Source organism: Antarcticirhabdus aurantiaca, assembly GCF_009765365.1.
In the GTDB taxonomy this organism is placed as follows: domain Bacteria; phylum Pseudomonadota; class Alphaproteobacteria; order Rhizobiales; family Rhizobiaceae; genus Antarcticirhabdus; species Antarcticirhabdus aurantiaca.
Genome location: NZ_VTOM01000034.1, coordinates 1 through 52,186, shown reverse-complemented (window position 1 = coordinate 52,186; position 52,186 = coordinate 1). Strand labels below are relative to the sequence as shown.

At 67.2% G+C, this 52,186-nt stretch carries 44 protein-coding genes and 1 pseudogene; 24 read left to right on the top strand and 21 right to left on the bottom strand.

Annotated elements, in window-relative coordinates; translation table 11 throughout:
• Nucleotides 1–887: 887 nt before the first annotated feature.
• Nucleotides 888–1,874 (bottom strand): annotated as a pseudogene (locus tag FZN60_RS29090) (LysR family transcriptional regulator).
• Between the two features lie 315 nt (nucleotides 1,875–2,189).
• On the opposite strand from FZN60_RS29090, the gene FZN60_RS26985 reads away from it, so the two are divergent.
• The gene (locus tag FZN60_RS26985) at nucleotides 2,190–2,978 is read left to right on the top strand and encodes a hypothetical protein (protein ID WP_158877239.1); all 789 of its coding nucleotides are present in this window, start codon (nucleotides 2,190–2,192) and stop codon (nucleotides 2,976–2,978) included.
• A complete protein-coding gene (locus FZN60_RS26980) occupies nucleotides 2,971–4,224 on the top strand; it encodes a hypothetical protein (protein ID WP_158877237.1) in 1,254 nt (417 codons plus the stop codon). The genes FZN60_RS26985 and FZN60_RS26980 overlap by 8 nt, the downstream gene beginning before the upstream one ends.
• A 101-nt stretch (nucleotides 4,225–4,325) precedes the next feature.
• On the opposite strand, the gene FZN60_RS26975 is transcribed toward FZN60_RS26980, so the two are convergent.
• The 3 genes from FZN60_RS26975 to FZN60_RS26965 form a co-directional block, all read right to left on the bottom strand.
• Nucleotides 4,326–4,679 carry a hypothetical protein gene (locus tag FZN60_RS26975; RefSeq protein WP_158877235.1) on the bottom strand — a complete coding sequence of 118 codons (354 nt, stop codon included), beginning with the start codon at nucleotides 4,677–4,679 and terminating at the stop codon, nucleotides 4,326–4,328.
• A gap of 10 nt (nucleotides 4,680–4,689) precedes the next feature.
• Nucleotides 4,690–6,126, bottom strand: coding sequence for an AAA family ATPase (locus FZN60_RS26970; protein ID WP_158877233.1), 1,437 nt, complete (start codon nucleotides 6,124–6,126; stop codon nucleotides 4,690–4,692).
• Nucleotides 6,127–6,324: 198 nt separating this feature from the next.
• Nucleotides 6,325–6,969, bottom strand: a complete 645-nt coding sequence (locus FZN60_RS26965) for a hypothetical protein (protein ID WP_158877231.1) — start codon at nucleotides 6,967–6,969, stop codon at nucleotides 6,325–6,327.
• 223 nt (nucleotides 6,970–7,192) lie between these two features.
• Between FZN60_RS26965 and FZN60_RS26960 the strand changes: the two genes are divergently transcribed.
• Nucleotides 7,193–7,513 (top strand): helix-turn-helix transcriptional regulator, encoded by a 321-nt coding sequence (locus FZN60_RS26960; RefSeq protein WP_158877229.1) that lies wholly within the window; start codon nucleotides 7,193–7,195, stop codon nucleotides 7,511–7,513.
• A gap of 269 nt (nucleotides 7,514–7,782) precedes the next feature.
• Here FZN60_RS26960 and FZN60_RS26955 read toward each other — a convergent pair whose 3' ends face one another.
• A complete protein-coding gene (locus FZN60_RS26955) occupies nucleotides 7,783–11,595 on the bottom strand; it encodes an ATP-binding protein (RefSeq protein WP_199266664.1) in 3,813 nt (1,270 codons plus the stop codon).
• Between the two features lie 456 nt (nucleotides 11,596–12,051).
• On the opposite strand from FZN60_RS26955, the gene FZN60_RS26950 reads away from it, so the two are divergent.
• Both FZN60_RS26950 and FZN60_RS26945 read left to right on the top strand, forming a co-directional pair.
• Nucleotides 12,052–12,444: a response regulator gene (locus tag FZN60_RS26950; protein ID WP_246727242.1), complete on the top strand. Its 393-nt coding sequence runs from the start codon at nucleotides 12,052–12,054 to the stop codon at nucleotides 12,442–12,444.
• An 81-nt stretch (nucleotides 12,445–12,525) separates the two neighbouring features.
• Nucleotides 12,526–15,780, top strand: coding sequence for a PAS domain S-box protein (locus FZN60_RS26945; RefSeq protein ID WP_158877227.1), 3,255 nt, complete (start codon nucleotides 12,526–12,528; stop codon nucleotides 15,778–15,780).
• A gap of 56 nt (nucleotides 15,781–15,836) precedes the next feature.
• Here the strand turns inward: FZN60_RS26945 and FZN60_RS26940 are convergent, their stop codons facing one another.
• Nucleotides 15,837–16,031 carry a hypothetical protein gene (locus FZN60_RS26940; RefSeq protein WP_158877225.1) on the bottom strand — a complete coding sequence of 65 codons (195 nt, stop codon included), beginning with the start codon at nucleotides 16,029–16,031 and terminating at the stop codon, nucleotides 15,837–15,839.
• Between the two features lie 137 nt (nucleotides 16,032–16,168).
• On the opposite strand from FZN60_RS26940, the gene FZN60_RS26935 reads away from it, so the two are divergent.
• Entirely contained in the window at nucleotides 16,169–16,339 is a 171-nt protein-coding gene (locus tag FZN60_RS26935; RefSeq protein WP_158877223.1) for a DUF2934 domain-containing protein, read from the top strand.
• 68 nt (nucleotides 16,340–16,407) lie between these two features.
• Nucleotides 16,408–16,620 (top strand): hypothetical protein, encoded by a 213-nt coding sequence (locus tag FZN60_RS26930; RefSeq protein ID WP_158877221.1) that lies wholly within the window; start codon nucleotides 16,408–16,410, stop codon nucleotides 16,618–16,620.
• A gap of 162 nt (nucleotides 16,621–16,782) precedes the next feature.
• On the opposite strand, the gene FZN60_RS26925 is transcribed toward FZN60_RS26930, so the two are convergent.
• Together FZN60_RS26925 and FZN60_RS26920 are read right to left on the bottom strand one after the other, a co-directional pair.
• Complete coding sequence (locus tag FZN60_RS26925) at nucleotides 16,783–17,571, bottom strand: MauE/DoxX family redox-associated membrane protein (protein WP_158877206.1); 789 nt, start codon at nucleotides 17,569–17,571, stop codon at nucleotides 16,783–16,785.
• Between the two features lie 16 nt (nucleotides 17,572–17,587).
• Nucleotides 17,588–18,100 (bottom strand): DUF305 domain-containing protein, encoded by a 513-nt coding sequence (locus FZN60_RS26920; protein WP_158877204.1) that lies wholly within the window; start codon nucleotides 18,098–18,100, stop codon nucleotides 17,588–17,590.
• 172 nt (nucleotides 18,101–18,272) lie between these two features.
• Here FZN60_RS26920 and FZN60_RS26915 point away from each other — a divergent pair, with 172 nt between their 5' ends.
• The 5 genes from FZN60_RS26915 (at nucleotide 18,273) to FZN60_RS26895 (ending at nucleotide 23,843) form a co-directional block, all read left to right on the top strand.
• On the top strand, nucleotides 18,273–19,373 hold the full coding sequence (locus FZN60_RS26915) for a mechanosensitive ion channel family protein (RefSeq protein WP_158877202.1): 1,101 nt from the start codon (nucleotides 18,273–18,275) through the stop codon (nucleotides 19,371–19,373).
• Nucleotides 19,370–20,626, top strand: a complete 1,257-nt coding sequence (locus FZN60_RS26910) for a DUF2254 domain-containing protein (protein WP_158877200.1) — start codon at nucleotides 19,370–19,372, stop codon at nucleotides 20,624–20,626. Before FZN60_RS26915 ends, FZN60_RS26910 begins: the two co-directional genes overlap by 4 nt.
• A gap of 50 nt (nucleotides 20,627–20,676) precedes the next feature.
• Nucleotides 20,677–22,671, top strand: coding sequence for a BCCT family transporter (locus tag FZN60_RS26905; protein WP_422569997.1), 1,995 nt, complete (start codon nucleotides 20,677–20,679; stop codon nucleotides 22,669–22,671).
• Between the two features lie 235 nt (nucleotides 22,672–22,906).
• A complete protein-coding gene (locus tag FZN60_RS26900; RefSeq protein ID WP_158877198.1) occupies nucleotides 22,907–23,137 on the top strand; it encodes a hypothetical protein in 231 nt (76 codons plus the stop codon).
• Nucleotides 23,138–23,144: 7 nt separating this feature from the next.
• Complete coding sequence (locus FZN60_RS26895; protein ID WP_158877196.1) at nucleotides 23,145–23,843, top strand: LysM peptidoglycan-binding domain-containing protein; 699 nt, start codon at nucleotides 23,145–23,147, stop codon at nucleotides 23,841–23,843.
• A 19-nt stretch (nucleotides 23,844–23,862) separates the two neighbouring features.
• On the opposite strand, the gene FZN60_RS26890 is transcribed toward FZN60_RS26895, so the two are convergent.
• Together FZN60_RS26890 and FZN60_RS26885 are read right to left on the bottom strand one after the other, a co-directional pair.
• Nucleotides 23,863–25,125 carry a cation:proton antiporter gene (locus tag FZN60_RS26890; RefSeq protein WP_158877194.1) on the bottom strand — a complete coding sequence of 421 codons (1,263 nt, stop codon included), beginning with the start codon at nucleotides 25,123–25,125 and terminating at the stop codon, nucleotides 23,863–23,865.
• Between the two features lie 508 nt (nucleotides 25,126–25,633).
• Nucleotides 25,634–26,122, bottom strand: coding sequence for a DUF421 domain-containing protein (locus FZN60_RS26885; RefSeq protein WP_158877245.1), 489 nt, complete (start codon nucleotides 26,120–26,122; stop codon nucleotides 25,634–25,636).
• 199 nt (nucleotides 26,123–26,321) lie between these two features.
• Between FZN60_RS26885 and FZN60_RS26880 the strand changes: the two genes are divergently transcribed.
• A complete protein-coding gene (locus FZN60_RS26880; protein ID WP_158877192.1) occupies nucleotides 26,322–26,993 on the top strand; it encodes a PRC-barrel domain-containing protein in 672 nt (223 codons plus the stop codon).
• Nucleotides 26,994–27,193: 200 nt separating this feature from the next.
• On the top strand, nucleotides 27,194–27,895 hold the full coding sequence (locus FZN60_RS26875; RefSeq protein WP_158877190.1) for a Crp/Fnr family transcriptional regulator: 702 nt from the start codon (nucleotides 27,194–27,196) through the stop codon (nucleotides 27,893–27,895).
• Here the strand turns inward: FZN60_RS26875 and FZN60_RS26870 are convergent.
• Nucleotides 27,886–28,188, bottom strand: a complete 303-nt coding sequence (locus FZN60_RS26870) for a hypothetical protein (protein ID WP_158877188.1) — start codon at nucleotides 28,186–28,188, stop codon at nucleotides 27,886–27,888. The two genes, FZN60_RS26875 and FZN60_RS26870, sit on opposite strands and share 10 nt — an antisense overlap.
• A gap of 550 nt (nucleotides 28,189–28,738) precedes the next feature.
• On the opposite strand from FZN60_RS26870, the gene FZN60_RS26865 reads away from it, so the two are divergent.
• Nucleotides 28,739–29,548 (top strand): potassium channel family protein, encoded by an 810-nt coding sequence (locus FZN60_RS26865; RefSeq protein WP_246727240.1) that lies wholly within the window; start codon nucleotides 28,739–28,741, stop codon nucleotides 29,546–29,548.
• On the opposite strand, the gene FZN60_RS29465 is transcribed toward FZN60_RS26865, so the two are convergent.
• From FZN60_RS29465 to kdpF, 10 genes are all read right to left on the bottom strand, one after another.
• Entirely contained in the window at nucleotides 29,434–29,907 is a 474-nt protein-coding gene (locus FZN60_RS29465; RefSeq protein ID WP_199266663.1) for a helix-turn-helix transcriptional regulator, read from the bottom strand. The genes FZN60_RS26865 and FZN60_RS29465 overlap by 115 nt on opposite strands.
• Complete coding sequence (locus FZN60_RS26855) at nucleotides 29,900–30,157, bottom strand: hypothetical protein (RefSeq protein ID WP_158877184.1); 258 nt, start codon at nucleotides 30,155–30,157, stop codon at nucleotides 29,900–29,902. Before FZN60_RS26855 ends, FZN60_RS29465 begins: the two co-directional genes overlap by 8 nt.
• Entirely contained in the window at nucleotides 30,154–31,104 is a 951-nt protein-coding gene (locus FZN60_RS26850) for a dihydrodipicolinate synthase family protein (protein ID WP_158877182.1), read from the bottom strand. Before FZN60_RS26850 ends, FZN60_RS26855 begins: the two co-directional genes overlap by 4 nt.
• Nucleotides 31,105–31,211: 107 nt before the next feature.
• The gene (locus tag FZN60_RS26845) at nucleotides 31,212–31,754 is read right to left on the bottom strand and encodes a PRC-barrel domain-containing protein (RefSeq protein WP_158877180.1); all 543 of its coding nucleotides are present in this window, start codon (nucleotides 31,752–31,754) and stop codon (nucleotides 31,212–31,214) included.
• A gap of 17 nt (nucleotides 31,755–31,771) precedes the next feature.
• Nucleotides 31,772–32,446 (bottom strand): response regulator, encoded by a 675-nt coding sequence (locus FZN60_RS26840; protein ID WP_158877178.1) that lies wholly within the window; start codon nucleotides 32,444–32,446, stop codon nucleotides 31,772–31,774.
• Nucleotides 32,443–35,118, bottom strand: a complete 2,676-nt coding sequence (locus FZN60_RS26835) for a DUF4118 domain-containing protein (protein WP_158877176.1) — start codon at nucleotides 35,116–35,118, stop codon at nucleotides 32,443–32,445. The genes FZN60_RS26840 and FZN60_RS26835 overlap by 4 nt, the downstream gene beginning before the upstream one ends.
• 142 nt (nucleotides 35,119–35,260) lie before the next feature.
• On the bottom strand, nucleotides 35,261–35,884 hold the full coding sequence (kdpC, locus tag FZN60_RS26830; protein ID WP_158877174.1) for a potassium-transporting ATPase subunit KdpC: 624 nt from the start codon (nucleotides 35,882–35,884) through the stop codon (nucleotides 35,261–35,263).
• 23 nt (nucleotides 35,885–35,907) lie between these two features.
• A complete protein-coding gene (gene kdpB, locus FZN60_RS26825; protein WP_158877172.1) occupies nucleotides 35,908–37,962 on the bottom strand; it encodes a potassium-transporting ATPase subunit KdpB in 2,055 nt (684 codons plus the stop codon).
• A gap of 119 nt (nucleotides 37,963–38,081) precedes the next feature.
• Nucleotides 38,082–39,791, bottom strand: a complete 1,710-nt coding sequence (gene kdpA / locus FZN60_RS26820) for a potassium-transporting ATPase subunit KdpA (RefSeq protein WP_158877170.1) — start codon at nucleotides 39,789–39,791, stop codon at nucleotides 38,082–38,084.
• Nucleotides 39,792–39,825: 34 nt separating this feature from the next.
• Nucleotides 39,826–39,912 (bottom strand): K(+)-transporting ATPase subunit F, encoded by an 87-nt coding sequence (kdpF, locus tag FZN60_RS29370; RefSeq protein ID WP_158877243.1) that lies wholly within the window; start codon nucleotides 39,910–39,912, stop codon nucleotides 39,826–39,828.
• Between the two features lie 296 nt (nucleotides 39,913–40,208).
• Between kdpF and FZN60_RS26810 the strand changes: the two genes are divergently transcribed.
• From FZN60_RS26810 to FZN60_RS26770, 9 genes are all read left to right on the top strand, one after another.
• Nucleotides 40,209–41,537: a TrkH family potassium uptake protein gene (locus FZN60_RS26810; protein ID WP_199266662.1), complete on the top strand. Its 1,329-nt coding sequence runs from the start codon at nucleotides 40,209–40,211 to the stop codon at nucleotides 41,535–41,537.
• Nucleotides 41,538–41,559: 22 nt separating this feature from the next.
• A complete protein-coding gene (locus FZN60_RS26805) occupies nucleotides 41,560–42,198 on the top strand; it encodes a potassium channel family protein (protein WP_246727238.1) in 639 nt (212 codons plus the stop codon).
• A 151-nt stretch (nucleotides 42,199–42,349) separates the two neighbouring features.
• Nucleotides 42,350–43,561 (top strand): Na+/H+ antiporter NhaA, encoded by a 1,212-nt coding sequence (gene nhaA / locus FZN60_RS26800; protein ID WP_158877166.1) that lies wholly within the window; start codon nucleotides 42,350–42,352, stop codon nucleotides 43,559–43,561.
• Nucleotides 43,562–43,952: 391 nt separating this feature from the next.
• Nucleotides 43,953–44,828, top strand: coding sequence for a pantoate--beta-alanine ligase (gene panC / locus FZN60_RS26795; protein WP_158877164.1), 876 nt, complete (start codon nucleotides 43,953–43,955; stop codon nucleotides 44,826–44,828).
• Entirely contained in the window at nucleotides 44,825–45,646 is an 822-nt protein-coding gene (gene panB / locus FZN60_RS26790; protein ID WP_158877162.1) for a 3-methyl-2-oxobutanoate hydroxymethyltransferase, read from the top strand. Before panC ends, panB begins: the two co-directional genes overlap by 4 nt.
• A gap of 217 nt (nucleotides 45,647–45,863) precedes the next feature.
• Entirely contained in the window at nucleotides 45,864–47,804 is a 1,941-nt protein-coding gene (locus FZN60_RS26785; RefSeq protein ID WP_158877160.1) for a GAF domain-containing protein, read from the top strand.
• A gap of 28 nt (nucleotides 47,805–47,832) precedes the next feature.
• Entirely contained in the window at nucleotides 47,833–48,222 is a 390-nt protein-coding gene (locus tag FZN60_RS26780) for a response regulator (protein ID WP_158877158.1), read from the top strand.
• A 430-nt stretch (nucleotides 48,223–48,652) separates the two neighbouring features.
• A complete protein-coding gene (locus FZN60_RS26775) occupies nucleotides 48,653–50,443 on the top strand; it encodes a sensor domain-containing phosphodiesterase (RefSeq protein WP_158877156.1) in 1,791 nt (596 codons plus the stop codon).
• A 112-nt stretch (nucleotides 50,444–50,555) separates the two neighbouring features.
• Nucleotides 50,556–52,007, top strand: a complete 1,452-nt coding sequence (locus tag FZN60_RS26770) for a sensor domain-containing diguanylate cyclase (protein WP_158877154.1) — start codon at nucleotides 50,556–50,558, stop codon at nucleotides 52,005–52,007.
• Nucleotides 52,008–52,186 lie beyond the last annotated feature (179 nt).

Genomic DNA, 52,186 nt, shown 5'->3' with positions numbered 1-52,186 from the left:
AAAGCATCGCCCCGATCGGCGATGATCCCCTCGTCAGCCTGCCAACCCTCGCAGTCTGATCTGCCCGGCCCAAGCCGGCAACCGTGGTGGCCCTTCGCGAGCTACACCACGCCAAGGGACACGACCCGGTCGAGCGCCGTGGCTGGGCAGCTTGCCCATCGGGCGCCGACGACATGACCGTCGTGGCAGGCCTGCCAGCGAGATCGCCATGGTTCACCGCCGTCCGGCGGGGACGTGACCGCGGGGCGGCAGGGCCGGCTTGCTCCACCGGCCCGGCGGGTCCGTCCGTCAAGTGCACCTTCAGCGCCGTTGGAGGTAGCATGAATCGAAATCCCCAGATGCGATGCGCTTCGGCGCATTGAGAAATAATTTCACAGCATGAACCGAGTTGTCAACAGCATTATACGGCTGATGAGCTTGCAGATAATTCACGCATGTTCTCCATATCGCTCGACCAGGTGCGAATCCTTGCTTTAGTAGAATGGATTGGCGGCGTGAATCCTCTGGTTTTGTGGAATAGTACTTGTTGAGGCAGGCGGCCGGAAGGTGGTGCAGGGATTCGCCGTGTCGAAGCAGGGATCGGCACGGCGCCGCGAGACGACGACGGGGCGCCGGTAGCGGCACGAATCCTTGCCGGCGCCAGGGCCGCGTGTCGGGATGCTGCTTCGCGAGCCGGAGAGCCGCCTCCAAGTCCCCGGGATGGTCCGTGCGCGACGGCACCCGCGGCGCGCGTTGGCTTCGCGGTGGTGCCCGCCGTCCTCTTGGCAGGCCGAAATGCGCGACCGTCATGACGGACGTCCTTGCAGCCTCGAGCGCCGGAACCTCGCACGCGCCCGCGGGCGCAGTCCCGGGACGGCGCTCGTGTCGCTCGGGACCGTGCGGGAAGGCTACTCCTGGCCTTCGTCCGGGATCGCCAGGAGGTGCCCGCAAGCCTTGCAGTGGACGGCGTCGGGCTCGTGTCGCATCAGCGCGCACCGCGGGCACCGGAAGGATACCTTGTAGGGCCGGAACAGGGCCTGCGCGAGGCGCACGAACAGCGAGATGCCGACGATCATGGCCACGATGGACGTCAGCTTCCCGGGCGTGCCCGGCAACGTCACGTCACCGAAGCCCGTCGTCGTCACGGCCGCGACCGTGAAGTAGAGCGCGTCGACCCAGTTCTCGATGCCCGAACCGGCTCCCGCGAACGCTATGTAGACGAACCCGGTGAGCACGAAGAGACATGTCACGAGGTTGACGACCGCGCGTCCGGCGTCCTCCCACTCCTGACGACCACGCCGGCGCAGGAAGTGCTAGAAGAGATCCTTCTGCGAAAGGGTCCAGAGCCTCAGGATGCGCAGGAAACCGAGGTTCACCAGCCACGTCGGCGCGAGCAGGGTGGCCAGAACGACGATGTCCACCCAGACCACTGGACGGCGGATCCATCTCGAGACCCGCCTGGTGCGGATCGCGAGGTCGAGCCCGTTCTCGATGATGTCGTAGTAGCGATTGGAGGAGACGATCTCGATCGAGATCGCCGGGTAGAGCCGCCTGAACTGCGCCACGACGGGCATGAGGTGCAGCAGCGAGAAGGACAGGGACGCCCCGACGCGCAACCGCCCTGTCGGCGTGTGGGCCTTCGCCGACACGTTCGCCTCCGCCGCCTCCCAGTTCGCGAGAAGCTCCAGGGCCTCGGCGAACAGCGTCTCGCCCTCGCTGGTGAGGCTGAGCTGGCGGGTCGAGCGCTGCACGAGGCGGGCGCCGAGCTGGGTCTCTAGGCTCATGAGGTGGCGGCTGATGCCGGACACCGACAGGTTCAGCTCGGCCGCGGCGCATGTCATGCTCCGCGCTTCCGCGATCCTGACGAACGCCTGCAACTCTGTCCAGCGATCCATCTCAGTGCCTTCGGTGGCAGCGGCATCCTCGACGATCTCCCGCTCGTTCTCCGGTGTAGCGGGTGGACTGTGACCGAGTCGAGAACGCTGGATGCCGATCAGCGGCGCCCACCAACATGGGCGACAACAGCCGGTCCGGCACGGTCAGGCACCCGTATGGCATTGCAATCTGATGCTGACACACAGGCTGCACGGGTGGGCTGCCACTGACCATGGAAGGGACGCACTTGCCGGAGCCAGCCCCAGGGCGGCATGCTCGCTCGCCGAGTGGGTCGATTCCGATCTAATCAAGACCCAAGTCGAGGGGCTCTCAAGATGGCGCTGCGGCGTGTGACTCTGCCGGAATTCCTGCAACATTCCAACGCGGGAGCGCCGGATCTCTTGCCGCTCGTGCATACGACCCAGGGGCACAACCTTTTCGACATCATCAATGCGAGAAGATTGGTTGCGACGGATTGTGATGTCTTCGAAGGGGAGAAGCTTTGCTACATGTTCTTGGGGCGACCTGCCTACAAGGTTCGCCCGAGTGATGATCCGCTCTATTGGGAGTTGCCGATAGCCTTTGTGACGAAATTTCCAACAGTACCTCAGCCGAAGCGAGTATTTCCATTCGATAGCGGTGCTTTCCGGCGAAGCTTGCTTCCTAGGTCAATCACGGCGTTCCCCATCGAGAACTTCAACATGTCAGGCGACAACAGCCTTATCAGTCGCTTCATAGCAGTTTTTTATGGCTCCAACGAGGCGTTTTACAAGGGTAAGGCATATTCGACTGACAGAATTAGAGAAGAGCACATCATTGGGGTCGAGCACATGGAGGTGGAGGCTGCAATTTCTCTCCATCAGGGCCGCTTGACAGGCGCTTTTGATGACCGCGCTAAGTCTATCGAGTTGCAATACTCTGAAGATATCGAATTCCGACAGGGTGATTTGCTCGCGATCATTCTTCCTGAGCAATACAGACAGTCCTTAGAGTTAGATGCAGCAATGCGTGATATGAGCTGCGAGGTGAGGTACTATGACACTTATCCTCTGCGGGTTGATGCGTATTACGCTCAGATTTACGACATCACCAACAAGATAATCAAGAAGTATGCTGATGATTGAGTGGGTATTTTGTGGCTCGCTTCGCCTGAGCCGTTCTGAAAATATTCTTGGCATCCCGTTGTATAAAAACAGTGGAAGCAACGAGGTGTTTGTTCCAGAGACTGATGACGATCTGAATATAACCCGCTTCTGTTTGTTTGGGGACGTCGATCGATACGACGTGGATTATTTCTGCGCCTTGGAGTTTCAGCGGGCGCGCTGTCGTGTAGGGGATCCTGTTATTGTGCCGTTCTGGATAGACGGACACTCCCAAGCTGTGTGGGGTGACATCGACCTGGCGGACTTACAGCGAAGGTACCCACCACCCGATCAGGGCCTGGATGTCCTATGGTCGGTGCGACAGGTCCGTTCGGCTTCGGGCGATGGCGGCGAGGACGCGGTCATCGAGGAGTCGCTAGGCCGAGCCGACGAACTCGTGCACCTCCTCGATCTTGATCCTGCCAATACAAAGCATTGGCTCAATCTGTTCAAGTTCGGCTCTGGGAGAACCCCGAATTCCCGGACACTTGATGCAGGGCGAGCTGAGACTGCACGCGCCGTTGCGATGCGGTGGCTCAAGCATTGGCATCTCAAAGGGAGCTATGAACTCTGCCTTGAGGTTCTGGGAAACGGTTATCAGGGATACTTAAGCCGCGGTGAGGTCGAGCACGTCGTCTTCGCTCAGTACCTACAGCGTGTTTTGTCCGGCATTGGGAGGACAGTTTCGAAGAAGGAAATATCTGTTTCACACAAACGTTTCTTTCCCAAAGGACTGCTATTTTTTCTGCGAGAAAGCTATCGTCCGACCAAGTACAAAGCGTTTCTTTCCGAAATTGACATGGTTGCTCCCAGTTATGATGAGGCTCATCGCCTCATTGAGGGATCGTTTGAGTCGTCCTTTGTTAGCTTGGTGAGGGAAGATCGCTTGCATGATGCCCTCCAACTCGTGATCCAGATCTACGGTGTCGAGGATCTTCCTAGAGCGACCCGTGAGATGATCTCTTTCCGTTTGAGTGACATGGAGAACAACTTCTACGCGGCGATGATGACGATTCGTTATGCTCAAGCGAAAACACCACAGGAGCACCTAAGTTTGCACAATCAGGCTGTGGATTTGTACGGCGATATTGCTTCTATAGAATTGTTCAATCGCATGTTGAGAGGTGAGGCGCGATTGTCCGGCGAGCAGATGCCAAGGATTGATATGGACACGCGAGAAGAGCTTGAGGCCATGGCGGAAGAGCACAGCGTCTTCGGAAGAGTCTGACGGCATCCTTGCTCCCCCATATTCTCGCTCTGGACGGGGGTGGCAGGGGGTATGCGCGGCGGCGCCCCGCTTGCAATCGCCCGGTACTTGGCATCGATCCTTCAAGATCCCGCGCAAGCGTCGCACCGCACTCGCCAGAGACCATCCTTGCGAAGGCGCCCACTCAGACCACAGCCGTCGCATATTCTCTCCGATGCAGCCTCGGCCCAGTCGCAGATGTCGTCGACCCTATCGCTGCCGTTGTGCGTCAACCTGAGCAGGCCCCATTTCTCTTTGATGTCGGCCCAGGCGAAAAACACACGTTCTTCCTCATCCTCCACAGCGTCCACCCGCCTGAAGACCTCGCCGAGCAGCTCGGACCAGCCGTTGCCGACCGCGAAGTGGAAGGTCCCTTGCGGGAACTGACTCTCGAACTCTCGGTTCAGGCGCGTCCGCCAGCCTATGCCGTCGTCCATCGTCCGCTCCTCAGTGCTGGCGGCCTTCGAACCAACGGAGCTTGATAAGTTCCTCGACGTAGCGCCTCAGGTCGCGAAGGCTTCCCTGCGCACCGAATGCATTGGTGAGCGCCCCAAGCTCCTCTCCGTCGAAGGGTGGTTCCATGCCGGGTTCGAGATCGAGTTCGGCTAGGAGGTCGCGCCGGATGCGGTCGGAAAGTGCGGGAACGTGCTCGGCCGAGGGCAGGGGCACCTTCAGAACGCGCAGCCTGCTCCGGAGTGGGCCGGGAAGCCCCTGCGTCGAGTTGGCGGTGAAGAGCCAGATGATACGCGAGGCGTCGATCTCGGCGTCGAGAAAGAGGTCACGCCACTTGGTCGCCGACAGCGGCTCGAGCAGGGATAGGAGCGGGTCGTGCACCGATCCGGCCGAGGACCGTCCCGCCTTCTCGAGCTCGTCGACGATGACGCCGGGATTGGCGAGCTTGTGCTGGGTGAACAGGCGGAGCGGCACCGAAGGATATGCGCTCGACCAGCGCCGCGGCGATCCCGTCAGGCCATGGTCCGACGTCGTTCCCGCGTCGATGGCAGCGAAGGGCATGCCGAGCGCGTCGAGGAGGTCGCGGCACAGACGGCTCTTACCCGCTCCCGGCGGTCCGACCAGGAGGGTCGGCCGGATTGAGACGGGCCGATCCTCGGCGAGGTCGGCAAGGATCCGATCGATCGCGGATGCTGCATGCAGGTGGCCGGCGTGAAGGTCCCGGCGCGAGTCGGCGAGGCCGCTTGCATGGACGAGCGGCAGCGCCTTGCCGATGACTTGCTCGATGTCCCACTGCTTCCGGTCGTCGCGGCTGAGCGTCGCGCTCGGCACGACGACGCGGCCGGACGAATTCTGTCGAAGGTCGGGCTCTTCGGGCGTTCGCGACTCTTTAAGGTTTCGCTTGGCGACGGCCACGGCGAGGCTGCTTCCCTCCTCGTAGCCCTCGCCGTAGCCGAGCTCGCGGGCGCTTGTGCTCACGCCCGCCCAGAGGGCCGCCGTGGCATCAATGCCGATGGCCTTCGGGTCCGTGGCCGACCTGACCGTCCCGCTGCGGCCCTCGCTCGCCAACCCGTGCGCGAGGGTGCCCCAGCCGACCGCGTGTCCCACCATGGTTTCGGCATCGGTGAGTGCCCGCGCGACGAGGCGGCGGCCTTCGTCGTCGAGCGTGCGCCCGCGGAAGGAATCGTGAAGCGCGACCATGAGGACGACCTCGGCGGCGCATCGTGCGCTGACCTCGAGCTGAGCCGGGCGGTACCCGGCGCCCGCGAGGTGGAACAGCAGCGCCCACTTGAGTGGCTCGTCGGGACTGGCGAGGAGTTCCGCGAGCGGCATGTCGACCAAGTGATCCTGGCCGGCCTCCATGGCGCCGAGGACGCTGTCGACGAGCATTCGGATGCGCTCGTCCCCGAGGTTCTCGCGCGCTTCATTCAAGTGCCTCTCCAGGCCCGTGCGACCGCGAGATGCCAGATCATGGATGAAGTGCCGTTTGCGAAGGCGGGCGCTTTCGTCCCTAGCCAGCGCTTCCGCAGCGTTCTCGTTCACCGACCGACTCCGCAGGTGATCCTCGTGATGGGCGAGCGTTCGCGGCGCCGGTTGCCGGGCATGACATCCTGAACCGACGCTGTCGGGTCACGTCGCCCGTACGCCGGCCCGGCGGAGGCTGGCGCTCGCCCGATCGCGGAAGGTCGCCGCGACGGTTCGAAGCCGCTCGGTGGGCGGCTCGATGCTGGCGAACGCCGCCGGCTCAGGAAACAGCTCGGGTATGTCCCCCGCGTAGAGGGCGAGCCAAGCCAGGGCCTGCCAAAGGATCTCGCCGCCATCTTCCTGAGACCCGTGGTCCTGGCTGTATGCTCTCGCGACGGACACGAGCGCCAGCGGGATCAACGGGTCGCTGTCGCCCAGGTGCATCGCGTAGATCCAGCACCTGAACACGCCCGATCGCGCGTCCATGGACCAACTCGAGAGATCTGCGGCCTTGAGGGCATCCACCGCCGCCCGCACTGCCGGAAGCGGCTCGTCGGTGATCATTGCCTTGCAGGCGGCCCGAAGGTCGCTCAGTCTGTTCGCCGGATCCCTGTCCTCCACCTCCCGCAGGAGCGTGGCGGCGAACATCCGGATGTCGCGACCGAGGTCGTCGCACAGGAAGGGGAAGCCGTGCAGCAACTGGTCCGTCGTCGGAAGGCTGTAGCCGGACAGCACCCGCTCGCGCGAGCCACCTGCCCCCCCACCGTCGTTTTCCCCGTGCGTGGGGGACGTGATCATGTCTTGCGCCATGGAACTGCACCCTCCCGGCACGCCCCGTGCCGCCCAGTCACCCGGGTCCTGGCCCGCGCGCGAATCACCTTGCCCCGCCCGCCCCGGGGTAACGAGGCGTCGGCGGATGCCATCGGGTATTAAACGGGATTCAATATCCCGTCCATTACCCATCTGAAATCTCTGCCTCGCTTCTTCGGCACTAATTGTTGACAGAATACGTGCTGAGGGGATCCTGCCCGGGATGCCCGCTGACCCCAACCTGCTCAAAGCCGCGCGTATCCTGCTGGGTCTGTCGCAGGACGACCTCGCGAGCGCGGTCGGCATCACTAGGAAAAGCCTCGCCCGCGTCGAGGCGGGCGGCGTCGACTCGACGCTCGGGACTGTCGAGGCGATTAAGGTCGCTCTCGAACTGCGCGGCATCATGTTCCTCGGTGGTTCGGAGTCGTTCGGCCCCGGCTTGAGGGTCCCCGCCGATCTTGCGTCCGGATGGGAGTTAGAACGGGCGAAGCTTGCGCTCGAGCGTGAGCGGGGACGTCCGAAGACCCCGAACGAGCAGGCTTGAGCGACCGTTCGCTCTGCTCATGGTGGATCGGGCTGTTTGATGGAGGCTGATAAGCGCGCCCTCCCTTGCGCATGGAGGCAGGAGCGTTGAGGCCAGCAGTGGGTGGAAAGGGGACTGTCCGGTTTAGCGCGGCGCCATTCGAAAAGCCGTCCTTCCGGCTGATCGTGCGTCACCTTCGTTCAAACCGCGATGTGTTCGGTGAGTACGGCCCATCTCACGTCAGAGACGAAGCTTGTGCCAAACGGAAGCCGGACGGCCTGCTCCCTCGCTCAGCTCTTGCCGATCATGTCGCGGATCTTGCGGCCGAGCTCGTCGAGGTTGAAGGGCTTGGTCACGACGTTGGTGCCATGGTCGAGATGGCCGTGGTTGAGCACGGCATTCTCGGCGTAGCCGGTGACGAAGAGCACCTTCAGCCCAGGGCGCAGCTCGCGCGCTGCATCCGCCACCTGCCGGCCGTTCATGCCGTTGGGCAGGCCGACATCGGTGACGAGGAGGTCGATCGCCGCGTCCGAGCGCAGGACCTTCATACCGGAAGGACCGTCGCCGGCCTCGATCGCGGTGTAGCCGAGCTCCTCCAGGACGTCGACGACGAGCATGCGCACCAGCGGCTCGTCGTCGATCACCAGCACCGTCTCGCCGGCGCCGGCCTTGCCCAGCTCGCCGCCGGGCGGCTGCGTCTCGACTTCGGCTTCTCCGATATGGCGAGGCAGGTAGATGCAGACCATGGTTCCCTGGCCGACCTCCGAATAGATCCGCACCTGCCCGCCCGACTGGCGGGCGAAGCCGTAGATCATCGAAAGGCCGAGCCCGGTGCCGACGCCAATGGGTTTGGTGGTGAAGAAGGGATCGAAGGCCTTCTCCACCACCTCGCGCGACATGCCGACGCCGTTGTCAGAGACGCACATCGAGACGTACTGGCCGGGCGGTAGGTCGCGCTCGCGGCTCGCCCGGTCGTCAAGCCAGCGGTTCGCCGTCTCGATGGTGATCCGGCCGCCGTCCGGCATGGCGTCGCGGGCGTTGATGCACAGGTTCAGAAGCGCGTTCTCGAGCTGGTTCGGATCGACGAGAACGTTCCAGATGCCGCCCCCGGCCACGCTCTCGACCTCGACCGAGGGACCGACGGTCCGACGGATCAACTCCTCCATGCCCATGATCAGCGCGTTGATCGCGGTGGGTTTGGGCTCCAGCGTCTGGCGCCTCGAAAAGGCGAGCAGCCGGTGGGTCAGGGCAGCGGCGCGCTTGGACGCTCCCTGCGCGGCGACGAGGTAGCGGTCGACGTCGGCCACTCGTCCTTGCGCGATACGCGCCTGCATCAGTTCCAGCGAGCCGGAGATGCCGGCGAGGAGATTGTTGAAGTCGTGAGCGAGGCCGCCGGTGAGCTGGCCGACGGCTTCCATCTTCTGGCTCTGGCGTAGCGCCTCCTCCATGTGGCGCTGCTCGGTGACGTCGCGGGCGACGCAGTAGAGGAGGCCGTCCTCCGGCACGGCAGTCCAGCTCAGCGTGCGATAGCTGCCGTCTTTGGAGCGAAAGCGGTTCTCGAAGTCGTAGGTCGTCCGCCCGGCAGCGAGGTCGCCGATCTCCGAGCGGGTCTTGGCGACGTCGTCGGGATGCTCCATCCACTGCGAGGTGCGCCCGACGATCTCGTCGGCCTCCCAGCCGAGCACGCGCGTCCAAGCCGGGTTGACCGAGAGCCAGATCCCGGCGGCGTCGGCGACGCCGATGAGATCCTGGCTGACGGCCCACATCCGGTCGCGCTCGCGGGTGCGCTCGGTGACCTTGCGCTCCAGCGCCTCGTTGGCCTCCGACAAGCGGTCGGCCGTTTCGCGGCGTGCAGCCGAAAGGCGCAGCGCGCCCTCGACACGGGCGAGCAGCTCGCGGGCGCTGAAGGGCTTGACGAGGTAGTCGTCGGCGCCTGCCTCCAGCCCCTCGACCGAGGCCTCCTCGCCGGCCCGTGCCGAGAGGAGGATGATCGGAAGATCGGCGGTGCGCGCGTCGGCCCGCAGCTCGCGGATGACGCCGAAGCCGTCGAGGCGCGGCATCATCACGTCGGAGAGCAGGAGGCTCGGCTTGGCGGCCGTTGCAGCCTCGACGGCCCGGCGCCCGTTCTCGACCGCTTCGACGACGTAGCCCGCCTGGCTCAACAACCGCTCGACGTAACCGCGCATGTCGGCATTGTCCTCGGCGAGAAGGATATGCTCGCCGCGCCCGCACTCGGGAGCGGCCGGCGCGTCGGACCGCGGGTCGTTCGCCACCTCGTCGACGCCGGGCAGCCAACGAAGGGCCTCGGCGACGAAGGTCTCGGCGCGCGTGGCGGTCGAGGCGGCGGGCCGCTCGGGCTTGGCGGCGGCCGCTCGCTCGGTGCCGAAGGGAAGGGTGACCAAGAAGACCGAGCCGCCGCCCGGCCGGTCCGTCACCGCGACCTCGCCGCCGTGGAGGACGACTAGATCCTTGACGAGGGCGAGGCCAATGCCCGTTCCCTCGTGGGTGCGCCCAACCTGTCCCTCGACGCGGTGGAAGCGCTCGAAGACGCGGGCGCGCTCGGCCTCGGGGATGCCGACGCCGCTGTCCTCGACCTCCAGGTGCGCGCCCTCGGCCGTTTCGCGAAGCCGCACCGCGACGCCGCCCTCCAGCGTGTATTTGAAGGCGTTGGAGACGAGGTTGAGGACGATCTTCTCCCACATCTCGCGGTCGATCGAGACCGGGCGTGACAGGGGCGGGCAGTCGATGCGGTAGCTGAGCCCGGCGCGGTTCATCGCGGTCTCGAAGCTGCGCGCGAGCTCGCTCGTATAGGCGGCGAGGTCGACGGGCTCGAAGCTCGCCTGGACCCGGCCCGCCTCGATCCGGGAGAAGTCGAGGAGGGCGTTGACGAGGCGCAGGAGGCGCTGGCCGTTGCGCTGGACGAGCTCGACCTCGCCGCGGGCCACGGGGAGCCTGCCGTCCGGCGCATCGATGCGCTCCAGCATGTCTTCCACCGGGCCCAGCATCAGCGTCAGGGGCGTGCGGAACTCGTGGCTGGCATTGGAGAAGAAGGCCGTCTTGGCGCGGTCCAGCTCGGCGAGTTGCTCGGCGCGCAGCCGCTCCGCCTCGTAGGCCTCGGCGTTGACGATGGCGGTGGCGACGTGGGCGGCGGCGCGCTCGAGAAGCGTGCGGTAGTCGGCGTCGATGCGCCGGCGCGGGCTGATGCCGACGACGAGGAAGCCGTGCGGCGCGTCGGGCCGCGCCCCCTGGATCGGCACCACGACCGCCTCTTCGACGGGTTCCGGCCAGGGTGCCGAGGGCAGGCGGCGGTCGAAGCGGCCGGCCAGGCCGGACACGCTCGCCGTGGCCCCGGCGCGCAGCATCTCGGCGACCGGCCAAGGCGTCTGGTTGTCCCGCGGATCAATCCGGGCGGGCGCGAGGTCGTCGCTCGTCTGAATTCCGCAAGCCGTCACCAGCTCGTACTCGCCGGCTTGGCCGCGCAGATAGGCGAGGCAGAACGGCACCTCCTCCGGCATGCGAGCGAGGGTGCTCACTGCCGCGGCGCAGGCTTCGCGAGCCGTGCGGGTCTGCGATGTCGCTTCCGACACCTCGCGCAGGAGCCGCTCGCGCCGTTCGGACAGGACGCGCTGGGTCGTCTCGGTCACGGCGGTGAAGATGCCCTCGACCGTGCCGTCCTCGCCCCGCACGGGCGAGTAGCTGTAGTAGAAGTAGCATTCCTCGACGTAGCCGAAGCGATTGAGCGGCAGGAGCTGGTCCTCCGACCAGGTCGCCTCGCCCCGCTCCATGACCTGGTCGAACATCGGGCCGATGATGTCCCAAATCTCCGACCAGACCTCCGGCCCCGGGCGGCCGAGCGCCCAGGGGTGCTTCTGGCCGGGCACCGGCGACCAGGCGTCGTTGTAGATCAACGCCCGCGTCGGACCCCAGTAGAGGACGATGGGAAAGCGCGAGCCGAGGCAGATCGACACCGCCGAGCGCAGCGCCGTCGACCAGGTCTCGACGGGTCCGAAGGGGGTCTGCGCCCAGTCCTTCTCGCGCATGAGGCGGGCCATCTCGCCGGGGACCTGAAGGAAGGCGAGGCGGCTGGTGTCGGTGTCGAGCACGGAAAGTTCGTTGTCCTGTCGAGAGTTGGGTAGCCTTCTAGCTGGCAACGGTTCGGCGGGGAAGCTCGATAGCTTGCCTTACTTCTGCCCTCCTTCATTCAACGGGCAAGCCTGGCGATCTCCTCTCGACGGGGCTGCGCGTCGCTCATCGGCTCGACACTCGGCTATCGATCCGACGCGATGCTGCGCGTCAGCTTCTCCACTCGGAAAGGCCAAATCGGAAGGCTTGAGGAAGGCGTTCATTCCTCAGGCAAATGGCGGTGCGGTCTCGGAAACCGTTCGAAGCCCTGACCGAGAGTGGCAGCATCAAAAAATTCGTTGACGTGCAGTGGCTTGCGAAGCGGGAGCCACGGCAACCGAACGCGTTGTTCTTTGTTTGGCAAACCAGAAGGCAGTTCCGATCCGGGGCGCCAGTTGCCCCTAACCCCGCTCGGGCAACCGAGGGAGGAGTTCGCCTTGGTCCTACGCATCCTCATCGTCGAGGACGAGCCGCTGATCGCCATGGATCTCGAGGACACCTTCGCGGAGGCGGGCTTCCAGGTGGTGGGCATCGCCGTCGACATGCGGACGGCGATAGACTTGGCACGCCGAGAGCATCCCGACGTCGCGACCATGGACATCAACCTCATGAACGGATCGGACGGCGTCGAGACGGCGTGCCGGCTCTACCGCGAGTTCGACATCCGCTCGCTCTTCGTGTCATCGCACATCGAGCAAAGGACGAGGGCGTCCGCCGCCGACTGCAATCCCCTCGGCTTCGTGGGAAAGCCCTTTCACGCCGTGAAGGTCCTAGAAACGCTTTTGCGACGCGAAACCGCGCACCCTTCCGGAGATCGTCCTACCCCTTGAAACTAAAAGAAGTTGCAGGCGGTGCCAGCTTGCGCTTCAGGTGCAAGGCGGGGTGATAGCGATGCGTCGGGGACGAGCACAGTGCGTGAGACGAACGGCGAGGTAGAAGGCGGTGACATCCGCTTGGCGGCCCTACGCAGCTATGACATCCTCGACACGTCGACGGAGCAAGGCTTCGACGACCTCGCCGCCTTAGCCAAGCAGATCTGCGCGACCCCGGTTGCCTTGGTGACGCTGCTCGACCGCGACCGGCAATGGTTCAAGGCCCACGTCGGAACCGAGATCAGCGAGACGCCAATCGGCTCGGCCATCTGCCGACACGCGATCGGGCACGAAGGCGTCCTCGTCATCCCGGACCTCGCCGCCGATCCGCGCACGGCCGCCAACCCGCTGGTGACCGAGCCCCCGCACGTGCGCTTCTACGCCGGCGCCCCGCTGACGACCCCAACCGGGATCATGCTCGGAACCCTGTGCGTCCTTGATGTCGTGCCGCGACCGGAGGGGCTGAGTCCGGAGCAGCTCGTCACCCTCGAGGCGCTCGCCAGGCAGGTCATGGGTCAGCTCGAACTGCGCCGCGCCTTGAGCGAGCGCGACGCCGCCATCAGGAGCCACGAGGCCGGCAACGCCGTCGCGCTCGCCGAGGCCGCGCGCCTTGAAGCGATGATCGCGACCCAGCAGGCCGTGGCCGTCGCCGAGGCCGATCTCCGCGTCGTGTTCCAGGCCATCGTGGAAGGGGCGCTGCGCGTCGTCGACGCAGCGGACGGAGCGGTGATCGAGCTGCGGGATGGGAACGAGCTCGTCTACGACACGGTGTCCGGCACCTCGACTCCGCACCGCGGCATACGGCTGGGAATGGAGCAGACACTGTCCGGCAAGGCCGTGTTGACCGAACGGCCGCTCTACTGCGCCGACACGCGTGCCGACGACGAGATGGATCACGCCCAGGCTCGGGAGCTCGGCATCCGCTCCATGATCGTCGTGCCCGTGACACGCCGCGGCGAGCCGATCGGCGCTCTCAAGGTGCAGTCGAGCCGCGCGGACGCCTTCTCGCCCCGCGACGTGGTCATGACGCAGATGCTGGCAGGCCTCGTCGCCTCGGCCTTTGGCGACGTCGCGGAGGTTCGATCGCAGCGCGCCTTGCGCGAGGCCGACAGGCGCTACCGCCAGACCTTCGAGAGCGTCACTGAGTTCGCCATCGTCGTCACGGATCGCGAGGGCGCGGTCACCGAGTGGAATACGGGCGCCGAGCGCATCTTCGGCTGGACCGCCGACGAGATGCGCGGCAGCGACGCCTCGCGCTTCTTCACGCCCGAGGACCAAGCGGGAGGACGCGCCCGCTTCGAGATGGAGGAGTCGCTCCGCAACGGCCAAGCGCGGGACGAGCGCTGGCATCTGAAGAAGGACGGCAGCCGCTTCTACGCCAGCGGCAACATGATGCCGCTGGTCGGCGACGCGGGCGAGCACCTCGGCTTCATCAAGGTCGTGCGGGACCGCACCGAGCAGCACGAGGCCGGGAAGGCGCTGGAGGACAGTCGGCACGAGCTGGCCGCGAGCGAGGCCAAGTGGCGCGGGCTCTTCGAGAGCTTGGAGGAAGGCTTCATTCTGGGACGAGTCCTTCGCGATGAGCATGGGCGCGTCGTGGATTGGATGTACGAGGAGGTGAACCGCGCTTGGGGCGAACTGGTGGGCATTCCGTCCCAGGAGGCCGCGGGACGCACGATCCGCCAGTTGTTCCCCGGCATCGAGGATGCCTGGGTCGACGAGTTCGCCGACGTGGTGGAAACGGGCGAGGCTATTCGCTTCACGCGGCAGGTCGGCGCAATCGATCGCTGGTACGACGGCATCTGCCAGCCGATCGGCGATGACCGCTTCACCGTAATCTTCCTCGAAGTCACCCAGCGCGTCAAAGCTGAGGAAACCCTTCGCGCCACCGAAGAGCGCTATCGTCTCGCCTCGAGGGCCACGAACGACGCGATCTGGGACTGGGATCTCATCGCCAACCATGTTCGCTGGAATGAAGCGCTGGAGACCGCCTACGGCCACGCTCCAGAGGCGGTCGAGCCGACCGGCGAGTGGTGGATCGGGTGCATCCACCCTGACGATCGTGCGCGGATCAATGCTTCCATCCACGCCGTGATCGACGAGGGCGGCACGGCTTGGGCAGATGAATACCGCTTCGTTCGCGTCGACGGCACCTACGCCGATGTCTATGACCGCGGGCACGTCATCCGAGACGCACATGGGCGTCCGCTGCGGATGATCGGCGCCATGCTCGACCTCACGCGGGTCCAGAAGGCCGAGGCGGAACTGCGCGAGAGCCAGCGCGAGTTGCTCGTCGAGCGTGGTCTCCTGCAAGCGGTCATCCAACAGGCGCCCCTTGGCATCTCGATCGCCTGGGCCGATGGCCACGGCGAGATCAACGCGCGGCTGGAACAGATGCTCGGCCACGGGGCCGGCACGTCGGGCGACGCGCGGTATGCCTCGTTCCACGCCCTCCACGAGGATGGCCGACCCTACACGCCCGAGGAGTACCCGACCATCCGGGCGCTTCGCGGCGGCGAGACGCTGATCAACGAACCGATGCGCTACCGCAATCCCCGTTCGGGCGAGGTCCGGCGCCTGGAGCTTTCCTCGACGCCGGTGCGCGACGAGGCTGGCCGCATCCTGGCGGCGGTGACCATCGTCATCGACGTCGAGGATCGGCTGAGGGCCGAAGAATACCAGGGAGTCCTTAACCGTGAGATCAGCCACCGCCTGAAGAACTCGTTGGCCCTCGTGTCCGCGATCGTCACGCAGACGCTGCGTACGGCCCCTGATCTCCTCACAGCCCGCCGGGTTCTTACTGAGCGCATCCTGACGCTCTCAAACGCTCACGACATCCTCATGGCGGGACAAGGAGACGTCGCGTCTGTCGGCGAGGTGGTCCGGTCGGCGACGAGGATCCATGATGCCGGCGGACGCATCGAGATCGCTGGGCCCGAAGTCACCATCGGGCCGAGGGCTTCGTTGACGCTCTCGCTCATCTGTCACGAGCTCTCGACCAACGCCCTCAAGTACGGCTCGCTCTCGGTGCCGGAAGGCCGGGTGGTCATCTCGTGGTCTCTGGAATCCGGTGGGAGCGACGGCGTCATTCTCGTCTTCGAGTGGCAGGAGGAGGATGGTCCGCTGATCGAGCCTCCCCAGCGCCGCAGCTTCGGCACGCGCCTCATTGAGATGGGCCTGTCTGGGACGAGCGGCGGCGAGTCGGAACTGCTCTACCATCCGGCCGGCGTGCGATGCCGGATCGTGGCGCCGTTGAAGGATCTGCAAGAAGGCCAGTTGCCCTCGAGCATCTGAACCAAGGAGGTCGGTCACGGCAGCGACGTTGCCGTGACGGCAAGTCCGGTGCTTCGTCAAAGGCCCGGAAAGAACTGACCCAGCTTTGCTGCGCCGGGCGTTCCAGCAACCTCATCGGGCTTGAAGAGACCGTCCGGCTCCTCGTTACAGCGGTCGATATGCTCCTGAGTGACCACGACCGTACGGCCACGGCTTAGCCGCGTGCCCTCGGCCTCAGTTCGGGCCACGTCGTTCCAGTTGGCCATCGTCATTCCGTCATCCTCTCGGCACGGGCGACGCCTGCAACACGGTTGGCTCCGGCGAAGACGAAGGCATCCGGGTGACCTGATCGCCGCCCACGTCGATCGGCCCTATGTCGTTGATGCAGTGATATGAAGGGAGACCTGCGTTGACCCAGCCTGACCACGATGAAGCCATCCGGGAACGTGCCTACCTGCTGTGGGAGAAGGCTGGGTGTCCGAGCGGGCGCGAGCATGAGTTCTGGGCGCAGGCGTCCCGCGAGATCGAAGGCGAGGCACACGCCGCTAACAGCACGGAAGATCGCGTCGTAGCGCGCTAAACTGGCCGCCTCCCTGCGGAACGGCATTTGGGAGCCGCATCTTTCTTGCCGAGAACCAGGAGGACGTCATGTCCAACACCTTCGGCAAACCCAGACAGGATTTGCCGGACCCTGTCCTGCCCGGCCAGAACGACGATGACGCGATCGGCCGCCCCGACAACGCGACCATCCCCGGCCAGGATCTTCCCGCGGTTCCGCAAGGCCGGCCGGGCGAGACGAGCGAGCCTGACGAAAAACGGGCTGAAGGCGAGACCGGGGCACAGGGCAACGACTTTGCCTGAGCCCGCCGACGATCGACGCGAAGATGGCGCCGCCGCCTTCCGGGCCGGCAAGGCGAGAACCTCGAACCCGCACGACGCCGACTCTGAAGCTTGGATGAGCTGGATGGAGGGGTTCGATCAGGCTCAGATACGATCAGAGGCGGGAAGCCCTCGCGCCGCGTCTCACGTCAGCGCGCGGAAGGCCATCCAAAGGCCCATGGCGACCATCATCAGGTTCTCGGTCAGCGACACGAAGCCGAGGGGCACGTTCGAGTCGCCGCCGACGCAGGCGCACTTCAGCTCGCGCTTGTCGACGTAGACCGCCTTGAACACCGACACTGCCCCGACCGTGCCGATGAACAGCGCGATCGGCACCGACAGCCACGTCAGGGCGCCGGCGATCATCAGGACGCCCGCCAGCGCCTCGCCGAACGGGTAGAGGTAGGCGTACTGCACCCAGCGCCGCGCCAGGAGGTCGTAGCCGAGGAACATGTTGGAAAAGCCCTCGACGTCGCGCAGCTTCTGGACGGCGAGGAGGCACATGGCGATCGCGATGAACCACTCGACGGCGCGCACCGTCAGGAGGCTGCCGAACATCGCCCAGCTCACCGCCAGCGCCATCAGCGCGCTCATGGCGAAGACGGCGACCACGGGCGCGTAGGTGACGGCGTTCGGGTCGGCGATGCTCTTGTTGAAGCGTCGGCGCAGGTCGTCGTAGCCGCCGACTCGCTCGCCGTCGATGAAGGTCTGCGGGGTCGTCTTCACCCCGTGCTCGGCCTTGAACGCATCCGTCTCCTCGCGCGTCGTCAGCCAGTGGTCCTCGACCTCGAATCCTTCGCGCTTCAGGAGATCGACCGACTTCAGGCCGAACGGGCACAGGTGCTCGGGCATCACCATGCGGTAGATGACGGCCTTTCTGGGCGTCCCCACCTGGACTGTTCCGTGCCCGGCACTCGAGATGGTCGCGCTCATGTCCGTTCCTCCGAAGTCAGTTGCCGGCCGCCGCCTCGGCTTCCGACATCCGTGGAGCGAGGTCCGGCGCCCCGTCGGCGGGCGGGTTGGCTTCGAGGTCCGCGATCAGGCGTTCCATCTCCCCGATCTCGCGGACCTGCGCGGCGATGATGCCGTCGGCGAGTTCGCGCACGCGCGGGTCTCGGATATGGGCGCGCTCGCTGGTCATGATGGCAATGGAATGGTGCGGGATCATCGCCTTCATGTATGAAACGTCCGACACGGTCTCCTGGCTGCGCACGAGCCAGAGCGACCCGGCGAAGACGAGGACGCTCGCCACCACGATGCCGACGTTGGCGCCGCGCTTCGGGTACATGCCCCACATGAAGCCGATCATGATGATCGCCATGGTGGCGCCCATCACGACGGCCATCCACGTTCGCGTCTGGCTGAAGAACACGTGGTCCAACGCGAAGGTGTTCAGGTACATCAGCCCAAACATCACCACCGTGGAGGTCGCGATCATCGCGGCAAAGCGGGTGTAGGTCATCGGGACTGCCTGCCGGACGGTTGCTCTTCCGCAGGTAGGGCCGGCAGCCTGTCGGGGAAGGCGAGGCACTTGCCGCTCGCGAGGGGTGCCGTTCCAGGATGCTGCCCCACCTAACCGCGCACGGACCTTCCGCCCGGGTCCCGTTCCGGACGCCAGACGAAAGCTTCCCGTCATGCCGCAAGCCTTCGCGCAGACGCCTGCGCCAGCCGCCACCGATCCCGCAGCCGTCGACGCTTTGGCCGCGAACGCACCTCAGACCGTCGACCAGGCGGTGCGCGTCGACCCGGCTTTCGTGCTGTCCAAGATCGAGACCTGGGTCGTGGGCTTCCAGCGGCTCCTGCCGAACATCGTGGTGGCGCTCGTCTTGTTCGCGGTCGTGTTCGGTATCGGCTGGGCGGTCGAGCGCGCGTTCCGGCGCTGGGCGGACAAGCACGAGCGAGCGAACCTCGGAGCCGTGCTCGGCTCCTTCGTGAAGTGGATCATCCTCCTGGTGGGCGGCCTGCTCGCCCTCACGATCGTCATCCCCTCGCTGAACCCGGGCGACCTCATCGCAGGGCTCGGCATCGGGTCGGTGGCGATCGGCTTCGCCTTCAAGGACATTCTTCAGAACTGGCTGGCGGGGCTCCTGATCCTGATCCAGCGCCCGTTCGGCGTCGGCGACCAGATCGTCGTCAACGGCTACGAGGGCACGGTGGAGTGGATCGAGACGCGGGCGACCATCATCGCCATGTACGACGGGCGGCGGGCGATCATCCCGAACGCCGACGTCTATTCCAACGCCGTAACCGTGAATACGGCTCGCCCGACGCGGCGCTCGCAGTACGACGTCGGCATCGGCTACGGCGACGACATCGAGGCGGCGCGACGCGCGATCCTCGAGGCGATCGCGAAGGTACCGGGCCTGGAAGCTGAGCCCGCCCCGGAGGTGCTGGTCTGGGATCTCGCGGGCTCCAGCGTGAACCTGCGCGTGCGCTGGTGGACGCAGTCCAAGCGCACAAACGTCGTGCACGTGCAGGCCGCCGTCCTCGAGGCGATCAAGGGCGCGCTCGACAGCGTCGGCATCGACATGCCCTATCCGACGCAGGTCGTCCTCTTCCACGACCAGACCGAGGAAACCGATGGCGTCCGCGGCGAGCAGCGCGAGGGCTGGCCGAAGCAGCCGGGACGCGAGCCGCCCAGGCCTCTGCGGCAGCTCGCGTCTCGGCGCAGGGCGGACGAATCCGACGTCGAAGCTGCTTGCGACAGTCGGGGCGGAAGCGGAGCCCGCCCGTGACCTCGCGCTGGTTCTGGCTGCTTCGGCGCCTGTCGCGCCGCATCTGGGTGCGCGCCGCCCTGTTCTCGCTCGGCGGGGTCGTCACCGCGCTCGCGGCCACCTGGCTCAGCCCCTACATCCCGTACGACCTGCCGACCAAGATCGGATCGGATGCCGTGGACAACATCCTCGGCATCATCGCCTCCTCGATGCTGACGGTGACGACCTTCTCGCTGTCGACGATGGTCTCCGCCTACTCGGCCGCGACCTCGAACGTGACGCCGCGGGCGACGCGGCTCGTGATCGAGGACAAGACCACCCACAACGTCCTGTCGACCTTCATCGGATCGTTCCTGTTCAGCCTCGTCGGCATCATCGCCCTGTCGACGGGCCTCTACGGCGACCGAGGCCGCGTCATCCTCTTCGCCGTCACCCTTCTGGTGATCGTCGCCATCGTGGTGACGCTGCTGCGCTGGATCGACCACCTGTCGAGCCTCGGGCGGGTGACGCAGACCACCGAGCGCGTCGAGGCAGCCGCCCTGGCTGCGATGCGCGAGCGCCGTCGCGCGCCCTTCATGGGCGGCGCGCCGCTCCACGATCCCGCTTCGATCCCGCGCTCGGCACGACCGGTGTTCGCGAACGAGGTCGGCTACGTGCAGCATGTGGACGTCGGCGCCCTGGCCGGGATCGCAGCCGACGGATCGGGGCGCATCTACCTGCGGAGCATACCCGGCGACCTCGTCGACCCGACGGCGCCGATCGCGATGGCCGATGGCCTCGACGTCGAGAACCAGGAGCAGCGCATCCGCAATTGCTTCTCGGTCGGCGACATCCGCTCCTACGACCAGGACCCTCGCTTCGGGGCCTCGGTCCTGACGGAGATCGCCAGCCGCGCCCTGTCGCCCGGCATCAATGATCCGGGCACGGCCATCGACGTGATCGGGCGGGCGGTGCGCCTCCTGGCCGTCTGGGGCGAGCCGCCCGAGCGCGAGGGCGAGATCGAGCATCCCAGCGTGTTCGTGCCACCGGTCATGATCGGCGACCTCTTCGACGACCTGTTCACGCCCATCGCGCGCGACGGCGCGTCGACGGTGGAAATCGGCGTGCGCCTTCAGAAGGCCTTCCGCACGCTGGCGCGCTACGGGCGGGACGGATTCGCCGAGAATGCCCGGCGCCATTCGCGCGAAGCCCTGGAGCGCGCAGAGGCGGCGCTCGCCATCGAGGCCGACAAGCAGCGGCTCAGAACCTTGGCCAACGAGGTCGGGGCGACCTAGCGCAGGGTCTGTCCCGACCACCCCTGCAATCAACGACCGAAAGTCCGAGCTTGACCGCCACGACACTGAACAAGCCCGTCTTCCTGATCTCCAGCGTGATCATCGTCGGGCTTGCCCTGTTCGGCGCCCTTCTGCCGCAGGACGCCACCCGCATCTTCTCGGCCGGGCAGGCCTTCGTCCTCGAGACCTTCGGCTGGCTCTACCTGCTCGCCGTCGGCGTGTTCGTCTTCGCGGTCCTGTTCCTTGCCGTCAGCCGATATGGCAACCTGAAACTCGGTCCCGACGATGCCGAGCCCGACTACCGCTACCTGTCCTGGCTCGCGATGCTGTTCGCGGCGGGCATGGGCATCGGGCTCATGTTCTACGCCGTCGCCGAGCCGATCCTCCACTACTCCGTGCCCCCGGAAGCGGCGCCCGGTAGCTTCGACGCCGCCCGGCAGGCGATGTCGATCGTCTTCTTCCACTGGGGCATCCATGCCTGGTCGATCTACGCCGTGGTCGGCCTGTCGCTCGCCTACTTCTCGTTCCGCTACAACCTGCCCCTCACCATTCGCGCAGGCCTCTATCCGCTGATCCGCGACCGCATCCGGGGGCCCATCGGCGACGCCGTCGACATCTTCGCGATCTGCGGGACGATGTTCGGCATAGCGACGTCGCTCGGCCTCGGCGTCCTCCAGATCAATGCTGGCCTGAACTACCTCCTGGGCGTGCCTCAGACGGCGATGGTCCAGGTCGGGCTGATCGCGGTGGTGACAGCGCTCGCCACCGTCTCTGTAGTGTCGGGGCTGGACGTCGGCATCCGCCGCCTGTCCGAGGGCAACCTCCTCGTCGCGATCGCCCTGATGCTATTCGTCCTCGTCGTCGGCCCGACCGAGTTCATCTTCCGCGCCTTCGTCCAGAACGTCGGCACCTATCTCGATGGCTTCATCGACCGCACCTTCAAGCTCTACGCCTACGAGCCCCGCGACTGGGTCAGCAACTGGACCCTCTTCTACTGGGCCTGGTGGATCTCCTGGTCGCCCTTCGTCGGCATGTTCATCGCGCGCATCTCGCGCGGGCGAACCGTCCGGGAGTTCGTGGTCGGCGTCCTGTTCGTGCCCTCGGCCTTCACGTTCTTCTGGATGACGGTCTTCGGCAATACGGCGATCTCGCTCGACATGGGCGTGGCCTCGGGCGCCATCTCGCGTGCCGTCGGTGCCGACCTTTCCATCGCCCTGTTCCAGTTCTTCGAGTACCTGCCGCTAAGCGCGGTGACCTCGACGCTCGGCGTGATTCTCGTCGCGGTGTTCTTCGTGACGTCCTCCGATTCAGGCTCGATGGTGGTCGACACGATCGCCTCGGGTGGTTCCACCAACACGCCGATCTGGCAGCGTATCTACTGGTGCGGGCTCGAGGGCGCGGTCGCCGCCGCTCTGCTTCTGGCCGGCGGTCTGACGGCCTTGCAGACCATGACCCTGATCAGCGCCCTGCCGTTCACGATCGTGCTCCTCCTCCTGGTGTTCGGCCTCCTCAAGGGCATGCGGGCCGACGTCGCCCGGCGGGAGGAGCACCGCTACGCGCAGCCGGCCATCGCGGTGCGCTCGGCGACTTGGCAGAAGCGCCTCGCGGGCATCCTGCACCAGCCGACCGAGCGCGACATCGCCGGGCTCATCAAGGGCACGGCGCTGCCCGCCCTGCGCGAGGTCGAGCGCGAACTCTCGCAGGGCGGCCTTGCCTGCGGCGTAGAGACGGGCTCTGACGGATCGGTGACGCTGACGGTGGAGGCGGAGGGAACGCGCAACTTCGTCTACGGCATCGCGCCCGTCAGCCACCCCACCATGGTATTCTCCGCGACCGACGCCTCGCGTTCCGACGCGCGGCGCGAGCACGCGTGGGCCGCCCGCACCGTCTTCTCGGACGGGTCGCGCGGCTATGACGTGGCAGGCTTCTCGCGCGAGGACCTCATCGCCGACGTCCTCGCGCAGTTCGAGCGGTATCGGGTGCTCACGAGCGCGCCCAGCACCGCCCTCTACGCAGCCTCGCCCGATCCGCAGGCGGTCGAATAACGTCGGCTCAACCATGACGTGAGTGCGCTGGGCGGGCGACTGTGCTTCCCATCGCGGCAGGCCGTGCCAAGCGCGCCTCGGTAGTCCGTCCGCTCCGGCCGACGGCAGGGCGGCCGGCCCGATGGTCCTTCGTGCATTCTCTGAGCCAACGAAGCGCGTCGGACGTCGCGACGGTGAACCATTCCAAAGTCCAATGCCTTAACCCTGAGAGGCACCGACATCGGAGGATCACGCCATGGCCAATCAGGACAAGCCGAACCGCCCGACAGAAAGCAACACCCGGATCACGGAGACCGACCTCGCGCAGGAGCGCATGGGCAACAACCAGCTCCAGGGAAACGACCAGGAAAGCGTCCACAACCAGCGCCACGCCGTTCCCGACGTGAAGACCGAGACTGAAGGCGTCGTGGAAAGCTTCGAGAACATGGATCCCGAGACGCGGGCGAAGCGCGAGAACGGAGGCTGACGCGATCATGACCAGGCTCGCAACCCTCATCGCCGCCATGCTCCTGTCCGGTGCATCCCTCGCCAGCGCGCAGGACGTCGCCCCGGCCTGCGGGGACGGCGTGGAGGTCCGGCGCGGCGACACGCTCAGCGCCATCGCGGAGCGGTGCGACATCTCGGAAGCGCGGCTGCTGGCCTCCAATCCCGCCCTCGAGGGATCGGGGGATCTCGTGATTGGCCAGACTCTCTCGACACGCTCGGCCGCCCGGCGGGCGGGAGAGCGCCTCTGGGGCGACGTCAAGGACGCGGTCGGTCAAACGAGTGATGCGCTGGAGGGCGTCGCAAGTGGCCTTAACGCGACGGCGCAGGACATCCTCGAGAAGAACCCGGACCTTCGCTCCCGCGTGGAAGGATTGGGCTCCAGGCTCGGCGTCACGGAGGGCGGGGCAGCGCGCAGCGCGACGGTCGAGGCGCAGTCGGTTCCCGGTCAGGCCGCCCTCGACCTCATGGCCATGGGTTTGCCTGCCGATGCGGCCGTTCGCGTGAACGTCGGCCCCCCGGGCGCGGCGTCGGAACAGGTCGGGCAGACGAACGCGACCGCAGACGGGACGGTTCGGGAGAGGATCCCGCTGCCCGACTGGCTGCCGGCTGGTAAGCGGGTCGTCGTCACCCTTGCCGACGTCGAGGGGAACGTCTTGGCCCGCTCGTCGGTCCCCGCTGCGAACTGATGCGCGTCCGTCCGGCGGCTCAATGTCCGGACGGGCGCGACCACGTCCTGCGGGCCACCACGCCGAGGCTGAGGCCCTGCACCACGATCGTGAAGAGGACCACGGCGTAGGTTGCTGCCAGGATCGGCGACTTCGCGGGATCGTCCGGCAGGGACAGGGCGAGCGCGACGGAAATGCCGCCCCGCACGCCCGCCCAGGTCAGAAACGGAATGTTGCGGGCCGACAGCGAGCCCGTCCAGCGGAACAGGAGGACGGGCAGGGAGACGGCCACCAGCCGGGCGCCGAGCGCCAAGGGAACAGCGGTCAGTGCGAGGACCATGGCGGTCGGCTCGAAGCGCAAGATGATCACCTCGAGCCCGATGAGCAGGAACAGGACCGAGTTCAGGACCTCGTCGATTAACATCCAGAGTGCCGAAACGTAGCCCTGCGTCCGGTCGCTCATCGCCTTTCGAGGGGCGAGGTCGCCCACGACGATCCCCGCGGCGACCACCGCAAGCGGACCGCTCAAGCCCAGCTTCTGCGCGACCGCATACGTGCCCGCCACCAGGGCCAAGGTGATCAGCACCTCGACCGCGAAATCGTCGATCGCCCGCATGGCCCGGTAGGCCACATATCCGGCGACGAGCCCGAGTGCGATGCCGCCGCCCGCCTCGACGGCGAGGTGCTCGAAGGCGGACGCCACCGTGAAGTCCTCAGCCCCCATGCCCGTCGCGAAGCCGAGGAGGAGCGTGAAGAGGACGACGCCAACGCCGTCGTTGAACAGGGCCTCTCCCTGCATCTCGATCTGGACCTCGTCCGGCACGGAGACGTTCTTCAGGACGTTGAGGACGGCCACCGGGTCGGTGGGGCTGATCAGGGCGCCGAACAGGAGAGCCCAGGCCAGCGGCATCGAGAGTCCCGCAACGCCTGCCGCCCACCAGAAGCCCAAGCCGACGATGGCGGTCGAGATCACCGTGCCGACGAGCGCGAGAAACGCGATCTGCCAGGCGCGGCTTCGCAGGAGGCGGACGTTGAGGTTGATGGCGCCGGCGAAGAGGAGGAAGGCGAGCATGCCGTCCATGACGACCTGCGTGAAGTCGATCTGACGCAGGGCTCGGGCCAGCTCGTCGTAGAGCAGCTCGTTCGGGAACATTGCTTCGACGCCGACGAGGACGAGCGACGACAGCAGCCCCATGATCAGAAGCCCCGTGGCATGCGGCAGGTGGATGAGGCGGTGGTTCAGCCAGCCGAACAGGGCGGAGAGAACGAGGAGGAGAGCGGAGACGTCGAGGATGGAGATCATGAAGTCGGCTGTCCTTGAACAGGCTTGCAGTCGGCCGCTCGTCGCCGATCCGGCGGAATGGGCAGGGGCGCGGGCAAGGCCGGTCAGCCGCAGAAGCTTCAATCGATGGAATGCATGTGCTGGAAGTAGGCCTTCACCTCGAACGCGGCACCGATCATCCCGATTGCGGTGCCGAGGGAGGCGTCGGAGTCCGGCATCAACAATCGCGCCGTGAGTAGCGGGCTGTCGTCAGGAAAGTTGCACCGATTGCGACTGCGCGCCGCGTTCAGCAGATCCTATCCGAGGACCATGTCAGGGCGCCGAGGAGCACGTCTGTCACCGACATCCCTGCAAGGATCGCCCCTATCGTCCCGTGCGGTCGCAAAGGTCGGGGAGTGCCGCGGCAACGAAGGTTAGGACATGATCTCAGCCGCGCCGGGTCACTGCTAGCTGACGAGAATCGCTCGATGCTTGCCCGATCGAGCACACATCGAACGGCATCGCAGGCCATGCCATTTCCGACAGATTGCTATCGATCCGTTCGGAAGACGACGCTGATCGTGCCGTCGCTCTCCAGGATCATGGTGTCGACCTGTTCCGGGTCCTGCCCGCCATTCGAACGGATCGCGCTTATCGCTTCGTCCCGGGTCACGCGTTCGGAGCGCATCGTGCTGTCGCAGAACTCGCCGTGGCGGATCAGAAGGGCTGGCTCGGACCTGACGGCGTGGGCGAAGGCCCGCCAGCGGACGGACGTGTAGGCCACCGCGAACTGCATGCCGATGAGAAGCGCGAGCGCGACGGCTCCTTCCGCCAGCGCGATCGACTCCTGAAGAAGAATGGCGGAAAGGGTCGAGCCCAGCGCCACCGTTACGACGAGGTCGAAGGCGTTCAGCTTGGCGAGCGTCCGCTTGCCCGAGATGCGCAGGAACAGGACGAGCGTGGCATAGGCGAGGACACCGACGACAATCGTTCTCACGATGCCCTGCCAGTCCTGAAACAGCATGTTCTTCCAGTCCATGGTCACGCTCCACCGATGCGAACCCCCGCTCTCGTAACAGGATGGCGCCGGCGGACGAGACGTCACGGGGCCGGACCTGAATGCTTGAGTGCCGATCGGCGAACGGTACGCAGGCGAACTGAATTCGGCCGACGGATGCCGGAACGGCGCGCCGCCGCCGGGATTGGCCAAGCATCACGTCCGATCGAAAGGAGCGACCATGATCAGGACCTTCGCCGCCGCGCTGCTCGGAACCACCCTCGCCATGGCGACGGATGCATTCGCCCAGGAGACCTCCGGCCAGCCTATGCAGACCGCGGCCGCCGGGAACAACGCCGCCATGCAGGGCGGCTTCCTCACGATCCAGCAGGCCGATCAGATGCTCGGCTCCAACCTGATGGATGCGAACGTTATGGGCGCCGCCAACGAGGACATCGGCGAGGTCGAGGACCTGCTGCTCGATCAGCAAGGCCGCGTCATCGGCGTCGTTGTCGAAGTCGGCGGCTTCCTCGGCATCGGCGACAAGGAAGTCGCCATTCCGTCCGAGGCCCTCCGCTTCGTGCTCGCACAGGATGCTCAGGCGACCACGGCCGGAAACACTCAGACCATGGTGGACCCCGCTAACACGGCATCGGTCACGCCCGGCACCGCACCGGCGCCGGCCGCCGACGCGTCCGGCACGGCCGCGGTGGGCGTTCAGCCCGGCACGATGGGGATGAGCCCAGGGACGACCAGCCCCGACGGGATGAACACGACGACCGCCTCCGCGAATGCGACGTCCCAGCGCCTCGGCAACTGGGGCTGGACCGGCGGCCGGATCGACCACATCCAGATCGATTTCACGCGCGAGCAGCTCGAGCAAGCGCCGGCCTTCGAGTCGGTCGACAACTGAGCACGATTGGCATGTCCAAATGATCTGATGGTGCCGCGGCTTGGCTGCCGCGGCACTTCCATGCTGCCGGCCGCATCACACCTGCGGTGCTCGCTCGGGCCTGTCCACCAAGCGCCTCCCCGTGGACGCCTGGTGGCGGTCGGTCTCGCAGACCTGCCATCCGGCTTGCACTATCCTTGGAAACGGTGATCGAACGCCTCATGCACTCTTTGCCCGAGAGCCGGAACACCCTCCTGCGCTTCCTGTCGGAACCGATGGCGGCGGCGGTGTTCTCGCAAGCGGAGCCGTTCAAGCTGTCCAGGCGGCAGATTCTCCACATGCGTGGTCTGCCCTTCGAGCACGTGTACTTCATCGAGCATGGCGTCGTATCCGTCATCGCGGACGTCGATGGGAACCGGGAGATCGAAATCTGGCTGGTTGGCCACGAGGGCTTCATCGGCCTGCCGCTCGTTCTCGGCAGCTTCAGCTCGCCTTTCAAGCGCGTGGTCAGCATCGGCGGCGAGGCGCGTCGCTTGCCAGCCGAGTCCTTTCAGACGCTTCTCGCGCAGCATCCCGAGCTTCAAAGGCTGATGCTGCGTTACGCCCATTCAATCGCCATCCAGACGGGCCAGGCGCTCGCCTGCGCGACACGGCACTCGGTGGAGCAGCGCCTGGCGCGCTGGCTCCTCTCGGCCCAGGACCGCCTGGACGGCGATGTCCTGCCGCTGACACACTCGACGCTCGCGCGCCTAATCGGGACGCGGCGGGCCAGCATCACGGTCGCGCTCAACAGGATGGGGGAGAGCGGCTTGGTCGACCTGCGCCGCGGCAGGATCGACATCCGAAACAGGGACGCGCTCGTCGAGCTGAGCTGCAAGTGCTACGGCATCATGCGAGCGGCCAACGAGGCGATCTACGACTGATCCTGTCCTTGTCGCCGGCGCGGACGTCTGCCTGTGACGGCTGGAGCGCCGCGCCGGAAGGTCTGCGTCATTTTCTGCACCAGCACCCAGTCGGGGATCTGCTCGACCAAGGGGCGGCTGACCACGGGCAGCACCCGCTCGTGCCAGAGTGCCATCTGCTCGGGCGACAAGCCCTTGAGCCCGTGCCGGATGACCAAGCCGACGATCTCCGCCTCGGCGGAAGCCGGGTGAAAGACACGGAAGCGCAGGAAATCCTTCAGCAGGGATGCGCGCTCTTGATCGACGACGTGCATCCTCCTCAAGCCTCCACGCTTCGGGCTCCATGACTTTCGATGAGAGCCGCCTCGTCGGGCGGCCGGAGAGGGGGTGTGGCGGCAGTGCCTCCCATGCCGCCACACCGGTCATCCGGCGCATGCGTACACCGGATGAGGACTTCGGAAAGGCTACGCGGCAGAGGAGCGCCGATCAACCGACTGTCGTCCGACTTGGGTACGCAAGCGGACCAACAGCGGTCCGGGAGTCTGGTCCAGACTCGGGTACGGTCCCCACGCGGTTGCTGAGCGGCGCCCTGCCAACAGCGATCCTCGCATCCGACCGCGGGATCGCCGGATGATCAGGCGGCGGCGACACGAAAGGTCCGGCCTGCGACGACGAGGAGGGCCTTCATCGCCAGCACTTCCTGAGGCGGAGCTGGACATGACGCCCCACGGATTATCTTCCGTGGATCGGGCGACCGCGCTGAGCGCACGCGCCAGGAACGGAGCGACGACTGTGGATCGGCAGGCACCAAGCGAGGCGGACGTCGCATGGCCGCACGGTGACGGTCCCACGGTATCGGCGCTTTTGGCGGCGAAGCGACACGAGGCGGGCCTTAGCGAGACACGCGTCCGAGCGTCCTGGCGCGAGCGCCTACGCCAGCTCTATGTCGGCACCGACGAGCGCGCGATCCGCTTCCAGTGGGCCATCGCGAGCGTCGATCTCGTCATCATCGCCTTCTTCGTCCTCAGTCCCGTGCTCCAGGACCTCAAGGGCTTCCTGTGGTTCGACTACGCCGTCGCGCTGCTTCTCGCCGTCGATCTCGCCGCGAGGGGAACGGCCGCCACCAGCCTCGGGCGCTGGTTCCGCAAGCCCGTCGTCTGGGTGGACCTCGTGGTTCTCGTGACCCTGCTCGCGCCCCTCTGGCTGGCCAATCTCGGCTTCCTGCGCATTCTCCGCCTTTGGTCCCTGTCGCAGAAGGACCTGTTCTGGCGTTCGCTTCGCCGTCGCGGCTACCAGGAATGGGAGGACGTCGGCCGGGCGGCGGTCAACCTCGTCACCTGCCTCTTCGTGATCACCGGCTTCGTCTTCACCGCCTTCGCGCGGTCGGGTTCGGGCATGGAGGGCTGGGTCGACGCCTTGTACTTCACGGTCGCGACGATCACGACCACGGGCTTCGGCGACATTACCCTTCCCGGGACGGCGGGCAAGCTGACCTCGATCGTGACGATGATCGTCGGCATATCGCTGTTCGTGCGCCTCGCCCAGGCGCTGTTCCGTCCCTACAAGGTCTCGTTTCGATGCCCCCGATGCGCGCTCCTGCGGCACGAGCCGGACGCCGTCCACTGCAAGGCCTGCGGCGAGCTCTTGTCGATCCCAAATTCCGGCGAGGCGTGAGCGGTGACGTCGGCGAGGAACGTCTCCGATGATGTCCCGTCTCGACGCCGCCAGGCTGCTTCTCGTCGTTCCGGCGGCATTCGGCTGAGGCAGTCGCGTCCCTTCTCGAAGTCGCGCACGGTCGAGCGCGACACGCCAGCCTCGTCGGCAAGGCGTTCCTGGCTCCACGCGACGAGGCCCCTGGCGGCACGGCATTGCGCAGGTGTCAGCGTCGAAGCGCCCGCATCCGGGACGGCGGTACCGAGAGCTTGCGCGCCGTGTCCCCGCCTCAGCCGTGTCGGCCGACGATCAGTCGTCCGATCGCTTGGTACCGGGAGGGACTGAGTCCCTTCCGGCCTGTTCGCCGACCCGTCAGCCATGGACGAGGCGGATGGCTGCGGCGGCAGGGCTGGGCTTGTCCTCCGGCGCCGGATGGAAGGCCACGTGGTGGTGCAGGTCCTCCAGGGACCGCCGCTCGCGCTTGATGAAGTCGAGCGCCGCCTCGCGGCTGACAAAGATGCCGCCGCAGCAGTTCGAGGGCCCCTCCACGAACCAGCCGCCCGCTGCGCCGCGGCGCAGGCTGAAGCCGAGAGGGTTGGGACGGCTGTCGAGGGTGGAGAGCGCGCTCATAGGGCGACCTTCAGGGACCGAACGACATGGGCGGCGCTGACGGGAAGCAGGGAGGCCGCCAGCGCGCGGCCGACATCGGCCGACCGCTGCCGGGCCGAGCGGCAGAGCGGGTGCAGGGGGAGGCGCACCGTCGTCTCGGAGCCGACGACGTCGTGGACGAGGTCCTTCATGGCCGCCACGCCCTCGGCCTCGACGAGGTCGACGAGCGGCTTCAAGCGGGCATGCAGCGCCCGGGCCCGCTCGGCGTCGTTCCTGTCGATCGCCTCCCAGAGCGCGACCACGCCCGCCGGATCGACGTTGGCGACGGCGCTGAAGAGGCCGTCGGCGCCGAGCAGGCCGCAGGCGGTCGCGGTCGGCTCATGCGCGGCCAGGAACGTGGTGCCGTGCCGGGCCCCGCTCATGCACTCGACGTGGAGCGGGTTCGGCGAATGGTCGACGATGCCCGCGACGTTCTCGACGCGCGTCAGCTCGGCCATCTGGCCCGGCGAGAGGCGGATGTTGGTGGCGGCCTCGTCGAACTCGAGCAGGAGCGGCAGGGCCGTCGCACGGGCCACCGCCTCGACGTGGCCGCGGATGCCCGCGTAGCTCGGCTTGTTGTAGAAGGGCATGACGAGAACGAGCCCGTCCGCGCCGGCCGCGGCCGCGTCGAGGGCGAGCGCGATCGACTTCGCCGTGCTCGGCGAGCCGACGTGGGCGAGGACGGCCATGCCGTCCTTGGCCTCGCTTGCCGCCTCAACGAGGGCGATGCGCTCGGCGCGGTCGAGAGTCGAGCCCTCGCCGGCCCACCCGGCGACCGCCACCGCGGAGATGCCGGAGCGGGCCTGCCAGCGCGTGAGCGCGGCGACGCGGAAGGTGTCCACCTCCGTGTCGACGCCGACATCGGCGTCGAGCCTGGAGACGAAGGGCGTGATCAGCGAGGTGACCACGCCGGAGAATGCGGCACTCATCTGAGGAGAGCGCTCCCGTTGTTGCGACACCGGGAGAGTTCGGCAGAACCGCATAAAGGGTCCATACGAATTTGCGGGGTGCGGCCCCACGAGGACCTGTCGCCCGATCAGCCGCCGGAAAACGCGGGCGTCTCGAGCAACTCGCTACGGGTGAGGTCCGTCTCCACGTGGTCCTCCCCACCGCCGCGCCCGGCTCCGCCCGACGTCATCAGGGCATCGAGGATGGTGGCGTAGTCGGTGCCCGAGCCTGTCTCACTCCCTTCCGGAACCGCTTCCGCTCCACGCTCGCCGCCTTGATGCCCCGCCCCGGGCACGAGCCGGACATGGCCGGCCGGAACGGCGACATCGCGCGTCGGGACACCAAGGATCCAGCCCACCCGCACGATCACCGCCGACACGCGGGCATCACGGTCCACGAGCACGTCGGCCACCGTTCTCACCCGCTCTCCGTTTCGGTCGAGGAGACCGGCGCCGATGATGTGCGCCAGGCCAGTCCCGCCCGGTTGCCCGGCGGAACGATGCACGGGCGGCAGCGACGCGGCCGGGGACGGAGGGTGCGGTAGATACCGGAGACCGACGACGGCGGTCAGGAGGGCGGATCCCGCCACGATGGCCGCGAGGGCAGCCGGGACGAAGTGACGCTTCGGCATTTGGGACTCTCCCGAGGTCAGACGAGGCGATAGCCGATCCCCGGCTCGGTCAGAATGAGGCGGGGCGCGGCGGGATCGTCCTCCAGCTTCTGGCGCAGTTGCCCGACGTAGACGCGCAGGTACTGCGTGTTGCCCTCGTTCGCCGACCCCCAGACCTCGCGCAGCAGGTGGGTGTGGGTGACCACCCGGCCCGCGTTCCGGAACAGGGCGAGCAGCACGTCGAACTCGCGGCGCGTCAGCCGCACCTCCCGTCCGCCCTTGCGCACCACGTGGGCCGCGACGTCGACCGAAACGTCGCCGGACACGAGGACGCCCCCGCCCGTCGCCTTGGCATGGCGCATCGCGGCGCGCAGCCGCGCCATCAGCTCGCCGACCCCGAACGGCTTCTCCACGTAGTCGTCGGCGCCCAGATCCAGGGCGCGCACCTTCTCCGCCTCACGGTCGCGCGCCGAGAGCACCACGATCGGCACCTGCGAGACCTTCCTGATGCGCTGGATCACCTCCTTGCCGTCGAAGTCGGGCAGCCCGAGGTCGAGGACGATGGCGGCGGGATCCTCTCCCGCCGCGAGCTTGAGCGCGTCGGTTCCCGTCATCGCCTGAACGACGCGGTAGCCCTCTGCGGTGAGCACGGGCCGGAGGAAGCGGTGGATGGCGATCTCGTCGTCGACCACGAGGATGGTCGGCAGGCTCATGCGGGTGCTCCTTCCCCGGCCGGCAGGTGCACGCGGAAGGCTGCGCCGCGCGGGCGGGCGGGATCGTTCGGCAGGAGCTCGACGGTGCCCCCGTGTGCCTCGACGATGCCCTTGGTGATGGCAAGCCCGAGGCCGGCGCTGTCGCCCCCGTCGGCGCCCGAGGTGCGGTGGCGGGTGAACTTCTCGAAGACCTGGGGCCGAAGCCCGTCCGGCACGCCGGGACCGTCGTCGTCGATCTCCACCGTGACGCCGTCCGGGCTTCGGCGCGCCGAGAGCATCACGCGCGCGTTCGGTCCCGCGTGCCTGACGGCGTTGCCGACGATGTTGCCGAGCGCTTGGTCGAGGAGCGTGCCGTCGGCATGGGCGAGGATCGGCTCCTCGGGCAGGTCGACGGCGAAGCCCTGCGTCGCCCCGCGCCGCCGCGCCGACTCGACGATGCGGTTGAGGATCTCGCCGACGTCGATCCAGTCGCGGTTGATCTCGAGCGCCCCGGCCTCGAGGCGCGTCATGGACAGGAGGTTCCTCACCATCTGGTCGAGGTGGCGCGCCTCGTCGCGCACGCCCGCCAGGAGGTCGCGCCGGGCCTCGTCGTCGAGGCGCTCGCCGTAATCGATGAGGGCCGTCGCCGAACCGAGGATCGAGGCGAGCGGCGTCCTGAAGTCGTGGCTGATCGAGGCGAGGAGGATGTTGCGCACCCGCTCGGTCTCGGCGGCGGTGCGCGCGGCGCGCACCTCCGTCGAGAGGAGCGCCCGGCCGAGCGCCGCGGCGGTCTGTTCGGCAAGCGCCGCCAGAAGGGCGCGCGCTTCCGCGTCGAGGGGCGCGTTGTCGCCTGGGCGTTCGAGACCGAGGACGCCGACGCGCTGGTCCGCCACGTCGAGAGGCGTGAAGAACCAGCCGCTCGAGGGAAGCGTCTGCGTGCCCGCGCCCGCCGCCTCGCCGTGCTCGAAGGACCAGCGCGCGGCGGTGCGCGCGGGCACGTCGAGGCGGTCGTCCGGCGGCCAGGCGGCGGCGATCTCGAGGTCGGCCCCTTCGGGCCGCAGGATCACCGCCGCGCGGCCGAGCGCCGCGTTGATCTCGCTCGCCGCCGCCTCGAGAACCGCGTTCGCGTCGGGAAGCGCGGAGAGGGTGCGGGTGAACTCGTAGAGCCGCCGGGCGGCTCGGGTGCGCCGGGCCGAGGCGCGCATCTGCTCGCGCGCCTGGCCCGCGACGGCCGAGATGGTGACCGCGATGATCAGGAAGACGGCGAGCGCCAGCAGCTCGTGCGGCCGCGCGATGGTGAACGTTCCGGCCGGGTCGATGAAGAAGAAGTTGTAGGCCCCGAAGGACAGGAAGGAGGCGAGGACGGCGGGCCACACGCCGATGAGGATGGCCGGAACGAGGACGGCGAGGAGGTAGAGCATCGAGACGTTCGGCAGCGGCACGAAGCGCACGAGCTGAGTGCCCAGCAGCGTCGCGGCCGCGACGCTTGCGGCTGCGGCGGGATAGGCGGTCCAGCTCCCCATTTCCGGAAGGGTCCATCGCCTCCACGCCGCCTCCCGGTCCTCGGTCAGGACGAGGACCGACACGCCCCTGGCGCGCCGCACCATGGCGTCGGCGAGGCTGCCCTTGGACCAGGGCAGCCATGCGCGCCCGACCCGTGCACGGCCGACGACGATCTGCGTGACGTTCTCGAAGCGGGCGAAGCGCAGGATCTCGGTCGGGAGGTCGGAGCCGACGAGGCTCTGCGTCTCGGCGCCCAGGCTCTTGGCAAGCTGCATCGCCACGTCGAGCTTGGCCGCGGCCGGGCCGTCGAGGGTGACGCCCGGCCGCTCGATGGTGACGGCGAACCAGTGGGCGCCGAGGAGGTCGGCGAGGCGCTTGCCCTCGCGCACCAGCCGCTCGGCCGCGTCGTCGGGGCCGAGGCAGACGAGGAGCCGCTCGCCCGCCGCCCAGGGCCCCTCGATCGCCCCGCCCTGCATGCGCTCCAGGAGGTCGGAGTCGACGCGGCTCGCCACCTGGCGCAAGGCCAGCTCGCGCAAGGCGGTCAGGTTGGAGGGCTTGAAGAAGTTCTGCGTCGCCCGCGTCGCGGTGTCCTCGACGTAGACCTTGCCCTCCGCGAGGCGGCGGATCAGCTCGTCCGAGGGCAGGTCGACGAGCACGATCTCGTCGGCGGTCCTCAGCGTCGTGTCCGGCACGGTCTCGCGCACGCGAACGCCCGTGATCCTCTGGACGACGTCGTTGAGGCTCTCGACGTGCTGGACGTTCATCGTGGTCCAGACGTCGATGCCGGCGCGCAGGCAGTCGGCGACGTCCTGCCAGCGCTTGGGGTGGCGCGAGCCCTCGACGTTGGAATGTGCGTACTCGTCGACGAGAAGAAGGGACGGACGGCGTGCGAGGGCCGCCTCGAGGTCGAACTCGGACACCAGCCGCCCCCGGTAGGGGATGCGCGCCCGCGGCAGGATCTCGAGGTCGGCGACCATGGCCTCGGTGTCGGCGCGACCGTGCGTCTCGACGATGCCGACGAGGACGTCGCGGCCCGCGGCCTTGGCGGCCCGCGCCGCCTGGAGCATGGCGTAGGTCTTGCCGACGCCGGGCGCGGCGCCGAGGAACAGGCGCAGGCGGCCGCGCCCTTCGCGCGAGGCCTCGGCGAGGAGGGCGTCGGGGGAGGCCCGGGGCGCGTCATCCTTCGTCATCTGGTTTCCTCCGGTCGGCGGGGCGGCATCGTGCCCCAAGCGTGACGCGGACGGAGGGACACCCCTCGGGCGCCCCTCCGCGTCGGATCTCGATGTCGGGTGCGGGCGGCCATGACGGGCCGCGCGCACGCCGCGCGGGGTGTCAGCCTGTCGGCTGGGCGGCGGCCGTCGGAACACCCGCCGGGGCACCCCCGGCCGGAGCGGGCGAGTTCGCGTCGAGGGCGAGGTTGACGGCGAGGACGTTGACGCGCGGCTCGCCGAGGAGGCCGAGCGTGCGCCCGGCGGTGTTCTCGGCGATCAGGCGGCGGACCTCATCCGCGGGGATCCCGCGCGCCTGTGCGATGCGCGCGACCTGGAGCTCGGCAAATGCCGGGGAGACGTCCGGGTCGAGTCCGCTGCCCGAGGTGGTGATCGCGTCGGCTGGAAGCGTCGCCGCGCCCGTGGCCGCCTTCATGGCCTCGCCGTCCGCCTTCAGCCTCTCGGCGAGCTTGGCGCTGGTGGGGCCGAGGTTGGTGCCCGACGACGCCGAGGCGTCGTAGCCGTTGCCCGCAGCGGAGGGGCGCGGTTGGAGGTAACCAGGCTGGCTGAAGCCTTGGCCGATGAGCGAGGAGCCGACCGCCTGGCCGTCGCGCGTGACGAGGCTGCCACCCGCCTGGTTGGGGAGGACAGCCCCGGCGATGGCGGTCATGGCGGCGGGGTAGAGGAGGCCGAGAAGGACGGTGAGGATGCCGAGGAGCGTCGCCGCGGCGCGGATCTGGGAGAGCATGGCAGGAGATCCTTGGAAGGGGGTCAGGAGAGGCCAAGGCCGGAGACGACGACGTCGATCATCTTGATACCGACGAAGGGCACGAGGATGCCGCCGAGGCCGTAGACGAGGAGGTTGCGGCGGAGCACCGTCGCGGCATCCATCGCCCGGTAGGGCACGCCGCGCAGCGCCAGCGGGATCAGCGCGACGATGACGAGCGCGTTGAAGATCACCGCCGAGAGGATCGCGCTTTCCGGTGTCGCCAGGCCCATTACGTTGAGGACGCCGAGCTCCGGGATCGCCGCCACGAACAGCGCCGGGATGATCGCGAAGTACTTGGCGACGTCGTTGGCGATGGAGAAGGTCGTCAGGCTCCCGCGCGTCATCAGGAGCTGCTTGCCGATGCCGACGATCTCGATGAGCTTGGTGGGGTCCGAGTCGAGGTCGACCATGTTGCCGGCCTCGCGGGCGGCCTGCGTGCCCGTCTGCATGGCGACGCCGACATCGGCCTGCGCGAGCGCCGGCGCGTCGTTGGTGCCGTCGCCGCACATGGCGACCAGCCGCCCCTGGCGCTGCTCGTTGCGGATGTAGTTCAGCTTGTCCTGGGGCGTCGCTTCCGCGATGAAGTCGTCGACGCCGGCCTCGGACGCGATCGCCGCGGCGGTGACCGGGTTGTCGCCGGTGACCATGACGGTCCGGATGCCCATGCGGCGAAGCTCGGCGAAGCGCTCCTTGATGTCGGGCTTCACCACGTCCTTCAGGTGGATCACGCCGACGAAGCGGCCGTTCTCGGCGAGGCCGAGCGGCGTGCCGCCCGACTTGGCGATCCGTTCCACGGCCTGCGTGAACGCCTGGGGTTCGGTGACCTCGCGGCCGGCGGTCTCGCGGACGAACTTCCGGATCGCGTCCACCGACCCCTTGCGGATGGTCTTCGAACCGAGGTCGACACCCGACAACCGGGTGGCGGCGGAGAACGGGATGAATGTCGATCCCTCCTGAGGCGCGTCCGGAACGGAGATCCCGTACTTCTCCCGGGCGAGGACGAGGATCGAGCGACCTTCGGCGGTCTCGTCGGCGAGTGAAGCCTGGACGGCGATCTGGGCGGCCTCCGTCTCCGTCACGCCTTGGACGGCGACGAACTCGGAAGCCATGCGGTTGCCGAAGGTGATGGTTCCGGTCTTGTCGAGCAGCAGCGTGTCGACGTCGCCCGACGCCTCGACGGCCTTGCCCGACATGGCGAGGACGTTGTGGCGGATCAGGCGGTCCATGCCGGCGATGCCGATGGCCGAAAGGAGGCCGCCGATGGTCGTCGGGATGAGGGTGACGAGAAGCGCAACGAGGATCGGCACCGATACCGCGGCGCCCGCATAGGACGACAGGCCCGTCAGCGTCACGACGGCGATGAGGAAGATCAGCGTCATGCCGACGAGGAGGATGGTGAGCGCCAGCTCGTTGGGCGTCTTCTGGCGTTCGGCCCCTTCCACGAGGGCGATCATGCGGTCGAGAAAGGAGGAGCCGGGCGCTGCCGTGATGCGCACCACCAGCCAGTCCGACACGACCGTCGTGCCGCCGGTGACGGCCGAGCGGTCGCCGCCCGCCTCGCGGATGACGGGCGCGGACTCGCCGGTGACGGCCGCCTCGTTGACCGAGGCGATGCCCTCGACGATCTCGCCGTCGCCGGGTACGAGGTCGCCCGTCTCGACGAGGACGTGGTCGCCGACCTTGAGGTCGAGCGCCGAGACGGACTGGAGGGCGGTGCGGTCCTTGGCCGAGGCCATGCGCTTGGCCATCGTGTCGGTGCGCGCCTTTCGCAAGGAATTCGCCTGCGCCCGGCCGCGCCCCTCGGCGATGGCCTCGGCGAAGTTGGCGAAGAGGACGGTGAACCAGAGCCAGGCCATGATCTGGCCCGTGAACAGGAGCGGGTTTCCGGCGAGGAGGTCGCGGACGAAGAGCACGGTCACCACCGCCGCGACGACCTCGGTGACGAAGATCACCGGATTGCGCATGAGCGCGACGGGATTGAGTTTCTTGAAGGCGTCGATCGTGGCCCGGCCGACGAGGTCGGGCCGGAAGGTGGACGTTGCGGCCTTGGCAGCCATGGGGAATGTCCTTTGGCACGGCCGTCCCTGACGGCCGAAGGGAATGGAGGAGCTGCGACGCGCGGGATCAGCCGCCGTCCCTGAGGGCACCCCGCCGCGCGGGCGGGGTGCCAGGGTCGTCAGAAGGTCTTGCCCGCGAGCATCTGCACCTGCTCGGCGATGGGGCCGAGGGCGAGGGCGGGGAAGAACTGGAGACCGCCGAGGATCAGGATGATGCCGGCCAGCAGTCCGACGAAGAGCGGCCCGTGCGTCGGGAACGTGCCGCTGGACGGAGCCAGCTTGGTCTTGGCCACCAGCGAGCCGGCGATCGCCATCATCGGTACGATGTAGGCGAAGCGGCCGAGGAGCATGGCGAGGCCCAACGTCGTGTTCCACCAGGGCGAATTGGCCGACAGGCCGCCGAAGGCCGAGCCGTTGTTGCCCGCCGCCGACGTGTAGGCGTAGTAGATCTCCGACAGGCCGTGCGGGCCGGCGTTGCCGAGCCCGGACAGGGCCGCGGGCAGCACCGCCGAGACCGACGAGAAGCCGAGGATCGCGGTCGGCAGGATGAGGATCGCGAGGATCGCCATCTTCATCTCCTTGGCCTCGATCTTCTTGCCGAGATATTCCGGCGTGCGGCCGACCATGAGGCCCGCCACGAAGACCGAGATGATCGCGATCACGAGAATGCCGTAGAGGCCGGAGCCGACGCCGCCCGGCAGGATCTCGCCGAGCATGATGAGGACCATCGGCACCATGCCGCCGATCGGCGTGAAGGAGCCGTGCATGGCGTTGACTGCGCCGTCCGACAGGCCGGTGGTGACGGCCGCGAACATCGAGGAGGCGGCGAGCCCGAAGCGGATCTCCTTGCCCTCCATGTTGCCGCCGGTCGGGTCGAGGCCCGCGGCAGCAAGCACGGGCGTACCCGCGGCTTCCGCCCAGTAGGCGATGCCGATGCCCGTCACGAGCAGGAGCCCCATGACCGACAGGATCGCCACCGCCTGCCGGCGGTCGCCGACGAGCCGGCCGAAGGCGAAGACGAGCGCCGTCGAGACCACCAGCATCTGCCAGATCGTCAGGGCGTTCGAGAGCGGCGTCGGGTTCTCGTAGGGATGCGCGGCGTTGGCGTTGTAGAAGCCGCCGCCGTTGGTGCCGAGCTGCTTGATGGCGATCTGCGAGGCGACGGGGCCGAGCGCCAGCGTCTGCTCGCCGCCCTCCAGCGTCTGCACGGTCGCGGAGGCCTCAAAGGTCTGGGGCGTGCCCATCGCGACCTGCGCGAGGCCCGTGAGGATCGTCAGCGGCAGGAGGACGTAGAGGGTGGCGCGCGTCATGTCGGCGAAGAAGTTGCCGACGGTCTTGGCGCCCGAGCGGGCGAAGGCGCGCACCAGCGCCACCGCGAGCGCGATGCCGGTGGCGGCGGAGAGGAAGTTCTGAACCGTCAGTCCGGCCATCTGGCTGAGGTGGCTCATCGTCGTCTCGCCGCCGTAGGACTGCCAGTTCGTGTTGGTGACGAACGAGACCGCCGTGTTGAAGGCGAGGTGTGGCGAGAGGCCGGGGAAGCTCTGCGGGTTCAGCGGCAGGACGCCCTGGAAGCGCAGCAGGAGATACAGGAGCAGGAAGCCCGCGGCGTTGAAGGCGAGCATGCCCAGCGTATAGCCGAGCCAGCCCTGCTCGCGTGCCGGGTCGATGCCGGAGACGCGATAGAAGCCGCGCTCGACCGGACCGAGGACGGGGGTGAGGAAGGTCCGCTCGTTGGCGAAGACCTTCGACATGAAGGCGCCGAGCGGGACGGCGAACGCGACCACGGCCGCGAGGATGACGAGGATTTGCAGCCAGCCGACGACGGTCATGGCATCTGCCTTTCGGGACGATCGCGGGAAGGCGTCAGAACCGCTCGGGTCGGACGAGCGCGAAGACGAGGTAGCCGGCGAGGAGACACGCGACAGTGCCGCCGAGGAGAAGGTCGAACACCCCTCAGACCTCCGCGGCCCAGCGGGCATAGGCGCCCATCAAGACAAAGAATCCCAGCCCCGCGGCCAGGTACAGAAGATCGAACATGCGAGCCCTCCTTTCGGGATCGCCATCCAAGTGGACCCGATCGGCATAAAGGATCCATACGAATTTTCGCGCCGCCCGCCGGGTCGGCGTCCCGGTTGAAGCCGGCGGCGGATGGGGCATCTTTGACGCATGAGCTTTCGCGACATCCGGGACGGGTCCCGACTTCGAGCCGATCCACCGCCGACACGCTGCCCGGACCGGGCGGGGTCGTGAGGGAGCAACTCCGTCACCCGGCGCGTCTCGTGCCGCTGTCCTTCGCGATCGCCGTCGCGCTCGGGACGGCGCTCCTGATGCTGCCCGTCTCGCGGGCCGGGCCGGGCGGCGCCGACTTCGTGACCGCCCTGTTCACGGCGACCTCGGCGGCCTGCGTCACCGGTCTCATCGTCGTCGACACGCCGACCTACTGGAGCCCCTTCGGGCAGGGCGTGATCCTCGTCCTCATACAGGTGGGCGGCTTCGGCATCATGACCGGGGCGACGCTGCTCGGGCTGCTCGTCAGCCGCCGCCTCGGCCTGCGCACGCGCTTGGTCGCGCAGGCCGAGACCCGCATCCTGTCCATCGGCGACGTCGCGCCGGCGCTTCGCCTGATCCTGGCGGCCACACTCGCTGTGGAGGCCCTCGTCTGGATCGTCCTGGCGCTGCGGTTGCGCCTCGCCTACGGCGAGCCCTGGCCGGGGGCGATCTGGAACGGCCTGTTCCATTCCGTCTCCGCCTTCAACAACGCCGGGTTCTCGACCTATACCGACAACGTCATGGGCTTTGCCTCGGACTGGCTGTTCCTCGGCCCGATCATGCTCGCGGTGGCCGTCGGCGGCATCGGCTTCCCGGTCATCGCCGACCTATGGCGCAACCGGCAGCCCGCCCGGTGGTCCGTCCACACCAAGGTCACGCTCCTCGGCTCGGCCGTCCTCCTCGCCCTCGGCACGCTCGCTGTCCTCGCCTACGAGTGGTCGAACCCCGGCACCATCGGCGACGCGCCGCTCCACGAGCGGATCCTCGGGGCGCTGTTCCACTCGGTGGTCTCGCGCACGGCGGGCTTCAACTCGCTCGACGTCGCGGAGATGACCACCGCGACCCTCCTCGTCACCAACGCCCTGATGTTCGTCGGCGGGGGCAGTGCCGGGACCGCCGGCGGCATCAAGGTGTCGACGGCGTTCGTCCTGCTGCTGACCGTCTGGGCGGAGATCCGCGGCGAGGAGGACACCGTGGCCTTCCGGCGTCGGCTCTCGTCGCACGTCCAGCGGCAGGCGCTGTCCGTCGTGGTCGCCGCCCTCCTGATCGTCGCCGCGGCGACCCTCTATCTCGAGACGGTGACGTCGTTCCCGCTCGAGCTCATCATGTTCGAGGTCGTGTCCGCCTTCGCGACGGTCGGCCTTTCGGCCGGGATCACGGCCCAGCTCCCGCCGTCCGGCGAGCTCGTCCTCGTCGTCCTGATGTTCCTCGGGCGGGTCGGTTCGATCACCTTCGCGACCGGGCTGGCCCTGGCGGCGGGACGGCGCCCCTATCAGTATCCGGAGGAGAGACCCATCATTGGCTAGGCGCGGCGGGAAGACGGGAAGCGTGGTGGTTATCGGCCTCGGTCGCTTCGGCGGGGCGGTGGCGGACTCGCTCGTTCGCCTTGGGCACGAGGTGCTGGCGATCGACGAGGACGGCGCGCTGGTCCAGTCATGGTCCGACAGGCTGACCCACGTGGTTCAGGCGGACACCACCAATGTCGAGACGCTCCGGAAGCTCGGTGTCGGCGAGTTCGAGCGCGCGGTGGTCGGCATCGGCACGGACATCGAGGCGAGCCTGATGACCGTCCTGGCACTCAGCGAACTCGAAGTTCCGGACATCTGGGCGAAGGCCGTGACCCCGAAGCACGGGCGCCTTCTCGAGCGAACCGGTGCCCATCACGTCGTCTACCCGGAGGCGGCGATGGGCGAGCGTGTCGCCCACCTCGCGACGGGCAAGATGATCGACTTCATCGAGTTCGACGACGGCTTCGCGATCGTTAAGACCAGGGCGCCGAGGGAGAGCCACGATAGGTCGCTGGCCGAGAGCGCGCTTCGATCTCGCCACGGTGTGACGGTCGTCGGCGTGAAGCGGCCGAACGCCGACTTCGACTACGCCCGTCCCGAAACGGTGATCCGGCCCGGCGACCTCCTCATCGTGTCGGGGCCGACCGAGGCCGTGGAGCGCTTCGCGGCCATCGACTGACGGGGGATGTCCGCCCCGCCGCCCAACCGGTCTTGGCCATCCGGACCGGGTGGCCTATCTTGCCTTCCATTGGCGTGTGCTGCGTGCGCCTAGGGCTTCCCTGAACCGACGGAGAACTGGATCAACCTTTCGCAAGAAGGAACGCGAAGCCATGTCCTCTCCGCCTGCCGCCGAGACGCGCACCCAGCGCCCGTCGAGCTTCCTGCGCCGCTTCATGGCCAACGAGGCGTCCGGCGGCCTCGTCCTGATGGCCGCCGCGGCGCTCGCGCTCGTCGTCGCCAACTCGCCCGCAGCCCCGGCCTACTTCGAGGCCCTGCACGTCTATGTCGGCGGCCTTTCGATCCAGCACTGGATCAACGACGCCCTCATGGCCGTGTTCTTCCTGCTCGTCGGGCTGGAGATCAAGCGCGAGGTCGTGGGCGGGCAGCTCTCGACATCGCAGGCGCGTATCCTGCCCGGGCTCGCGGCGCTGGGCGGCATGGCGGCGCCCGCGCTCATCTACCTCGCGTTCAACGCCGCCTCGCCCGAGAGCGTCGGGGGCTGGGCGATCCCCGCCGCCACCGACATCGCCTTCGCGCTCGGCGTCCTGTCGCTTCTGGGCAAGCGAGTGCCCGTGTCGCTGAAGGTCTTCCTGACGGCACTCGCCATCATCGACGACCTCGGCGCCGTTCTCATCATCGCCTTCTTCTACACCGCCGACCTCAACGTCGAGGCGCTGCTCGGCGCGGGCTTCGTCACCGCGATCCTCGTCGCGATGAACCGGATCGGCATCACGAGCCTTCGCTTCTACCTCGTGCTCGGCGCGGCGCTCTGGCTCTTCGTGCTCCTGTCCGGCATCCATGCGACGCTCGCCGGCGTGATCCTGGCGCTCACCATCCCGCTCGTCGTCGAGATGCCCGGCCTCCAGACCGAGGAGCCGCCGCTCCTCAAGCTCGAGCACGCTATCCAGCCGTGGGTCGCCTTCGCGATCGTGCCGATCTTCGGCTTCGCCAATGCGGGCGTCTCGTTCGCGGGCTTCAGCCCGGCGGCGCTGCTCGATCCCGTGCCCCTCGGCATCGCCGCCGGCCTCTTCATCGGCAAGCAGATCGGCGTCTTCGGGCTCGTGACGCTGGCGGTGAAGGCGCGCTGGGCGAGCCTGCCGGAGCGAGCCACCTGGACACAGGTCTACGGCGTGTCGCTCCTGTGCGGCATCGGCTTCACCATGAGCCTCTTCATCGGCCTCCTCGCCTTCCCGACGAACCAGCTCCTCCAGGACGAGGTGAAGCTCGGCGTTCTCCTAGGGTCGGTCATCTCGGGCATCGTCGGCGCCGCGGTGCTGCGCTTCTCGCGGTCCCGCATGCCCATCGCCGCTGACCCGGCATAAGGCGAAGGATCTGCCAGTGGCGGTCTAGCTATCTCTTCTGCGGGCGCACCATGGAGGCACATGTTCCGTGCAGCGGCCTTGATTGGCCGCCGAGCCCATGAGGTTTTCTCCGGACTGACAATGTCCGCTTCCGGGATTGGTAAAGTGAATGCGGCAGGACAGGAAGGGGTCGAGAGCGGATGGGCCGCTTTCGAGCGTCCGCTTCCGCGGTGTCGACCGGCTCGCTCGGGTGGTAAGCTGTCGGTCTGCTCATGAGCGTAGGAGGGCTCGAAGCTGTCATTAGCCCCAGCCTCGCGCCTTCGCAGATCCCCTCGGTCGTCGAGGCTGAAAGTGCTGACAAAGCTTCGGGAACCTGACAAAAGCGGCCAAAAATCGAAAGGCCGCTTCCATCGTGCAGAGCATTACGACGACGTTGGACCTCCGGCAGTTCGTCTCGCGTCACCGGCAGGCAGAACGACCTATCGGCTTTGTGCCAACCATGGGTGCGCTGCATCACGGGCACATGGCATTGGTCGACCGGTGCCGAGCCGACAACGATGTGACCATCGTCAGCGTCTTTGTAAACCCGACCCAGTTCGGTCCGAGCGAGGATTTCGACGCCTACCCCCGCGACTTGGAGCGCGATCTCGCTCTGTGCCGTGCCCATGGTGTCGATGCCGTATTCCATCCCGGCGTAGAGGAGATGTATCCCGAACCCCTCCTAACAGTCGTTGAGGTCGCCGACCTATCGACGATCCTGATCGGGGAACAGCGGCCCGGTCACTTCCGGGGTGTCGCGACGGTTGTGACCAAGCTGCTCAACCTTGTGGAGCCCGATCGGGCCTATTTCGGGGAAAAGGACTTCCAGCAGTTGGCCGTCGTCCGGCGAGTGGCGCTGGACCTGTCGATGCGCACGTCGATCGTCGGCGTCCCGACGGTTCGCGAGGCCGATGGTCTTGCGGCCTCGTCCCGCAACGTTCGCCTGACCCCCGACGAAAGAAAAGCGGCGCCAGCGATCTACGAGGGGATGCAGGCAGCCGTACGGCTGTCTGCGAGGGGAGAGCGCGATACCGTGCTGCTTCTGAACGCGGTCCGCTCACGATTGGCACGGGAGCCTTCGATCGCCCTCCTGTCTTGCGATCTGCGCGATAGCGCAACGCTCGACCCACTGGACCGCGTCATGAACAGACCAGCCGTGCTGCTCGTCACCGCACGGCTTGGATCCGTCGTTCTCATCGACCAGGTCGAGTTGCACCCGGACGCCATCAGAGAAGGATCCGCCGCATGAGCGTCGAGGTTGCACGCAAGGCCATCACCGTTCCAGGCATTCGCGCACGAAAAGGTGAGCGTCCGATCGTCGCCCTCACAGCCTACAACGCCCTGACTGCTCGGTTCGTCGATCGCCATGCCGACGTGATCCTTGTCGGGGACAGCGTGGCCATGGTCGAGCACGGCCTGCCATCTACCCTTGGCGCGACGATGGAGATGATGATCCTGCATGGGCAGGCTGTCGTGCGGGCGACCAGCCGTGCTCTGGTCGTCGTCGACATGCCGTTCGGATCGTTCGAAGCCAGTCCCAAGGACGCATTCCGCAACGCGTCTCGCCTCCTGGCCGAAACCGGATGCTCGGCGGTGAAGCTCGAAGGCGGACAGGCCATGGCGGACACGATCGCGTTCCTGGCCGCCCGCGGTGTGCCGGTGATGGCGCATATCGGCTTGATGCCACAGGCGATGATGACGTCGGGCGGTTTTCGAACGCAGGGGCGAGACCGGAGCGACTGGGAACGCCTTCACGAGGATGCCCGCAGCGTCGCGCAGGCCGGTGCATTCTGCGTGGTTCTCGAAGGCATGGTCGAGCCGCTTGCGGATGAGATCACGCAGCGGATCGACATCCCGACGATCGGTATTGGCGCCTCGGCTCGGTGCGACGGACAGATCCTCGTCTTAGAGGACATGCTCGGCCTTAACGATCGTGTTCCCCGCTTCGTCAAGCGGTTTGGCGATCTTGCAAGCGGCATGAACACCGCGATCGAGGCCTACGCTCAGGCCGTCACGGGCAGGCGGTTCCCAAACGAGAACAACGTCTACAAACCGAAGGAGTCCTGAGATCGCGTCTGTTCTTCGACTAAGCGGCGCAGCCGTGTCCGCTTGTGGAGCCGCGTATCCCAGCCTCCGACGGTAGACTTGGGTCGGATGCAGCCGTTTCACTCGCACGTGCTACAGTCGGGTGACGGGGCAATTCGACCAATGTAAGGACAGGGGCTGAACCCGGCGAGGTTGCCGAGGGTCGGCTTGGCTTCTCTCGATCGCTTCGATGCTGGACATGCGCCCTCACCATCTTCATGCCGGCCGCCTCGACGCCCTGCGCCGCAGCGGGCTTCTCGACCGGTCGCCCGAAGACGAGTTCGGCCACCTGGCCGATCATGTGCGTGACGTGCTCGACGTGCCGGTCGCTATCGTCACGCTCGTGGACGAGGACCGGCAGGTGTTCGCGGGACATAGCGGCCTGCCGGAGCCCTGGGCCGGTCGCGGCGAGACGCCGATGACGCATTCCTTCTGCCAGCACGTCGTGGACCGCCGGGCGCCGCTGGTCACAAGCGACGCGCGCCTCGATCCGCTGCTTCGCGACAACGCGGCGATCGGCGATATCGGAGTCGTCGCCTACCTCGGCATCCCGCTTTCTCTTCCGGACGGCGAGGTGGTCGGCGCGCTCGCGGCCATCGACACGCAGCCGCGGGACTGGAGCGAGGCAGACATGCGCCGCCTGCGCTCGATCGCCCGCACGGTCGAGAAGGAGATGGCGGTCCGCATCTCGGAAAGCCGGTGGCGGTCACTCTTCGAGGGGTTGCAGGAAGGCTTCATCCTGGGCCGGGTCGTGCGCGACACGGCCGGGCGCATCGTCGACTGGCGCTACGAGGCGGTCAACGACGCCTGGCACGACCTCCTCGGCATTCCGCGCGGCACGGCGGTCGGGCGCACGGTTCGAGAGCTTCTTCCCGGCGTCGAGGACGAGTGGGTCAGCGAGTTCGCCCGCGTGGTCGAGCTGGGCGAGCCCGTTCGCTTCACCCGCCGCGTCGGCACCCTGGAGCGCTGGTACGACGGCTCCGCGCAACCGATCGGCGGCGACCATTTCACGGTCTTCTTCAGCGAGGTCACCGAACGCATCAAGCGAGACCGTCGCCAGGCGACCCTTCTGACGCTGGCCGACGAACTGCGCGGCCGATCGGACCTGGAAACGATCGTGACGGCCGCGGCGCGCTGCCTTGCCGACGGCCTGGACGTCGACCGCGTCGGATCGGGCATCGTCAACCTGCGCGAGGACACGATCGACGTTCGTGCCGACTGGTGCGAGCCGGGCGTGTCCAGCGTTGCCGGCCGGCATGCGTTCTCCTCCTATGGATCCTACATCGCGGACCTGAGACGCGGCGACGTCGTCGCGGTGGACGACATCTCGATGGATCCGCGAACAAGCGGGCGGCAGGCGGCCTTCGACGCTATCCAGACCCGATCCTTTCTCGACCTGCCCATCAGCTTCGACGGGCGCCTGTACGCGGTGGTCTTCGCGCACTCGCGCCTTCCGCGCCCCTGGACGGACGGGGAGCGGCAGTTCGTCGATCAGGTGAGCGAGCGCGTGCGCGTGGCGCTGACGCGGCAGCGGATGGAAGATGCCCAGCGCGTCCTGACTCAGGAGATGGCGCACCGCATGAAGAACTCGCTGTCCATGGTGCAGGCGATCGCCACGCAGACGCTCCGGCAGGCCCACACGATGGACGAGGCGCGGGAGGCCATCTCGAGCCGCCTTTCGGCCCTCGCGCGAGCCCAGGACATCCTGACGCAGACCAACTTCACCGAAGCGGACGTATGCGAGGTCGTCAACGCGGCGATCGCCCCACATCGTGTGGCGAGCGACCGCATCTCCATCGCGGGTCCGCATGCCGCCCTTTCGGCGCAGCAGGCGCTCGGCCTCAGTCTGGCGATCCACGAGCTGGCGACGAACGCGGCAAAGTACGGCGCTCTGTCGAGCGCGGTGGGTCACGTCGCTATGACGTGGAGTGCCGTGGACGACACGTTCGTGTTCCGCTGGATCGAAACCGGAGGGCCGTTGGTTGTGGCACCGCAGCGGCGTGGGTTCGGCTCGAAGCTGATCGAGCGCATCGTTGCCGCCTACTTCGATGGCGAGGGTCGCATCGAGTTCGATCCCGCCGGCATCCGTTTTACCCTGACAGGCGCGCTCGCCGAGCCCGACAGCCGCCCGACCGCCTGAACAGCAACCGACGCCTGAACAGCAAGCCATGGCCCAATCCTTCGATCCCGCCCGATACGCAGTCCTCATCGTTGAAGACGATGCGCTTGTACGGGCCGAGGCCGTGGACCTTTGCGAGGAGGCAGGCTTCACGACCTACGAGGCGCGCAACGCCGATCAGGCCATCCGCCTGCTCGAGCGCCACTCCGACATCCGCGTGCTATTCACCGACGTCGAGATGCCCGGCACCATGGACGGGCTTAAGCTGGCGAGGGCGGTGCGTGATCGATGGCCGCCGGTCGCGATCATCGTCACTTCCGGGCGCATACAGGTCGAGGCAACGGACATGCCGGAGAACGGGCTGTTCTTCGCCAAGCCCTATCCGCCCCGGGGCATCATCAAGGCCCTCAATGACATCGCAGCGCGGATCCAGAACTGAACTGCTCCTTCGTCCCTCGCAATACGCTTGGAGTGTCTGGGTCCTGACGCTTGAGGGTCTCCGCTGGTCGTCCGCGAAGCCCTTTAGTGCTTGGATCACTTTCGGGATTCAACTTTGTTGGCGCTGATCACCTCACGGGCGATTTCCTGCCAACCCCATGGGGAGCGGCAAACCGGATTTCGGCTATGTGCCTGCGAGCGAGGCGCCGTCTCGGCCTTCGATGAACGCGGTCTCGCGTCCTTCCGGGCAAGCAGCAAGGTGCTCACTGGCCAGGAAGCAACCGGCGGAAGGAACCGCCGTTTGCAAGGAGTCAAAAAATTGAGGGGCGGGCCGGAACTCTTCTTTGACGACCTTCAAAGAACTGACCCCTCTTCGACTTGGTCTTAAGCCTCGTGAGGTTAGCTGGGCCCGCCAAAAGGGACGCAGCAACATGAAAGCCTACATCCAGGACACCGTCCGGAACGAAGAAGCGCGCTTGAACGCGCTGCGGGACCTGAACCTCCTGGACACCTCGCCGAGCGACAGCTTCGACCGCCTGACCCGGCTCGCGAGCAAGCTGCTCGACGCACCCGTCTCGACGATCTCGCTGACGGATCGCGATCGCCAGTGGTTCAAGTCGAAGGTGGGCGTGGACATCACGGAGATCCCGCGCGAGCAGGCGCCGTGCAGCTACGCCATCGGTGACAACGGGATCTTCGTCGTTCCCGATCTGCAAGCCGACCCGCGGTTCGTCGGCAGTCCCCTCGCGCAGGCCGGCATCCGGTTCTATGCCGGCGCGCCGCTCTTCACCCGGCAAGGATACGGCCTCGGCACCCTATGCGTCGTCGACGAGAAGGTGCGCGACCTCGACGAGGAGGGCCGCCAGGTGCTTCGTGATCTCGCGGGCATGGTGATGAGCCAGATCGAGCTCAGCAACACCATCGGCCGATCCGACGCGGTCACCGGACTGCCGAACCAGCACCAGATGTTCGAGGACATCGAGGACCTTGCTCGCCTCCATCCCGGCGACACCGCGACGGCGTTGATGTTCGAACTCGTGTCCCAGCAGCAGTCCGGGCAGGGACAGCGCGTTCTCGGCAGCAACTTTACCGAGGCGCTCGTGCGGGGCGGCGCGTCGCGCCTGCGCCGGAACCTGGGTAACTCGTCGAGGCTCTACCACGTCGGTCCGACGAGGCTCGCGGTTCTGGTGACGCCGGAATTCGGCGGCGACATCGAGGTGCTGATCTCCTCCTTGGCGGATCTCCTTGGCGACCCGGTCGAATGCGATGGCATCCCGGTCACGCCGACCCCGGCTGTCGGATCGTGCCTCTTCCAGCTCGGCGAGTTGTCGCCCCGCGATGTCCTGCGGCGGATGCTGAACGCCGTCGAGGATGCCATGCTGTCCGATGATGGCCGCGCCGACTACTCACCGGCGCATGACCTCCGCCACGCCCGCAGCTTCATGCTGCTGAACGAATTCAAGGCGGCGTTGGAGACGCCGGGGCAGCTCCGCCTCGACTACCAGCCTCGCATCGACCTCGCCGACGGCGCCTGCCGGGGCGTCGAGGCGCTGCTTCGGTGGACACATCCGCAATTCGGTCCGATCCCGCCCTTCGACTTCATACCCGGCGTCGAGCAGACGGCCTTGGCAAAGCCTTTGACGGAGTGGGTCGCGCGAACGGCCCTTGCCCAGATGGCGGCCTGGCGCACGCAGGGCATCGATCTGAAGGTCTCGATCAACGTTTCGGCGCTGAACCTCGACGAGCCCGACTTCGCCGAGCGAATCCTTGACCTTGTTCGGGTTGGCGGTGCGGATGCCAGGATGTTGGAGCTGGAGTTCACCGAGAGCGCGGTTGCACGAAACGGCACCCGCGTCGTGCATCAGCTCGAGGCGCTCCGCGACGCCGAGATCACCATCGCGATCGACGACTTCGGGAGTGGCTACAGCAATCTCTCCTATCTCCAGAAGCTCCCGGCTTCGGTCCTGAAGGTAGACCGCGCTTTCGTCGGCGAACTGGAGACATCGGAGCGCGACCGGACGCTGGTGCGATCCGTCATCGAGATGGCCCATCAGCTCGGTTACCGCGTGGTGGCCGAAGGCATCGAGACGCAGGAGACCTACGATCTCGTCCGCTCATGGGGGTGCGACGAGGGGCAGGGCTACCTCATGGCGAGGCCGATGACTGCGGCAAAGCTCGGAGAATGGCTGCTTTCGTCGGCCCAACTCCCCGAAGTGGCGTGACGGCGAGGGCTGAGGGGGCTGAAGCTGACGAGGGCTTAATCAACGGTCGGCTATGGCGGTGTGGCAGGAGCGCTGGTCGCTCCGATCATTCCTGACGGCTCGGAGGGTATCCATGTCGGACAGCCAGCGCGAAGCCCTGCGCCAGAAAGCCCTGGCGGAGATCGCCCTTCTCGACACGCCGCCCGAACGCGAGTTCGACGCCCTGGCCAAGCTCGCACAGCGAATGCTGGGCACCAGCATGTCATCCGTCACGCTGATCGATCCCGAGCGCCAATGGTTCAAGGCGCGCTGCGGGCCGCTGGCACCCTGGACCGCGCGTGGTCCCGCCCTTTGCGCCGTCGTCTTCGAGAGCGAGGCGCCGATGACGGTCGCCGATGCCAGCCTCGACCCGCGCTTTGCGGACAATCCCTTCGTGGTGGGCGAGCCTCATATCCGCTTCTATGCGGGTGTGCCGGTTCGCCTGCGCCAGATGAACGGCGATCACGTGACGATCGGGACGCTCTGCGTCCTCGACGACAAGCCGCGCGAGCCGACGGCAGCCGACCTTGAGGCTCTGTCCGAGCTGGCATGTCTCGCCGAGGCCCTGGTTGAAGCTCGCGCTGTTGCCTTGCGCGCGGCAGAAGCCGCTGAACTGCGCCGCTTGGCGGTGGAGCGTTTGGAGCGCGAGCGGCGTCAGCTCAAGCAGGCCGAGCGCATGGCCGCCATGGGATCCTACCGGCACGACATCGAGCGCCACTCAACTGAATGGTCGGACGGCGTCTTCGCCATCCACGAGTTGCCGATCAGCGCGGGCGTGCCCAACGGCGAGATCCTGAACTTCTTTCCGGAGCCGGATCGAACGGCCTTTCTGGATGGGGTGATGCGCACCCTGGACTCTGGAGAGCCGTTCGACCTGGAGGCAGACTTCATCACGGCGAGGGGCAACCGGCGCCGCGTGCGCTGCTCGTGCGAGATCGAGCTGTCGAAGGGCAAACCTGCTGCGCTGATCGGGGTGATCCAAGACATCTCCGAACGCCATGCCCTGGAAAGCCGCCTTCGGCATCGAGCATGCACCGACGGCTTGACGGAGCTCGCAAACCGGGCCGAGTTCCATCGTGTCCTCGATCAGCGGCTTCGCGAGGCACGCGCGGCACACGAGGAGCTTGCGGTCCTCCTGATTGATCTCGACGGGTTCAAAGCGGTCAACGATGCGTTGGGCCATGCTGCCGGCGACGACGTACTGCGCCGCGTCGCCGATCGCCTCCGCCGACCGACCTATGACCGCTGCTTCACGGCGCGTCTTGGCGGCGACGAATTCGCGGTCATCGTGCCTGCGGCGGTCGGACGCGCAGGATTGGCTCCGATGGTCGATCATCTGCTTCGCGACCTCGACATCGTTGTGACCGAAGCTGGACAGATCGCTCGCGTCACCGGCTCGGTCGGCATTGCTTGGTCGAAAGGGGGAATTGAGGGCGGCGACACGCTGCTACGCCACGCCGACGCTGCCCTTTATGAAGCCAAGCGTAGGCAGAAGGGCACAGCGCGGACCTACCTGGAGAACTCTGCCGTTCGTCAGAAAGGGTGAGGTGCGGAATGGCCGCTTTCGGGAACGCTCCAAAAGCCGCGGAACGGCAATGAAGGGTCCAGGCCGTGTCAAAACGTCGAGCTTGGTTGTTGTTTGAGGTTTCGGGGCTGATCGCACGGTTGGGCGCAGAGATACGGCGCTCTACTGCTGCTTTTTGCGATGGTCGAGGGACAGAGCGA

Coding starts and splice junctions, on each gene's coding strand:
- FZN60_RS26985 (WP_158877239.1), top strand. CDS start 2,190: ATGGCGCTGCGGCGTGTGACTCTGCCGGAATTCCTGCAACATTCCAAC.
- FZN60_RS26980 (WP_158877237.1), top strand. CDS start 2,971: ATGATTGAGTGGGTATTTTGTGGCTCGCTTCGCCTGAGCCGTTCTGAA.
- FZN60_RS26975 (WP_158877235.1), bottom strand. CDS start 4,679: ATGGACGACGGCATAGGCTGGCGGACGCGCCTGAACCGAGAGTTCGAG.
- FZN60_RS26965 (WP_158877231.1), bottom strand. CDS start 6,969: ATGGCGCAAGACATGATCACGTCCCCCACGCACGGGGAAAACGACGGT.
- FZN60_RS26960 (WP_158877229.1), top strand. CDS start 7,193: ATGCCCGCTGACCCCAACCTGCTCAAAGCCGCGCGTATCCTGCTGGGT.
- FZN60_RS26940 (WP_158877225.1), bottom strand. CDS start 16,031: ATGACGATGGCCAACTGGAACGACGTGGCCCGAACTGAGGCCGAGGGC.
- FZN60_RS26930 (WP_158877221.1), top strand. CDS start 16,408: ATGTCCAACACCTTCGGCAAACCCAGACAGGATTTGCCGGACCCTGTC.
- FZN60_RS26925 (WP_158877206.1), bottom strand. CDS start 17,571: ATGAGCGCGACCATCTCGAGTGCCGGGCACGGAACAGTCCAGGTGGGG.
- FZN60_RS26920 (WP_158877204.1), bottom strand. CDS start 18,100: ATGACCTACACCCGCTTTGCCGCGATGATCGCGACCTCCACGGTGGTG.
- FZN60_RS26915 (WP_158877202.1), top strand. CDS start 18,273: ATGCCGCAAGCCTTCGCGCAGACGCCTGCGCCAGCCGCCACCGATCCC.
- FZN60_RS26900 (WP_158877198.1), top strand. CDS start 22,907: ATGGCCAATCAGGACAAGCCGAACCGCCCGACAGAAAGCAACACCCGG.
- FZN60_RS26895 (WP_158877196.1), top strand. CDS start 23,145: ATGACCAGGCTCGCAACCCTCATCGCCGCCATGCTCCTGTCCGGTGCA.
- FZN60_RS26890 (WP_158877194.1), bottom strand. CDS start 25,125: ATGATCTCCATCCTCGACGTCTCCGCTCTCCTCCTCGTTCTCTCCGCC.
- FZN60_RS26885 (WP_158877245.1), bottom strand. CDS start 26,122: ATGGACTGGAAGAACATGCTGTTTCAGGACTGGCAGGGCATCGTGAGA.
- FZN60_RS26880 (WP_158877192.1), top strand. CDS start 26,322: ATGATCAGGACCTTCGCCGCCGCGCTGCTCGGAACCACCCTCGCCATG.
- FZN60_RS26875 (WP_158877190.1), top strand. CDS start 27,194: ATGCACTCTTTGCCCGAGAGCCGGAACACCCTCCTGCGCTTCCTGTCG.
- FZN60_RS26870 (WP_158877188.1), bottom strand. CDS start 28,188: ATGCACGTCGTCGATCAAGAGCGCGCATCCCTGCTGAAGGATTTCCTG.
- FZN60_RS29465 (WP_199266663.1), bottom strand. CDS start 29,907: ATGGCTGACGGGTCGGCGAACAGGCCGGAAGGGACTCAGTCCCTCCCG.
- FZN60_RS26855 (WP_158877184.1), bottom strand. CDS start 30,157: ATGAGCGCGCTCTCCACCCTCGACAGCCGTCCCAACCCTCTCGGCTTC.
- FZN60_RS26850 (WP_158877182.1), bottom strand. CDS start 31,104: ATGAGTGCCGCATTCTCCGGCGTGGTCACCTCGCTGATCACGCCCTTC.
- FZN60_RS26845 (WP_158877180.1), bottom strand. CDS start 31,754: ATGCCGAAGCGTCACTTCGTCCCGGCTGCCCTCGCGGCCATCGTGGCG.
- FZN60_RS26840 (WP_158877178.1), bottom strand. CDS start 32,446: ATGAGCCTGCCGACCATCCTCGTGGTCGACGACGAGATCGCCATCCAC.
- FZN60_RS26835 (WP_158877176.1), bottom strand. CDS start 35,118: ATGACGAAGGATGACGCGCCCCGGGCCTCCCCCGACGCCCTCCTCGCC.
- kdpC (WP_158877174.1), bottom strand. CDS start 35,884: ATGCTCTCCCAGATCCGCGCCGCGGCGACGCTCCTCGGCATCCTCACC.
- kdpB (WP_158877172.1), bottom strand. CDS start 37,962: ATGGCTGCCAAGGCCGCAACGTCCACCTTCCGGCCCGACCTCGTCGGC.
- kdpA (WP_158877170.1), bottom strand. CDS start 39,791: ATGACCGTCGTCGGCTGGCTGCAAATCCTCGTCATCCTCGCGGCCGTG.
- nhaA (WP_158877166.1), top strand. CDS start 42,350: ATGTCCTCTCCGCCTGCCGCCGAGACGCGCACCCAGCGCCCGTCGAGC.
- panB (WP_158877162.1), top strand. CDS start 44,825: ATGAGCGTCGAGGTTGCACGCAAGGCCATCACCGTTCCAGGCATTCGC.
- FZN60_RS26785 (WP_158877160.1), top strand. CDS start 45,864: ATGCGCCCTCACCATCTTCATGCCGGCCGCCTCGACGCCCTGCGCCGC.
- FZN60_RS26780 (WP_158877158.1), top strand. CDS start 47,833: ATGGCCCAATCCTTCGATCCCGCCCGATACGCAGTCCTCATCGTTGAA.
- FZN60_RS26775 (WP_158877156.1), top strand. CDS start 48,653: ATGAAAGCCTACATCCAGGACACCGTCCGGAACGAAGAAGCGCGCTTG.
- FZN60_RS26770 (WP_158877154.1), top strand. CDS start 50,556: ATGTCGGACAGCCAGCGCGAAGCCCTGCGCCAGAAAGCCCTGGCGGAG.